Raw genomic sequence first — 57,671 nt, 5'->3', positions numbered from 1 at the left:
GGCGTGCCATCCATTTTGACTTCTCCGTGGTGGATGACGATGACCCGGCCAGCCTGTACGGCTTCTTCCATAAAATGTGTAATAATGATGACCGTAATGCCTTCCTGGTTCAGCTGGCGGATGGTGTCCATGACTTCCTTCCGCCCCACAGGATCCAGCATGGCTGTCGGTTCATCCAGGACGATACAGCGAGACTGCATCGCCAGGATGCCTGCAATGGCCACCCGCTGTTTCTGGCCGCCGCTCAGAAGATGGGGGCCATGCTTAGCAAAAGCTGTCATGCGGACTCTGGCCAGGGCGTCACTGACACGCTGGCGGATTTCTTCCGGCGGGACACCCAGATTTTCCGGTCCAAAAGCAACATCCTCTTCTACGACGGCCGCGACGATCTGATTGTCAGGATTCTGAAAAACCATGCCCACGTTCTGGCGGATTTTCCACAAATTGGCCGGATCATCGGTCCGCATCCCCAGGACTTCACACGTTCCTTCCGTCGGTACGAGCAAGACGTTGAAATGCTTGGCTAATGTCGATTTTCCCGAGCCGTTCGTACCGATGACAGCGACGAATTCGCCGGGCTGTATTTCCAAAGAAATATCCTTCAGGGCATAGACGGTCTGCCCGTTTTCATCCTCATAGGTATGACTCATATGATCGAGTTTAATCATAGGTGTACTCATGTACCTGTCTCCTTACACGTGAATATATCCGCACCTATTATACAGGGTTTAAGCGTCCTTGTAAATCAGAACAGACGGCTTCCTGTCTGGTAGACAATAAAAGTCAGCACCCAGGCTACGGCAATCTGGAATACGACAGAAAGGGCCGTCCATTTCCAGCTGTGTGATTCAGCATGGATGGTGGCAATCGTCGCCGCACAGGGGATATAGAGCAGGGAAAACAACATCATACAGTACGCGTTAAGTTCTGTGAACCCCATCTGTCCCATGCTGGCCGCCAGAGTAGCCAGTGCCGTTGTAGAATTAATATTGACGCCATCGAAGAGTACGGCAAAGCTGGAAACGACAACTTCCTTGGCCGAAATACCGGCAAGGAGCGCCAGGGAAATCTGCCAGTATCCCAGACCAATCGGCGCAAAGAACGGCACCAATCCCCGTCCGAGGATTGCCCCGAAACTGTGGGCCATGTCACCATAACCGGAAGGCCCGAAATTGAGGATGAACCACATGAGGATAGATGCGGCAAAAATTATCGTACCCGCACGGCTCAGATAATCTTTGACTTTTTCCTTTACGGAAATCATTACGGTGCGGCTGCTGGGCCGCTTGTATTCCGGTAATTCAATGAGCAGGGCATTATCTGCCTGCTGCCGGTGGAACAGATTCAGCAGCAGCAGGCAGATGAGTGCTACTACAATACCGATGAGGTACATCGAATAGGCAACGACCATGGCATGTTCCGGAAAGAACATGCCCGAAAATAAAATATAAATGGGCAGGCGGGCACTGCAGGACATAAAAGGCGTGACCAGCATGGTACGATAGCGGTCGGTCTTATTTTCCAGAGCCCGCGATGCCATGATAGCCGGTACACTGCAGCCGAATCCCAGGATCATGGGAATGAATGCCCGGCCAGAAAGGCCCAGATGATTCATGATGTCATTCATGATAAATGCCACCCGCGACATGTATCCACTGTCTTCCAGGACAGCCAGCGTAACAAATAAAATACAGATATTAGGCAGAAATGTCAGGATGCCGCCTACGCCGGCAATGATGCCATCACATACAAGAGAGATGAGCATCTCATCTGCCCCGAGGGACAGCAGGCCGTCTGTCGCATAGACCGACAGGATATCGATAGCCGACTCAAAATAATCCCGAAGCATATCACCGATAAAAAAGGTCAGGAAAAACACGACGCCCATGACGAAAAGGAAAATCGGGATACTAAGCCATCGGTTTGTCAGAATATGATCGGCATAGTCCGTCGCGGCTGCCCGTTTTGCCTGATTGACGACGACTTCCTGGATAATTTCTTCAATAAAACTGTATTTCTGATTAATAATGTCCGTTTCATAACTGCGGTCTACCACCCGTTCTATCCCTTCCAGCGGGAATTTTTTTGTAATTTCCGGGTCTTGTTCCAGCAGTTTCAGTGCATGCCAACGGTAATTAAAAAGGTCCGGATAGGCACTCTTCAACATATTCTGCAATTGGTCGATTTTATCTTCCAGCCCGTCGCTATACACCATGGCAAAATCCTGATGATGATTGTGCTTGTGATGTGTTTCATCGGAATGATTATGAATCAGCCGGTCGGGATGTACGTGGTCCTTATGGTGGATAGCCGCATGCAGCAGGACGCTGAGTCCCCTCCGCTTCAGCGCGGAAACGGGAATGACTGGCACGCCCAGCATCTCCGGCAGGCGGTGCAGGTCAATTTCCATACCACGTTTTTCGACAATATCCATCATGTTGAGCGCTACTACGACAGGCCTCCCCAGTTCGAGCAGCTGCAAAGTCAGATAGAGATTTCGTTCCAGCGCCGATGCATCGACGACATCGATGATGACATCGACGTCATCACTTAAGATAAAATTCCGCGATACCTGTTCTTCCATCGTATAAGAAGTCAGACTGTACGTCCCCGGTAAATCGACGAGATGGATATGAACGCCGTGGGAGTCGATGGCCCCTTCCACTTTTTCGACAGTGACGCCCGGCCAGTTCGCCACTTTCAGATTTGCTCCTGTATAGGCATTGAACAAGGTCGTCTTGCCACAATTCGGATTACCGATAAAGGCGACAGTCATCCCCTCGGTCGGCTCTGCACCCGTATGTTCCATTCCCTGGGGAATATGCTTTCCCCTTTCTTTTTTTCCCAATCCCAGCATAGTGTCAGCTCCTTACTACAATACGGGACGAAATGCCCCTGCCAATAGCCAGCCGCGTATTGCGTACTTTGATGATCATCGTGCCGCCATTTTTATTGTTCAGGACATCGACGGGTGTACTGACTATCATTCCCAGCGCCTGCAGGCGTTTTTCAATTCTCGGCGCCAGGTTCAACCTTTCTACAATATACGTATGTCCTGCTATTCCCTGATCTAGCGTCATACTATTCCCCCCCTTACCGGGACCGTTCCGGACCGTACGCATTGTCACCTTCTGTTCCCCGTACGGTGAAAAAGGCCAGGAAACAAACGGCTGTAATGGACTGGACAGCTGTCCCCAGCGTATCCAGTGCCAGGATGGGAGCTACATAACTGCCTAAATAGCAAAAGTACGGAATGATAAAAAAAGCTCCTCCTTTATTCATATCATGACAGCGCCTCCATCCCAGTGACAACTGGGACCAGACGGTCGGAATGGTCAATACGATGAGCAGAATGCCAAATCCCCAGGCAAAATCAGTGCGATGGATAATAATCGATTCTACGATTTTACTATAGAGAATGAATGTAAACATAAACTGCGCCACGATGAGCAGCAATGTCCGCATAATGAAAGGTCGGCGGCCAATGCGTCCCTGAAAGGCAAAATATTTTTCTTTCAGTTCCTTGCCATTGCGGAATCCCAGAATACTGTCTTCCGATCCCATTCCGACGGGCATTTCCAGACCTTTATGGATACGCGCCGACTGGCGGGACCGCTTTTCTAACTTCAATTTCTTGCGGGACATATGTATACCTCCTGTATAACCGCTTATAATGCAACTGATGATAGCTGTTTTCTTCTAAATGGTATCATATTCTGTGCCTGCACTCAAATATTTTCCACAAATCTATGTTATAATATAGCAACAACACGAAAGGAGAACGGCGATGAACAATCATATGATAACAAATTTAACCGGTTCAGATGGCTATTTCACTTTTAATTTTTTCTGCGAATCTATTGTATCTTCCCTCCATACGGTCATTCACCTCATGGAAGATGAACAGATAACGGCGCCGGAAAAGCTCTCCGAACTCCCCGGACTGCTTGCAAAAATAGGCGAAGACCTCACCCAGGGATATGAAAAGCAGAAAATCGATATGGACCGGTTCAAAGACAATATTCTCGATTTTTACGATGCCGCCTTTGCCGCCAATGATGAACTGGCCCCTCTCATACTGAAAGGCAGCGATCATCTGCGCTACTATTATTACGTCTACGCCCAGGGAGTCAATATTATGCTGCGCACTCTGCTGGAAAATATCGTCCGCGATATCCCCGCAAACGTAGACCCCCGTCCTTATATTACGGATATTATGACCGATTTTACGAAACAGCTGGCAAATCACCCGTAAAAAACACCGGATTCCTCCTTATCCAGGACGAATCCGGTGTTTTTTACCTATTATCCATCAATTCAGTACAAAGAAATGAAGGAACGACACCAGTGCGACGACAAAGCGGTAATAGGCAAAGGATGCCAGTGTCGATTTATTCAGGAATTTCAAGAACCACAGGACGGACACGTAGGCTACAATAAAAGCCGTTACAAATCCGATAGCAATCATGACCAGGTCATTACCACTGAGATAAGATAAGCTCTTCAGTAAGTCATAAAAACAGGCTACGATCATGACCGGGACAGCAATGATAAAAGAAAAATCAGCTGCCGCTTTCCGGCTCATGCCCAGGAACAAGCCTCCGGCAATGGTCGAACCAGAACGGGAAAAGCCAGGCCAGAGAGCCAGCATCTGAAATGCTCCGACGAGGAATGCCTGAACGATGGTCATCTTTTCTACATCTTTGCAGCGCACCTTCATGTGAGCCTTTTCCGCAGCCAGCATGAACAGGCCTCCGATAATCAGACCGATAATAACCGTACCTGCAGAAAAGAGATATGTCTTAATGGCATGATGGGCCAGATAGCCGATACCCATGACAGGGACAATACCGGCTGCCACATGGGCCAGTGTAAGTCCCGTATCGGTGCGGAACCAATTTTCCCGGCGGAATAAGTTCCAACAGCGATACTGATATAACATGCGGATAAACTTTTCCTTGTAAATGATGAGCACAGAAAGAATCGCACCAAGCTGGATAAACACTTCAAACACGCTGGCCCGGGGACCGTCAAATCCCAGCCAGTCACCGACAAGAATCATATGACCGGTGGAAGATACAGGCAGATATTCTGTAAAGCCTTCGACAATGCCGAGGATGACGGCAATCATATAATCGTTCATTGATATAACTCCTTTGTCATAAATCCATGAGTGGTCAGAAAACAAAACCTTTCACACGCATAGAAAAAATTATATCACACACCTTGACAGAAAGATAGAGAAATCCGTAAACATGTCCGGACCAAATGGATATCCGGCAAAACATAACAGGAGCTGCAACGAAATGAATCGTCTTCACTTCGTTGCAGCTCCTGTTATGTTCATGATTATAAAACGACAGCTTACATCCTGCCACCTACAGGCCAGACCTTCTTCTGGTCCGCCTTAATCAAGACTCATGACATGATTCGGGTCTTCAATCGTAAATTTAGCGTATTTCGGATCGCCTTTGTGTTCAAAATACAGAGTGTTACCTTCAAGATGACCGCGCCAGCTGACGATAATCGGGCATTCGCGGCTCAATTTCTTCAGCATTTCAATAGGATTCAAATTTAAAATCGGCGCAAATAAGAACCCGACGTTATCAATCATTACGACACGGGCATTCAGTCTGTGGATAGCTTCGGAAATAAGGGAAATCGCCTTTTCCGGCCGGTCTGCACGGGGAATTTCAAGAAATTCATCATCAAAGAGGTCTTTGGCTTCGCAAATCTTCCAACCATCCTGGAAGGTCAGTTCACGAATCAGTTTGCTCTTGCCTGAACCAGGTCCGCCAATAATGATGAGAAGTTTTTCTTCTTCCTGTGCAATGTACTTCCACCGTTTCAAAACATCTGCATCTGTAACCATGGATATCACCTTCATCTGCAATTATTATTTATATTTATTATACTGGATGCGGGCCTTGTAAGTAAAGCATTTTTCCTATTTATTTTATTAAGTTTAGAAACGGCTTGTAAAATACGGTGTTTTCTACTTCAAACCATAGCGTTCCATGGGGTCCTGGATATTTTTGATGGGTTCGCTGATGAGCAGGACATCATCGACGTAATCCGTCTGATGCTTACTGATGAACACGAGGGAAACGCCTTTTTGGAATGGACTGTCATAATAATAGGCATCGACAAATTGCCCTCCTGCCGGTCCTTTTTCTATACGGCTGGGTTCACCATAAAGGGAAAATATCGTTGAGAGGCGGTATCCCAGGGTGGCTCCGCGGCCGGTATAACTGCTATTCGTAAGGAGAAATACTTTCTTTACCATATTATGCCGGTCTACTTCGACGCCATACGTACCGTACAGCCAAAATTTACCCCCGCTGCGTTTGACCAGATTGGTCCACATATTATATTTATTGGCTACAAACGGTTCGTTGACACCATATCCCACGAGAGTAAAATCTCTCGGTGTCCAGCCGCCGATTTTTTCCAGAGGCCGCCCTTCAATATACGGCGGTCTGGGCGGCAACAGGGCAACACGGGCCACTTTACGTTCCCCGATGGCAAAGACCAGGACATGATCCTTTCCTGGGTTTTCATAAACGAAATAATAGACATTGGCATCGGCATCGCGCAATACTTGCAAAGGACGTCCGTATTTGCGTACCAGGAGTTCTGCCGGGTGGCCGAGATGAATCCCCGGCCCGATATAGACATCCGGCCCCTCAGCCAGTGTGACAGAATCGACACCGGGGTGGACTGCCTTCCGGCCGGCCGCCGCTTCTTTCAAAATCTGAGGCGTATCATTGCGCAGGCGTACCGTCATGTCCAGGTCCTTGCGGTTATATTTCAGTTCTGTATAATGGGCACTCTGGGCATATTTCGTCGGGCTGCCAAAAATACGTTTTACTTTTTGCAGAGAATCTCCGGCATGAAGGCCGTTAAAGGCAAAATCAGCTTCACTTAACGTCCGGTCTTGTGTGACTTCATCTACGACGAGTCCGTCATGATCTGCAACGGATTTTCCGTCTTTTTCCTGCTGATCCGACGTTTTTCCCGGGCGTTCTGTCTGATTTTTCAGATCTTGTTTTTTGTCCTTCTGCTGCTCTGCCGGCTGTACCGGTACCGAAGCAGGGACAAACAAAGGTATTTCCCCGGACAAGGTAGTTTCCTGTGCCGGCATCTCTGCCGCCAGGGCCGGTGATGAGGCCATCAGACCCAGGCTCAGAAGGGTTGCCAGAACACGCAGCGAATACTTCATCATGCGCCCTCCTTTCAAAACGGGATATAGTAAAAACACCCTTCGATGTGGTTCAAAGGGTGTTTTTAACATTATTTCTGTTCCGGACGGCTCAGTGGGAATAAGAGGACGTCGCGGATAGAGGCACTGTTCGTCAGGAACATGACGAGACGGTCAATTCCGATACCCAGACCACCCGTCGGCGGCAGGCCATATTCCAGAGCGCGGCAGTAATCTTCATCCATCTGATGAGCTTCGTCATCGCCCCGTTCCCGTTCCTTCATCTGTTCGATAAAGCGGTTCCGCTGGTCAATGGGATCGTTTAATTCAGAAAAGCCATTTGCCAGTTCCCGGCCATAAATAAACCCTTCAAAACGGTATGTCAGGAGTGGGTTTTCGCGGTCCTGTTTGGTGAGCGGAGAAATTTCCAACGGATGTCCCGTAATGATGGTCGGCTGAATCAGGTTTTCTTCTACAAATGCTTCGAAGAAAGCATTGATGATTTTGCCAACGCCATCGTACTGACCATATTCGACATGATGTTCATCAGCCATCTTGCGCGCCACTCCGATATCCGTAACGCCTTCAAAATCGGCTCCACTGTATTTCTTGACCGCTTCTATCATCGTCATCCGGTCCCAGGGAGGAGTCAGGTCGATTTCTTTATCAATATAAGTCAGTTTCATCGTTCCATAGAGCATCTGTGCCAGTTTGGAAACCATATCTTCTGTAATGAAAATGACATCTTCCAGGTCACCATAAGCCTGATACAATTCGACGGTTGTAAATTCCGGATTATGACGGGTATCAATTCCTTCATTGCGGAAGCAGCGGTTCATTTCATAGACCCGTTCCAGTCCGCCGACGAGGAGTCGTTTCAGATGCAGTTCCGGGGCAATACGCAGATAAATGTCCATATCCAGCGCATTGTGATGAGTTTTGAACGGTCGGGCTGCAGCACCGCCGGCAATAGTATGGAGCATCGGTGTTTCGACTTCCAGGAAATGACGGTCGTCGAGATATTTACGGATTCCCTTTATGATCTGGGAGCGCTTGATAAACGTATCTTTGACTTCCGGATTGACAATCAGGTCCAGGTAACGCTGGCGATACCGCGTTTCTTTATCGGTCAGGCCATGGAATTTTTCCGGCAGCGGGCGCAGAGATTTGGAAAGGAGCGTCCATTTTTCGACGCGGATTGTCGTTTCTCCCGTATGAGTCGTAAAGACAGGGCCTTCTACGCCGACAATATCACCGATATCAAGCAGCTTGAATAAATCGTAGGACTGTTCACCCAGTACATCTTTGCGGAAATAAAGCTGGATTTCCCCGGTAATATCACGGAGCACGCAGAATGCCGTCTTGCCATGGCGGCGGATTGCCATCAGGCGTCCGGCAACGCTGACAAATGTCTGATCTTTTTCCAGTTGTTCTGCCTGTTCTTTGACGTCCTGGGCATGATGATCCCAGTTATATTTCTGACCGAAGGGATAAATGCCCGCATCGATAAACTGCTGCATTTTTTCGCGGCGGACCTTCATCTGGTCATTTAACTTTTCTTCTTCAATCGGTGCTGTATTCTGTTTCGTATCAGCCATAATTATTGGTTCCTCCTAAGTTGTTTATTCTGCATCGGGCGGTAAAATACGGTATTTCAATTCACCTGCCGGTGCTTTGACGGTAACAACAGCCGGATTGGATGCACTGATCCGCTGTCCCAGAATAGCCGAACCTACCGGAGATTCATTGGAAATTCTATTATTGAACGGATCCGCTTCGGCTGTGCCGACTACGGTATAATCAAAGCGGTCCCCCGTTTCTACGTCTTCCAGAATAACTTTGGAGCCCAGGCGTACTTTCGCGCTGCTGTCTTCCGTTTCTTCAATGATTTTTGCCGTACGGATTTTTGCTTCCAATTCGGCAATGTGCCCTTCGACCAGGGCCTGTTCGTTTTTTGCATCATCATATTCTGAGTTTTCACTCAAATCGCCCAGGGCGATAGCTTCCTGGATACGTTTCGATACCTTGATACGGCGGACAGATTTTAATTCATTTAATTCGTCTTTTAACTTCTGCAGACCTTCCTGGGTAATCAGCGTTTCGTTAGCCATGTTATTACTCCTTTGTATTGGATACTTAAATTACAAACAGATACACAAGGCATCGCCCTGTCTATCTGTTATTTTTACCGTAACTTTAATTATATGCATATACGTGCCTGGTGTCAATGTTCTTCCTTTTCCAGCAATGTCCTGATGAGGGACTCAAAAACAGCCGTACTTTCTGCCCTGTTGAGCCGTTCCCGTATGGCTGCCGACCCGTACAATCCTTTCGTGTACCAGGCTGCATGGGAACGCATTTCCCTGAGAGCTGTATAATCGCCCTTATAGGCCCGCAGGGCCTGGAAATGCTCCAGCATCTGCCGGTACCGTTCAGCCGGTGACGGCGGGGACTGTATGGTTCCCGATTCCAGATAAGCCCGTATCTGTGGAAAAATCCAAGGATTTCCCTGGGCTCCCCTGCCGACCATGATGGCCTGGCACCCTGTCTCATCGAACATCCGCGCAGCCGACGGTCCATCGATAATGTCCCCGTTGCCAATGACCGGGATGGATACAGCCCGGACGACGGCAGCGATTTTTTTCAAATCGGCCTTCCCGCTATAAAACTGCTCTCTCGTCCTGCCATGGACCGTAACGGCAGCCGCCCCGGCCGCTTCTGCCCGTTTTGCCAGTTCCGGAGCCGCAAATTCCTCCTCATTCCACCCCGTACGCATTTTGACCGTAACGGGAATGGATACAGCCTGGACGACGGCACGGATAATCGCTTCCGCCCGGGAAAGATCTCTCATGAGAGCTGCTCCTTCGCCATTGGTCACTACTTTTTTTACAGGACATCCCATGTTGATATCGATTATATCGGCACCCGCTTCTTCTACCGAAGCTGCCGCCTTTGCCATCGTATGAGGGTCGGCCCCAAAAATCTGCATGGATACCGGATGTTCTTCCGGCGCTATGCGCAGCATGTCCTGCGTATGTACATTATGATACAGCAGCCCCTTGTCGCTGACCATTTCCGTACAAACCAAAGCCGCGCCATAGCGATGAGCAATGACGCGGTACGGTAAATCACAGACACCAGCCATCGGAGCTAGTATCACAGGCGCAGAAAGCCGCACAGTGCCGATATAAAACGGCTTAGCGGTTGCGTTCATAGATAATTCTCAATCCTTCCAAGGTAAGCATGGGTTCGACAAGATCAATGGATTTCGTCGCCGGGGCAATAATGACGGCCAGTCCTCCCGTTGCGACGACACGGGCATTGCTCCCCAGTTCACGGCGCATCCGTGATACGATGCCATCCACCTGGCCCACAAAGCCATAATACACGCCTGCCTGCATACTTTCTACGGTATTGCGGCAGATAACCCGCTCTGTGCGCCGCACTTCGATACGGGGCAGCAGAGCCGTGCGCTGTACGAGTGCATCTGTCGAAATGCCGATACCCGGACAGATGGACCCGCCCAGATAATCTCCTTTCTTATCGACGGCACAGAACGTAGTAGCCGTACCAAAATCAATGATGATTACCGGACCACCATATAATTCATACGCTGCAACAGCGTTGACGATGCGGTCGGCTCCCACCTCACGGGGATTGTCATATTTTATATCCATGCCAGTCCGGATGCCCGGGCCGATGATAAGCGGCGCAATGCCAAAATAACGCTGGCACATCCGTTCCAAAGTCGGCATGACAGAAGGCACGACGGAAGAAATAATGATAGCGTCGATTTCTTCCGAATTCACATGATTTAAATAGAAAAGATTGCGCACGAGCACGCCGTATTCATCGGTCGTGCGCAGACGATCTGTCGAAATACGCCAATGATCGAGAAGTGTCTTATCATCAAAGATCCCGAGCACAATATTGGTATTGCCTACATCAATAACTAATAGCATGGTTTGATCCACCTCTGTATTCGATTCGATACAACAGACGGCAGATGAAATAACCGTCTCTGTCACTGTATCACACTTCCTATATGATAACAGAGTTTACCATAAAAAGACAGAGCACGTACCATAAAAATTATGAAAAATTGCCTTTACGCCTGAATCGGGCGGACGCGGACATCGCCGGCCAGGACCCGTTCTACTCCGCTATCAGTCCGGACCAGCAGATTTCCACTGTCATCCAGGTCAAAAGCCACACCGGAAAACGTGCGGTCCGGCATGACGACTTCTACTTCTTTACCAAGCATGCAGGATAATTTCTTCCATTCTTCTAATATGGGAGAAAATCCTTCTTTTTCCGCTTCAAAATAGTAACGTTCCAAGTCACAGAAAACATCCCGCAGCAGCTTTGTCCTGTTTACCGGTATATTTTCCATGGCAAAACTGGTTACTGTCTTTTTCAGATCCCGGGGCAGCATTTTTTTCGTAATGCCCGTATTGATGCCGATGCCCATGATCAAATAATTGATTTTTTCCATAGAAGCGTTGAGTTCCGTCAGAATACCGACAATCTTTTTATCATGCACCAGAATATCGTTGGGCCATTTAATTCCGCATTCCAGTCCCTGCTGGCGCAGAGCATGAGTGATCGCCACGGCAGCGAGAAGAGTCATCTTCGATACTTCCATAGGCAGGAAAGGAGGGCGCAGGATAAGCGAAAACCATAGTCCCTGGGCAAAAGGCGATAAAAAGGAACGATTCAGCCGTCCCCGGCCGCCGCTCTGTTCTTCTGCCACGACAACCGTACCTTCTTCCGCCCCTTCATTGGCCAGTTTTTTGGCCAATGAATTGGTCGAATCTGTTTTTTCGTAATAAACCAGATTCTGGCCAATGACTTTAGTCGGCAGTCCTTGTGTAACGGCATCAGGATGCAGGAGTTCCGGTGCTTCCTTCAGGCAATACCCTTTTTTTGTAAATGATTCTATGACATATCCGCGCTGTTTCAGGACGCGGATATGCTTCCAGACAGCGGTGCGGGATATGCCGAACATATCTGATATTTTTTGTCCTGATACAAATTCGCCTTTATGTTCCAGTAAATAATCCAAGATATCCTGTCTCAAATTCGTTCCTCCTTTCCCCTGTCCGATACAGCGGGGATGCAACCCAGTTTTATTTCCTACTGCAATTGTAGCATAATAGTTTTTACTGTCAATACCATAAAATTACGTAATCGATAAAACTTTAAGATATGTTAATAAACAAATCGCTCTAGCAATTTCTATAAAATAAAGCTGCAACTATAGCTGCAGCTTTATTTTATTTATTCATCTTTTTTATTCAGTGTATTTCCCCAGGGGCTGACTTCTACAGAACCAGACGGCGTTTCCGTTTTATTATCGTCTGGCTTGGAATCAGCCAGAGGTTCCGGTGCAGTCTGACCTGCTTCCTGTGTTTCTGTGCCTGCACTCTGGGCCGCATCTGTATCAGCCGTTTCCGGTTCAGGTGCATCCAGTGTACCGTATTCGACGAGGTTTTTTACCTGCACACTATTGATTGTTTCTACTTCCATCAGCGCATTTGCCATGCTCTTCAGGGCATCGAGATGTTCCCGCAGGATGCGGAGTGTATCTGCATAGGCTTCGGAAACTATATCATGCATTTCCTTATCGATCAGTTCGGCTACGCGTTCACCGTAATTGCGTTCGTGGCCAAGGTTCTTACCCAGGAACACCTGTTCCTGCTGTTCCCCGAATACCATAGGCCCCAGCTTGCTGCTCATGCCCAGGCGGGTAATCATCTGGCGGACAATACGGGTAACGCTCTGAAGATCACCCGATGCACCGCTGCTGATTTCGTTGAATACAATCTGTTCTGCAGCCCGGCCACCCAGGGCGACGCGGATTTGAGCCAGATAGTATGACTTCGTTTCGTAAGACCGGTCTTCTTCCGGAAGCATCATCGTATATCCGCCCGCACGGCCGCGGGGAATAATCGTGACCTTATGGACCGGATCGGCATCAGGCAGCAGATAGGCAATGAGCGCATGGCCTGATTCATGTACAGCCGTAAGGCGTTTTTCCTTTTCGCTGATGACATGACTGCGCCGTTCCGGACCGAAGCATACTTTTTCACTGGCTTCTTCCAGTTCCGGCATATTGATGACTTTCTTATCCTGACGTGCGGCCAGGAGAGCCGCTTCATTGAGCAGGTTGCCCAGGTCGGCCCCGGTAAATCCCGGTGTTTTCTTGGCAATCGTTTCCAGATCGACGTCCTTACCCAACGGTTTCCCCTTGGCATGTACTTTCAGGATGGCAATCCGTCCCCGCAGATCCGGACGATCTACAGTAATTTGACGGTCAAACCGGCCAGGACGGAGTAATGCCGGGTCAAGGATATCCGGACGGTTCGTCGCGGCGATGGTAATAATTCCTTCATTGGCGCCAAACCCGTCCATTTCGACCAGCAGCTGATTCAGTGTCTGTTCCCGTTCATCATGTCCACCGCCGAGGCCAGCACCACGCTGACGGCCTACGGCATCGATTTCATCGATGAAGACGATGCAGGGGGCATTTTTCTTGGCCTGGGAAAACAGGTCACGTACACGGGACGCACCGACGCCGACGAACATTTCTACAAAGTCCGAACCGCTGATGCTGAAAAACGGCACGCCTGCTTCCCCGGCAACAGCACGGGCAAGCAGCGTCTTACCCGTCCCGGGAGGTCCGAAAAGAAGAACCCCTTTCGGAATCTTAGCGCCGATATTGTTATATTTGCTCGGGTTGCGCAGGAACTCGACGATTTCTGACAACTCTTCCTTAGCTTCATCTTCACCGGCAACGTCTTTAAAGGAAACCTTGATTTTTCCTTCTCCATGCATTTTGGCATGACTTTTACCGAAATTCATGACCCGGCCGCCACCGCCCTGTGTCTGCTGCATGATGAAGAACCACACGCCGATCAGGATCAGGATAGGCAGCACATTACTGAGCATGCTCATCCACCAGGAAGGCTGTTCAGGCGGCTTGGCAATGATATTGACATCGGCATCCCGTAGTGCCGGCAGCAAGGCCGAATCAGTCGGTGCATAGGAAGTGAAGGACGTACCATCTTTCAACTGACCGACGATGGCATGATCATCCGTAATCTGTACAGCATCTACTTTCTTCTGCTGGACCTGATTCATGAAATTCGTATACGTGATTTCGGACTTGTCTGACTTATTAGTCGTAAAAGCATCTATGATGGAGACGGCAACGATAATAATAAGTAAGTAAAGGCTTACATTCCGCACAAATTTACTCAAAATACTGCTCCTTTCGCGCACGTTTTTATGAATATACAGGTTCATCCCTGCCGCAAGGAGAGAGAAGTAACCAAATATATTCTTATATTATCACACTTTAAGGAAAGCAACAACATTTTTTAATGACTGTACACTTCTTCTTTCAATACGCCAATATACGGCAGATTCCGATAGCGGCTGTTATAGTCCAGTCCATATCCTACGACAAAAGCGTCGGGGATTTCAAATCCATTATAATCGACAGGGATATCTACTTTCCGGCGCGACGGCTTGCTGAGCAGCGTCGCAATCTTTACGGAAGCGGCCCCCCGTTCCAGGAGAAGGGGTTTCAATTTGCTGAGCGTAACCCCCGTATCTATGATATCTTCGACGATGAGGATATCCCGGCCCCTGACATCACTGTCCAGGTCTTTACGGATCTTGACAAAGCCCGAAGAAGTCGTCGAAGCGCCATAACTGGAGCAGACCATGAAATCAAATTCAACAGGACCATCGATACAGCGGGCCAGATCGGTAAAGAATGTGACGGCCCCCTTTAAAATGCCACAAAGCAATATATTTTTCCCCTTATAGTCATTCGTTATCTGCGCGCCTAATTCGCGTACGCGGGCCTTGATCTGTTCTTCTGTAAATAAAACTTGCTTTACGTCACTATGCATGATTTTCCTCCTGAATATGAATCAATGATGCTGCCGCTTTTTAAATGCCCCCCGGGCAGCACGGGTAAAACACAATTGTTCTTTTGTCGTATATACACAGAGGCCCAGCCCTTCAAAGCAATGACCGGCACCTTTTGCAGCCAGCTGGCGGACGGTTTCCGTATAGTGGAATGGCACATCATGAAAACTTTGGAGCACACGGGAAAACAAATACCGGATAAGGCGTCGCTGCATAGCCAGTGGCTGTAACAGCAGGGCCTTCTTTTCAATACTGGCGCCCTTCTGGTCTTCCTGCACCAGGGAAGCAGCCCGTTGCTCCGTCTGGCGGGAAAGAAATTCCTCGTCGGCACCGGCCAGCACGGCCAGCCTGTTCAAATCGGCTATGACTGCCGGATTATATTTCTCCAGTTGTGGTATCAGTTCCAGGCGGATGCGGTTCCGCCCGTATTCCCGGCTCTGATTGGTTTCGTCTTCGCAGGGAACCAGTCCCCGTTCTTTAATATAATCTTCTATATCCCGCCGTGTCAAGGCCAGAAGGGGCCGGATGATGTCGCCATTTTTAGGTCGGATTCCGCCCAGGCCCTGAAGGCCGCTGCCGCGCAACAGGTGCTGCAACACCGTTTCGGCCTGATCGTTCTGCTGATGTGCTACAGCAATTGCCGAAGCTTGGCATCGTGCTGCACATTGCCGTAGAATGCGGTAGCGTTCCGTCCTTCCGGCCGTCTCCAGACTCTGATGCGTCACCGCCGCAACGTGGGGCACATCGACAAATTCCCACATGAAGCCACAGCCCCGTTCTTCTGCCGCCTTCCGTACTACCGGAACCTCATCATCAGCCGCCCGGCGGATGCCGTGATGCACATAACACACGGTCAGCGTCAGATTCCACGCACGGCGCAGAGATGCCAGCACATCAAGCAGGGTCAGCGAGTCCGGCCCGCCGGAACAGGCAATGAGCAGGTGATCACCCGGCAGGAACAGCTGTTCATGCCGGCAGAATGACTCTACTTTATCCCGGAGGCGTCCGGCCGTGGACTTCATCGGTTCCGCCAGGCCGCATCCTGGAATGCCTGGCTGTAAAAAATACCTTCCATGAGATCTTTTTCACTGATCTGGATTTCCGGAATATCATAATGGCAAAGGCACGAATGGGCTATAAGCAGACCGGGCAGGATGATATCGCTGCGCCGTGGCTGCAGTCCTTTTATATGACGCCGTTCCTCCGGCGTCATACGTTTCAGTGTGTCAATCCAGCCTGACAGACAATCCCGGGTAATGACAGTGCCTTCTACCCGGTCCGCATCATAGGGATCCAGTCCCAGTTCCATAGCTGCCAGTGACGTAAGCGTGCCGCCCACGCCCAGCAGCCGGTCAGGAACAGCCGGTATGGGCAGCCACTGATTGCGGCAGCGCCGTTCCAGCGCGTCACATGCCGCCGGACCGGATACGTCCTGACAAAACCGCACGGCCCCCATGGGGTAACTATGCGACCAGAGGCTCCTTCCCTCTTTTCCCAGTGCCATTTCACTGCTGCCGCCCCCTATATCGAGGACTGCCACGACCATTCCGGGCAGCGCACTGCCTGCCGCTCCGCGATAGCTGAACGAGGCTTCTTCAAGCCCGCTGAGAATGCGGCAGTGCCAACCAAAGCGGGCCCGTACTTCCGCCAGGAATGCCTGTCCGTCCGAAGCTTCCCGCACGGCACTCGTCGCTACGGCGCAAACGCACAGATCCGGGTACGCATCGTTCCACTGCCGCATAGCTTCCAGCGAGGCCTCTACTCCTTCGCTGGACAAACGGCCGGTCCTGGATACGTCTTTTCCCAGACGGGTCGTCGCTAATTCTTTTTTTGAAAAATGCCATTGTCCGTCCCGGTCTTTTTTTCCCCGCATGAAGCGGAGAGAATTTGATCCGATATCGATAACGGCATATACATCATGTTCCATAACTGCTCCTTTTCGCATAACAGGAAGAAACAAAAAGAGCATTCCCTGTCGGAATACTCTTTTCCCTCCATACCTTCCTAGATACGGAATTAATCAGCATGCCGGGCACCGCGGCCGCCGCGTTTCGATTCAGTATTGCGTTTCAGATCCATCAACCGTTCATCGCTTTCTTTCAAAAATCTGCTCAGCCGATCTTCAAAGGACAGAGACTGGGGAGCGCGGCGGTTCATGTCAAACCCGCCATTGTGGTGGTGAAATTCCCGCTTGGAATGAAACTCTTTCTTTTCCGGAGCCGGCTGTGTCCGCTTGATAGACAGGCCGATCTTCCCTTTTTCATCAATAGATAATACCTTGACATGTACCTTATCCTGAACTTTCAGGAAATCATGAACATCTTTTACATATTCATTTGCTACTTCAGAAATATGGACGAGACCAATTTTTTTATCCGGCAGTTCGACAAATGCACCGAACTTGGTTATTCCTGTAACAGTTCCTTCCAATACACTGCCTACTTCGATTGTCATGCTGCTAAGACATCCTCCTTTAACTATAGACACGCGTCGCAAATAGCGTTTACACACATTATACTAATAAACATTAAAAAATTCAATCGTAAATTATGCTTTCTACTGCCTTTCCGCCCCATCAGCGACGGTATGGGATTTCACCCGGCTTTGCCAGTCCGAACTGTTCCCGCGCCTGTCGCATGATTTCTTCCGGTGAAGACAGCCGGTCTTTTTCTTCATGCAGTTTCTGGTTTTCTTCAGTCAATTCCCGTTCCTGGTTGACCGTTATCGTCATATCCTGATGAATCTGCCATAACTCATATATCTTGGAACCGAGAAACAGGCCGCCAAAAATCAAAATAGCCACGACAATCCGCTTATAAGCAGACCAGCCCGCCTTTTTCCTGCGGCGGACGTTCCGTCTCCTGCCCTGCCCGGATAGGCGCGGTCGTCCTGTACGTTTCACCGTCATGTCTCAGCTCCTTTTCAGATTAAAAAAATCTTAACTTATAGTATACCTTGAAATGACTACAAGATAAAGCCTTTTCCCGATATTTAAAGGGAAATGCCGTAATGTGGCTGACGAAAAGGGCCAATTTCTTAGAGATTATCCCCTTTTAAAATAGGAGAATCTCTCCTATAATAGACATATGTATTCGAAAAGGAGGCTACGTTATGCCATATACACCGATAAACGATGAAATACTGACCAGGCTGAAAGAAATTGCCGGCAGCAAAAATGTCCTTACAGAGACTGACGCCATGCAGCCATACAGCCATGACGAAGTAACCGATCCGGCATACCACCATATGCCGGAAGCCGTCGTATTTGCCGAATCAGCCCAACAGGCCGCGGCCATCGTACAGCTGGCCAACGAGTATCATTTCCCTGTCGTTCCCCGCGGTGCCGGAACAGGGCTGGCCTGCGGAGCTGTTCCCATCTATGGAGGCATCGTATTGTCACTGGAAAAAATGAACCATATCCTGGAAATCAATACAGACAGCCTGTACGCAGTCGTTGAACCGGGTGTGCGCACGTCAGATTTGCAAAAAGCCGCTGAAGAAAAAGGATTATTCTATGCCGGCGACCCCTGCAGCGGCGATTCCTGTTTCATCGGCGGAAACATCGCGACCAATGCCGGTGGCAACCGGGCCGTAAAATACGGGACAACGCGGCATCAGGTCTATTCCATTGAAATCGTAAATCCTACGGGACGGATTGTACAGCTCGGTGCCCGCCTGCAGAAGCAATCGACGGGATATTGTCTGGATCAGCTGGTCATCGGATCAGAAGGAACACTGGGCATCATCACCAAAGCCACGTTGAAATTACTCCCCAAACCCCGGTACAAGCTGGACCTTCTCGCCGTGTTCGACGACACAGCAGCGTCCATCGGCGTCGTCAATAAAATCATAAAAGCCGGCATAACGCCGACGTGCGTTGAGTTTATGGACAACATCACCATCAAATCCGTAGAACGCTATCTGAACGAAACGCTCCAAGGCAGCGATACGGGCAATTATCTGATTGTGGAAGTAGAAGGCACGAGTGAAGACGACCTCGATGATAAAGCCATCGTCCTCGACGAACTGTGCACGGCCAGTGGTGCTTCTTCCGTACTGGTCGCCGACCCGGCCCGGATCTGGCAGGCCCGCAAGGCCTTTGCCGAAGCGGTACGTGCCGAAAGCCTTATCGTATGTAAGGAAGACGTCGTCGTCCCTGTCGATCAGGAGCCGCGGCTTCTGGCCCGGATTCTGGAACTGGCCCGGAAATATGGCCTCATCACACGCATCGCCAGTCATGCCGGAGATGGCAATATTCATTTGAACATTTTGAAAAACGAGGACCTCACATACGAACAATGGGAAGAAAAAGTTTCGGAAAATCAGCAGGAGCTGTATCGTTTCATTTATCAGCTGGGTGGCCGTCTGTCTGGTGAACACGGAATTGGCAGCAAACGCAAGGCATTGATGGAAGAATTCACCAATCCCGACGAACTGGCCATGATGCGGGCCGTAAAAAAAGCGCTCGATCCAAACAACATCCTCAATCCCGGTAAAATCTTTGATGTGGAATGAATACCTGAAAGGTGTCTCTTTACTTCCTTTCTATTTGCAGGTATAATAGAATAATCTTCAGGGCAGGGCGCAATCCCCGACCGGCGGTGACAGTCCGCGAACACGCAGTGTACGATTTGGTGAAATTCCAAAACCGACAGTAGAGTCTGGATGAGAGAAGATATGATGATAGTGTATGTGTATTCTTATTGTCATAAAGCCCTGTGCATGCATAGTGCAACAGGGCTTTTAATTATATACAGGAGGTTTCTGATGGATACAAAAGAACAAACATATAATACGATTGAAGAAGCAATCCAGGAATTGCAGTCTGGTCATATCGTCATGGTTGCCGACGATCCCGAACGGGAAGATGAAGCCAACTTCATCTGCGCTGCCCAGTACTGCACCCCGGAAAACGTCAATTTCATGATGAATCATGGCAAGGGACTCATCTGCCTGCCCGTCAGTCAGGAATATGCCCATAAGCTGGGCTTGTTCCCTATGGTAGGCGAAAACACCAACAACAACCATACGGCTTTTACCGTTTCTATCGACTATAAAGATACAGATTCGGGTATCACGGCAGAAGACCGGGCCCGTACTATCCAGAAAGCCGCGACAGATTCTATCTCAGCTGATGATTTTACCCGGCCGGGACATGTATTTCCCCTGACCGGCGTCAAGGGCGGTGTCCTCATGCGCAACGGCCACACGGAAGCCACATTGGACCTGTTGCGCCTGGCCGGGCTGAAGCAAGTCGGCGTATGCTGCGAAATCCTCGATGAACGCGGCGAAATCATGCACTCCAAGGCACTTTGGGAACTGGCCCGCACTCACCACCTGACTTTCGTCTCCATCCACGATCTGCAGAATTACTGCCGTCGTCATGACAAACACGTCGTGCGGGAAGCTACGGCAAAGATGCCTACCAAATACGGCGAATTCAAGATTTACGGTTATATCAATGACCTGACCGGGGAACACCATGTCGCCCTCGTCAAAGGCGAAATCGGCGATGGCAAAAATCTCCTCTGCCGGGTCCATTCGGAATGCCTGACCGGTGATGTCTTCGGTTCCTGCCGCTGCGACTGCGGTGAACAGCTGGCCGCCGCCCTGACGCAGATCAATAAGGAAGGGCGGGGCATCCTCCTGTATATGCGCCAGGAAGGACGCGGCATCGGCCTCATCAATAAGCTCAAAGCCTATGCCCTGCAGGAACAGGGGTATGACACAGTAGAAGCCAACGAAAAACTGGGCTTTGCCCCGGATCTCCGCGAATACTGGATCGGTGCCCAGATACTCCAGGACCTGGGGGCCCGGGAATTACGGCTCCTTACCAATAATCCCCTCAAGATTTACGGTCTCGAAGGGTTTGGCGTGGAAATCGTCGAACGGGTTCCCATTGAAATGCCGGCCCAGAAATTTGATGAATTCTATCTGGAAACTAAGAAAAATAAGATGGGGCATATCTTGACTCATCTGAAATAAGTGATTGTAAAAAAGGCAGTAGCATTACGCGTTTTTGCGTAATGCTACTGCTTTTTTAAGCGGAATCATATGTGTATTACGTAATCTTAAGCTGCGCCGCCTTCATTATCGGCTTCACCGCTGGACCATACTTTCTGTGCATAGATGGCATTGAACAACAGAGCGGCCTGTAACGCCACCTGGGACAAGTTGGCTCCCAGGGTGCCAATCGTGTTGTCCCCCAGTACCATCTGAATCGATAAAATCGTCCAATAAATAAAATTGGCAATATTGACAAAAATCCAGAGAGACCAGTTTTCATTATACTTCAGAATGTAGAGAATCTGAGCTATAAAGCTGACTACGAAGTTAATGGAATCAAAATAAGGCAGCTGGCCGCCTACCTGGGCCAGGACGAACCAGCCGGCCGCCCAGGCAATGAAGGCTGCCATAAATACTTTTTTCCGCGTCCCCGGTTGAAACGAATGAGTCGTTTCCTGATGCCCCCACATATACCATCCTATCGGCTGGGAAATGACATAGACGATATCCATGGCAAAAGACCCATAGGCATGGCTGATCCAGGCAATGTATGTCATGGCAACGCATTGTACAAAGCCAAAGATAAAAGATATTTTACGGCCTTTCATGCCGTATACCAGACAAAGCACTCCGGCTACGCCGGAAATCATGCCGACGATGCTGTCGGGGGCGATGGCATAGACGACGAGCTGCAATAAAATCAGCACGGCCACATAGGTAACTTCAAAGCGCTTCCAGTTGGTAAAGAGCTGGCTATAAAACCAATTATGCTGTGTTGTTTCCATATTATGCTTCTCCTTCCGGATCAGAAAGGATCTGCAGAGCCGTCACGAGCGAGTCCTGTTCTCCCTTTGCCATGAGATCGGCACTATTCACTAAATCATTGACACCTTCTGCCAGGTCTCCCTGATAGAGGACGACATTATTCAGGATCGACAATGTTTCCATATGGCGCAAGCGGCCGATAATCATCAGAATCCCCGATTCCATATCATCGGCGACAATGCCCTTTTCAGACCAGAACGCTTCGGTCTTATCATTGTCATCCATATAAAATCCATCGTGCGAACGGATAATGCCATAACAGGCCTTTGGAGCATATGTATGGGCCAGGGCCAGGAGCCGGAAGGACGGTACGGCCGGATATATTTCCGGCACATACTTGCGGGACAGTCCATCATCGCGGACAGCTCCTTCGGCAATCACTAACTGCCCTAGCGGTATATCATGCTGCATGGCTCCGGCAGAACCGACGCGGATAACCCGTTTAATACCGACATTATGCATTTCTTCCACGGCAATGCCCGCAGACGGTGCTCCGATTCCTGTAGACATAGCTAGTATCTTTTTCCCCTTGTACATGCCAATAATGGATTTGTATTCCCGGTTACAGGCCCAGGGAACGACATGATCCATCAATTTCGCAATCGTATCTACCCGTGCAGGATCTCCCATGATAATGGCAGAATCCGTGTCAATGGCTTTGGTCAGCTGGGTATGGGGCTGAGGAATTTCTTTCGCTTCCATACTGAATCCTTCTTTCCCTTTTGTCTAAATAATCGTAATACGGCCCTGTGGTTTTGCATACGTATCTCCCACGTTTCCTCCCAGAGCTTCTTTGATATAATTGCGGGCAGCATCGACATCGAGATAATCGACATCACCAACCGTTACTTTAGCGGGATCTGTCAAGGCAGAATAGGTATCGCCACCCGATGTCAGATAATCGGGAACGACGATGCAATACGTCGCATCGGGGTTGAAGGATTTGCCACCTACTTTTGTAATGGTCACGCGGCTTCCCGGTTTTGCCGGACTATAATAGGTGGAATGAGGATATACGTCCCCTTTGGCATAAGGTACCCGCGTATCGACGGTGTATTCAATCCCTGCTACCTGCGGAAATGCACCAATAGCTTTCGGGGTCGTACAGGTTGCGGCTTCCAGGATTTCCAATAACGTCGATCCTTTCATCGTCACATATTGGAGGTAGTTGTGATAAGGCATGACGAGCAGCAAATCATTTTCTGTGATTTTTCCCTTGTTGATAGAAGCACGGATACTGCCGCCATTCATGATAGCCCCATCAACACGGACATGCTGTAACACCGTAGCCTGACGTACCTGCCACAGGAAGGCATCGGCCAGAAAATCACCCAGATTCGTTTCTTCAGTCCGGACGCCGGGTGCGCGTGTGCCATCGAGTGTCATCGCCGTTGTGCCGACCACACTGGCCAATTTCTTGGTAATACGGGCCTGTGCCTTATCTACTATAGCTTTTACTTTAGGATCTTCCTTATTATATCGTCCATAAGGATACAGGTCTTCTTTCCATTTCCCATCAACCTGTTGAATGACACCGATATTGGCCAGATGTGCCCCCGTTTCGGCTAACAGTGTGTCGTTTACTGTACGGTCTTTTATGACATGATCATGGCCATCAATAAAAATGTCAATTCCCTGAACGTGATTGAGCACATCGTCCGACCGGTCTCCCGCTGCATCGGGAGCACTTCCCAGATGACCGATGGCAATGACCAGATCACAGTCTGCATCTTTTAATGCATTGACTTCCTTTTGAGCAGCCGTATACATATTATCTTTAGCCAGGAACGTCAGTCCCCGCGTACTTTTCGGGTTGGAAGTCGTCACCGTCGAAGGGGTCGTCAGGCCAAATACGCCAATGTTCAGATTGCCTTTTTTAAGGATGGCATGTGTCTTCGGAGTAAACGGCTTTCCCGTGGCGTCTACGATGATATTCGCTGACATGACGGGGAAATGAGCCTGCTTGATGCGCTGTTGTGTGACATCCGCCCCATAATCGAATTCATGATTGCCCAGGGCCATGGCATCGTATCCGGCGGCATTCATGAAATCAATAGCCGTTTTTCCTTTGCTCAGATTGACCAGATTGTTGTCCTGGATTGCATCCCCTGCATCGAGCAGTAATACTTGTTTTCCCTGGGCTTCAAAATCTTTTCTGAGTGCCGCAACGGTTGCCATACCGTTGACACCATCGGCACGCTGATCGTATCCATGAGTATCGTTAGTATGCATAATGACCAAATGAGAATAATCTGCTGCAAATGCTGAACTGACTAAACAGGACAGAACCAGCGCCAGGGCTGCAGTTTTCTTTTTCATGTGTACCCCTCCAATTAAGTTACTCTAATGCTATACGTTTGTTATATATTTTCATTAGTATTATACACTAACTAACAGAAATATTCAGATTTTTTTCCATATGGCAGTTCCCTTTCCCGTCTAAATCAGCTATGGAACAGGGTAAACGTTTCTTTATTATAATCAATAAGGCCATCCCGCTTCATTCTGCCCAATTCAGCCGACATGGCAGACCGGTCTACGGATAAAAAATCTGCCAGCTGCTGCCGGTTAAATTCGATGGAAAACGTATCCTTGCCTCTTTTTCTCGCTTCGTGTGACAAATAGGCCATCAGTTTTTGCCTTGTCGAACGCTGTGACATGTATCGTATTTTTTCAGTCAGTACAAGATTTTTTCCAGCCAATACTGCCAGCAGATTGGCCGCCAATGTTTTCTGACTTTCCGTCAGCATCGTATGGCCACCCAGGATGTAGCGGAGATTGATGAACAACACTTCACTTTTTTCTACCGCCATGACATCGACGGCAGAACGGGCATCGGGAAGACTGGCAAAAGCTTCTGCAAACATGCCTCCTGCAGGGATATATGCCAGTATATTACGATTTCCCCAGTAATCCTCTTGTATAATATGGACACTACCATGTAGAACAATGCCCAATGCATGCACTTCATCACCGGCATAAAAGATAAAATTTCCCTTATCGTATGAACGTACACGGCTTCCCATATCTTTAAGGAGTACATCGATTTCCTTTTCGTTAATTCCCAGAAATAAGGGCAATTTTTTTAATACAGTCACATTTTGATTCATTTCGCACCTCATTGTTAGAATAACAACAGATTTTTCTTTCTTATTGTACTATACTAATGATATAAACAAAAGCACTCTGAATAAAAGTATATCATAAAACCCTGTGTATTAAGGAGGAAATTCAAATGAAACGTAAAATCATTCACATCAATCAGGATAAATGTAACGGCTGCGGCTCCTGTGCCCGGGCCTGCCACGAAGGAGCGATTGCCATGATAAACGGCAAAGCCACGCTGCTGCGGGACGACTACTGTGATGGCCTGGGTGACTGTCTTCCCCATTGCCCGACCGATGCCATTACCTTTGAAGAACGTGAAGCGGCTCCCTATGATGCCCAGGCGGTAGCGGAACACCAAAAAGCACATTATACCGGAACGGGCTGCCCCGGAAGCCGCATGCAGACACTGCATCAGGAGCAGCCTGTCTGTCCCGGCCAGAAGAGCCAGGTACTTACAGGCCAGGATTCTGGATGCGCATCATCCCAGCCGTCCCTGTCCCGGTTGCGCCAATGGCCGGTACAAATCAAACTGGTACCAGCCCATGCACCATATTTTAACGGTGCCCGGCTCCTCATCGCCGCCGATTGCACCGCCTATGCTTATGGCCGTTTTCATGAAGACTTCATCAAAAACCGTATCACCCTTATCGGCTGCCCCAAACTGGATGACATCGACTATTCAGAAAAGTTGACGGAAATCATCCGCAGCAATGACATAAAAGAAGTAACTATCGTCCGCATGGAAGTTCCCTGCTGCGGTGGACTGGAAATGGCAGCCAAAAAAGCCTTGCAGCAGAGTGGCAAGTTCATTCCCTGGCAGGTGGTTACCATCTCCCTTGACGGAAACATATTAGATAAATAAATCAGCTCTATAAAAAGAAACGGGCGTGCGAAAGCAAAACTGCTTTGCACGCCCGTTTCTTTTTCACTGCACATTGACATTCCATTCTTCCTTCAAAGTAGAAAGACACATGAATGTCTGAGATGAAGCTACCGTCGGAATTTCATTGAGCTCTTCCATGAGGAAATGTTCCAGATCGTCCGGTGTCTTGACCAATACCTTCAGCAGGTAGTCAAAAGCACCGACCACATGATGGCATTCCAATACCTGGTTAAATTCGACAACTTTCTGGCGGAATTCTTCCACATCACCGGAACGTTCCAGGTTGACCATAATAAAGGCCGTGACGTTATAGCCCGTCTTGCGGCGGCTGATTTTAGCCCCATAGCCTTCAATAATACCATTGTGTTCCATTTTACGGATTCGTTCTGAAACAGCCGGTATAGACAGGCCGACTATTTTGCTGATTTCCGTAGCTGAAGCCTTGCCATTCTTCTTAAGAATTGTCAGGATTTTTTCGTCAATATGATCCATTCAGGTTACATCCCCCTTACGTTAGTTAATGCAAGATTAAAAAATTTCTGCATACATATATTATCTTACATTATAAAGGAAATGTAAATATATAATTTAAAATTTATTGAATGTCTTTATAATCAATCGTATAACGAGAAAATCCACAGAATACAGGATTTACTTCACCAGATGAAAGTCCTCGTTAAGATCAGAAAAATGGTCCTTAAACCCTTCCGTCATGTATACAGTGCCGTCTTCCGCCGTTATTTCGCCTTCTACACCATCCAGATTTTTAAGGAATTCCATCCCTTTTTCAGGTCCAAGGACAAAGATAATGGTCGTAAACATGTCACTGAGCATACCGGCATGATCAACCTTTCCATCAATGACGACAGAATCACTCATAACGCCGGAACGGGCTGGTCGGCCGGTCCGCGGATCAAAAATATGATGGTAGCGGATGCCATCCTGGATGAAGTACCGTTCATAATCCCCGGAAGTGCCTAAGGCCTGATTCTCAATAGAAACGATGCCCAGATACGTATCGGGAGAATCATTGCGGGGATGGCGGATACCAATTTTCCATGGCTTATCCTTGCCCGTCCTGCCGACGGCATACATAGAACTGGCCCCCATGTTGATGAGCCCGCTCTGAATGTGGTGGGCTTCATAAATCTTGCGAACTTCATCGACGGCAAAACCCTTGGCGATACCGCCCAGATCGAGGCACATCCCTTCTTTCGCCAGCATGACGCTGTGAGTTCCCGGTTCGAGCAGGATATCCTTATAATTTACGTGAGTCAGGGCCGATGCAATTTCTTCATCGGACGGAACATGCTGGTCATCATTTCCGATATCCCACAATTTTGTGATGATACCGACACTGATGTCCCATGCCCCCTGGGTCTTTTCCGAATATTCTTTGGCAATGGCAATCATTTCATAGACTGACGGGTCTACCTGGACATAGGATTGACCGGCCGCTGCATTGATGCGGCTTATATCACTATCCGGATTTTGGGCACTGGCCAGACTATCGAGCTGATGTACCCGTTCGAGCCCTTCTTCTACGGCTTCTTTTGCTTCTTTTCCTTCTGCCCGCAGCTGAATCGTTGTATCCATGGCAATGGTGCTCTTATTATAAGACTGCTCCGGATGCAGTGAACACCCGGAGCAGCTCATAACGATCAAAAGCGCAGCCATGCTGAGATAACGGGCATAGCGTTTCAGATCCATATATTAACCTACGTTTTCTTTCGTTTCTTCTTTCTTATAGACGCCTTTAATCATTTCACCGATAGCACCAGTCGGGCACTTGGTCAGGCAGGTAGCATTGTCACAATGGTGGCAGACATCCTGATTGACAACGGCGAGGTGATCGATAATCTTGATGGCTTCTTCATCTTTATGCGAGCAGTTGCGCATGCAGGAACCGCAGCCCAGGCAGAGGGCTTTACAGTTCTTCATAGCTGGTGCACCAAAATCTTTGGAGCTGCAGCTTACGCTTACTTTTGCACTGATAGGAAGCAGTTCTATTACATGGTTCGGGCAGACACTGGCGCATTTGCCGCAGCCAGTGCAGATATCTTTATTGACCTGGGGCAGACCATTTTCGCCCATGGTCATAGCGCCGAACGGACAGCTGCGTACGCAGTTGCCAAATCCAAGGCAGCCGAATTTACAGAACTTGGGACCCTGCTGGACCAGCTTGGCAGCAGCACAGTCATGTACGCCCTTGTATTCAAAAGCAAGTTTGGCAATACCATTGCCGCCACGGCATTTGACGTGGGCATATTTCGGTTCCGTTGCTTCAGCGACTTTCCCTGTCAGTTTAGCTACGACAGCAGCAACAGCTGCTTTGCCAGGTACGCAGAGATTGGGCGGAACATCCGGATCGAGAACGACAGCTTCAGCATATTTTGCACAACCGGCAAAACCACAAGCACCACACTGACCTTGTGGCAGTGCTTCTTTAACTTCGCCGATGAGCGGATTTTCTTCCATGGCAAACTTCTTATCTGCCGAGGCCAGGACAAAGCCAAATACGAGGCCAATGCAGGTCAGAATGACGACAGCCATGATCGCGGTTAACGTATAATCCATGATCTAGTACATCTCCTTTTCTCCGTTATATCATACCGGAAAAGCCGAGGAATGCCAGGGACAGCATACCAGCTACAACGAAGGCAATCGGTGTACCCTTGAGCGGTTCCGGTACATCTGCATAGTCCAGTTTTTCACGGCAGCTGGCCATGAGGATCAGAGCCAGAGCAAAGCCAAGGCCGGCACCAACGGCGAATACGATGTTTTCAACGAAGTTGTAATTGTTGGTAACACTGATAACAGGAACGGACAGAACGATACAGTTCGTTGCAATCAGCATAAGGTAAATCCCCCACATGTTATACAGCGTCGGAGATTCTTTCTTGATGACAATTTCCAATAGTTGCACGAAACTGGCAATCAGAATTACGAACGAAATCGTACGCAGGAATTCCAGATGAAGTGGAACGAGAACCTGCGTGTAAAGCAGCCAGGCCAGGATTGTACTGAGGGTAATGACGGACGTTACGGCAAAGCCCATCCCGACGGATGCATTTAAGTTCTTGGAAACGCCGAAGAAGATACACAGGCCCAGGAACTTGGTCAATACGAAGTTGTTAATCAGAACAGCTCCGATAAACAGCGTAAAATATGCGCCCATTATCCTTCAACCCCTTTCAATTGTCTCTGTCTTTCAACATGCTTATTCCAGATTTTGAAACCGGCCATGATGAAACCGATGAGCATGAAAGCTCCCGGCGGCAGGGCCATGATCAGGGCAGGCTGATAAGCATCGCCAAAGACCGGCATGCCAAAGAAGGTGCCATTGCCAAGGATTTCACGGATAAAGGAAATAAGGAACATAGCAATCGTAAAGCCGATGCCCATGCCCATACCATCGAGGAACGAAACGACGACGCCGTTTTTGGAAGCAACCGATTCTGCACGTGCCAGGATGATAGCAAATACGACAACCAGGTCGAGGTATACGCCCAGAGCTTTATACAGGTCCGGAGCATAGGCCTGCAGGAACAACTGTACGCACGTTACGATGGTAGCAATACAGGTGATGTATACAGGGATACGGACTTTTTTGTTAATCAATTTGTGGATAATCGAAACTACCGTGTTGTTGGCGGTAATAACGAACCATACTGTACAACCCATGGTCAGACCATTGACGACACTGGTTGTAACGGCGAGGCCCGGGCACAGGCTCAAGGCCAGGACGAAGTACGGGTTTTCTTCAATAATGCCTCTAGTAAATACTTTCCAAAGATTCATTATCATTTACCCCCTAACTGCGCTGCTTTTTCAACAGCCTCTTTTACGCCTTTTGTAAAGGCCCGGGAAGAAATGGTGGCACCCGTCATAGCCTGAATTTTATCTTTTTCAGAGGCATTTTTGGTAACTTCCAGATTTTCTGCTTTTTTGCCTTTGAACTGGTCTTTAAACGGGGATTTAGCACCTCTGTCGCCGAGGCCCGGAGTTTCATTGGCTTCGAGAACCGTATAATCGATGACTTTGCCATCCATGGAAACGGCGGTCAGCATTTTGATCGGTCCGCCATATCCTTTCGGAGCCGTCGGAATGATATACGCTACTTTCTGTCCGCCCTTCTGAGCGATGAACGTATCCGTTTCACCAGGAACAGGAACGAACTGGTCAGCATCGACCAGGGCTTTCATGGAATCCTGTTTCATCTGTTCTGCTTTCGCTGCAGCCGTCGGGCCGGTAATGAAGAATACGAGACCGATGATACAGCCGGAAACGAGGCACGTGCAAACCAGATTCATAGCGATTTTGAAGATACCGCTCTTATTATTGTCTGCCATTTTATTTAGCCCCCTTTGCCTTTACTTCACCGAAGACGGTCGGTTTGACGAGACGGTCAATCAGCGGAGTCAGTGTGTTCATGAGCAGGATGGAATAGCAAACGCCTTCCGGATACCCGCCGAGCACACGGATCAGTACGGTAATAAGGCCTGCACCGAGTGCAAAAATAATCTGGCCTTTCAGTGTAATCGGAGCCGTGACCATATCTGTTGCCATGAAGAAAGCACCAATAATGAGGCCGCCGGCCATCATTTCAAATACAGCAGCATTAGGGCTGTAAATAATAGCAGTAAGAACGCCGACAGTTGCAATCATGACAACCGGAACCTGCCATTTGATGTAACCTTTCCAGATCAGATAGAGACCGCCGAGAATCAACAGGACCGTGCAGGTTTCACCAGCGGAACCGCTGCGCATGCCAAAGAACATCTGCTGATAAATGGTACCCCAGTCGGTGGCATTGAATGCATTGAACAATGCATCCTGACCGCCATGCTTGAAGGCATTCAGCGGAGTAGGTCCGGCAACGGCACTGACAGCAGCACTGCCGTCCATGTTAGTCCATGTCGTCATGGCAATCGGCCAGGAAACCATCAGGCCGGCACGGCCGACGTGAGCAGGGTTAAAGAGGTTATAACCAAGGCCGCCCATAGACTGTTTACATACGACGATGGCCAGGAAGGAACCGACGATGCTCATCCACCAGGGAAGGCTCGGCGGGCAGCACATCGCCAGCAGAAGGCCGGTGATGACGGCACTGCCATCGGTGATAGTGACTTTCTTGTGCAGTGCTTTTTCCCATAAAAATTCAAAAATAACTGCAGACACAACTGCAACGACCATGTTAAGAAGTGCATTGGCACCGAAATAGTAAACGCCGAACGCAGCAGCCGGTACGAGAGCAGCTACAACATTCCACATAATCTTAGGAATGCTTTCGTTACAGCGAACATGCGGTGAAGATGATACAGTAAGATTTAATTCCTGCATGTCTTTAGCATCCTTTCCTATAGTTTGTCCTTTCGCTTCTGGACTCATGATATCCCTTCTTCCAATTAGTTCTTAGCCTTTTGCGCATCGGCTTTGGCCTGTGCTGCTCTCTGCATAGCTTTGCATTGTGCCTTGGCGTTGCGGATATACTGGACGATATTGCGTTTTGCCGGGCAGGTATAAACGCAGCTGCCGCATTCTACGCAGTTCATGACACCGTATTCCATGCATTTATCCCATGCCTGGCAGGAAGAGAAGATGCTCAGCTGACTCGGGATAAGACCCATCGGACATGCTTCTACACAACGGCCGCAACGGATACACGGAGATTCTTCACCAACCTGGCATTTTTCAGGCGATAATGCGAGGATACCAGATGCACCTTTGGTAATAGGAACATCGAGCTGGTACTGGGCAAGACCCATCATCGGGCCGCCGCCGATTACCCGGTCGGGAGTCTGGGAGAAACCGCCGCAATAATCAATGACTTCCTGGAACAATGTACCAATACGGAGATTCAGGTTCTTCGGTTCCTTGATGCAGTCACCGGTTACAGTCGTCAGACGGGAAATGAACGGGATACCATGGCATACGGCATCGGTAACGGCAATGACCGTACCGACATTGCTTACGACACAGCCGACATTCATCGGCAGTCCGCCCGGTTCGACCTGACGGCCTGTCATGGCTTCAATCATCATTTTTTCAGCGCCCTGCGGATATTTCGTGACACAAGGCTGAACCGTAACTTCCGGAATATCTTTAAAAGCTTCTGTCAGTTTGGCGATAGCTTCCGGTTTATTATCTTCAATTCCGATATAACCCTGATGTACACCGAGAGCTTTCATGATAATCTGGACACCGGTTACCAGTTTCTGAACATATTCATCTTCTACCATGGCACGGTAGTCGCATGTCAGATACGGTTCGCATTCGGCACCGTTTACAATGAAAGTATCGACAGGTTTGTTAGGCGTAAATTTTACATGAGCAGGGAAGGTAGCGCCACCGCAGCCTACAACGCCTGCTTTTTTAATCAGTTCGATGATTTCCTTGCTTTCGAGCTTAGTCCAGTCCCGTTCCTGGGGAATGCCATCAGCCCATTCATCCTTACCATCCGATTTGATGACAACAGCCATGCACTTAACCATCATGTTGTGCGGCATGGGAGCTACCTTGACAACATCACCGGAAATAGAAGCATGGATGTCAGCATGGAGAAAAGCATCGCTCGTACCAATGAGCTGCCCTTTCTTGACATGATCGCCAACCTTGACTGTCGGAGTGCAAGGAGCGCCAAAATGCTGGCTCATCGGGATGACTACTTGATCCGGTATTGCTGGGGTTTCTATGGCTTTATCTTTTGCATAGATTTTGCCATCGTCAGGATGAACCCCACCTCTTTTAAAGGTTTTCAACATCAAAAATCACCTCATTAAATATATAATGAAAAAATAAAAACATTAAGCAACCAATTTAGAGAAGCGATACGTTTTCCGGCCCGGCATATTTCTTGTCTGTCAAAAACCTGTCGAATAACTTGACGCCTCTACAAGACGGCATGAAAGCCGTAATGCCGCCGATGAATTCCGACTGCACTATATCGTATCCCAAAGGGGTGCTTACAAATCTGCAATCACTAGGTGACCGCTCTTTCGAAAGCAGATAAACGTTTTATCAGGACAGAATTATCCACTTTCAATCGTTATCATTATATCATCATCTCTTTTATTATTCAATGTGAAAATTATAGCAAGCTCCTGCCCTATTTCCGCGTGTCTTCTATATATTCCGCATGATTATCGACTTTTGTCCCAAAATATTTTTCCTATTCCGCATATTGATTATGCGTATTTTATATACAGAAAAGGTCTGTATTCATCACATATTCGTGATACATAGATGAGAATTTATCTGATTCATGGAATTATCACCATAGCCTGGGCCATGTATGTGAAAAATTAGAACAAAGTACTATATCAAAAAGTGACAACAAATATAACTTAAACGATAAACTTTTCGGGCAGGATGCCACAAAAAATACTGCTCCGCATGATATAGCGGAGCAGCAGAATATACAGACGGATTTATTTATTTTTTAATTCCAACGCTGTCGAGATGAGTCCTCTGAATAACGGATGGGCTTTAGTCGGACGGGATTTAAATTCCGGATGGAACTGGCAGCCGACAAAATAGGGGTGATCCGGAAGTTCTACAATTTCGACCAGCCGGTCGTCAGGAGATGTCCCCGATATGACCAGCCCGGCTTTGGTAAGTTCTGTCCGGTACTTATTGTTGAATTCCCAGCGATGACGATGCCGTTCGTAAATAAGGTCTTGTCCGTAAACTTCCCGTGCCTTAGTGCCTTCAGCCAGTTTGCAGGGATATAAGCCGAGGCGCATCGTACCACCTTTGTTAGAAATATCCACCTGATCCGGCATGAGATCGATGACCGGAAATTCGGCATCTTCCTGGAATTCCGAACTCGTTGCCCCTTTCAGGCCTACGACGTTGCGGGCGAATTCCATGACAGCGCACTGCATGCCCAGGCAAAGTCCCAGGTAGGGAATCTTATGTTCCCGCGCATACTGTACCGTCTTAATCTTGCCTTCTACACCGCGGTTGCCAAATCCGCCGGGTACGACAATGCCATCTACACCGCTGAACACTTCATCAAGATTGGCATCAGACGGTTCCAGCGTTTCCGAATCAATCCATCTGATATGCACTTTGGTCTTATAGGCATAACCGGCATGACTCAGTGCTTCGGCTACACTGAGGTAGGCATCGTGAAGTGCTACATATTTGCCTACGAGGGCAATCGTAAGGTCATGTTCCGTGTGATAGATAGCATGGACCATCTTCTTCCAGTCTTCCATATCGCACGGTTTATCCGGCAGATCCAGTTTTTCCAGTACGATACGATCCAATCCTTCTTCAGAAAGGAGAAGCGGTACTTCATAAATGCTGTCCAGTGTTTTATTTTCGATGACAGCATCTTTATCAATATCGCAGAACAGGGCCAGTTTATCTTTCATTTCATCAGACAGCGGCCGTTCTGTACGGCAGACGATGATATCGGGCTGGATGCCAATACCCCGCAATTCTTTTACGCTGTGCTGGGTCGGTTTCGTCTTCAGTTCGCCCGCAGCTCCGATGTACGGTACCAGAGTGACGTGAATATACAACACGTCATTGCGGCCTACTTCTTTCTTTATCTGGCGGATGGCTTCCAGGAACGGCAGGCTTTCAATATCGCCGACAGTCCCGCCGATTTCCGTAATGACGACGTCGGCATTGTCATCATCGCCTACACGGTACACGCGGTTTTTGATTTCATTGGTAATGTGGGGAATAACCTGTACCGTATGGCCCAGATAATCGCCACGCCGTTCTTTTTGAAGCACCGACCAGTAAATCTTGCCGGTCGTGACATTGGAATTCTTACCCAGATTGATATCAATGAAACGTTCGTAATGACCTAAATCCAAATCTGTTTCCGTGCCGTCGTCGGTGACAAAAACTTCACCGTGCTGATAGGGGCTCATCGTACCGGGGTCTACATTGATATAGGGGTCAAACTTCTGAATCGTAACCTTGAAACCACGATTTTTCAGAAGACGGCCCAGTGCCGCTGCCGTAATCCCTTTACCGAGTGATGAAACAACCCCGCCTGTCACAAATATGTATTTAGCCATAATTCCTCCCTGCTGAGCATGACTGCTCGTAGACTGATAAAGTAAGTACTGTAAGATGCCGCAACTGCGGCAGGAAATCATAAGGTATATTATATTACATTTTTTCAGGAGCAGAAACCCCTAAAATAGCCAGACATCCGGCGATGGTAATCCGGACGGCCGTAACCAGGGCCAGTCTTGCTTTTTCCAGGTCCTTATCGGGCTGGATGACATGGCAGTGGTTATAAAAGTTATGGAACAGGCTGGCCAGTTCATGAGCAAAATGAGCTATGCGGTGCGGAGCCCGTTCCCGTGCGGCAATCTGGATTTCTTCCGGGAAAGCCGCCATCTTCTTAATCAGTTCCAGTTCCTGTGGTTCCTTCAGTGTATCCCAGACTACGTCAGACCATTCTTCCGGGATAGTACCGCCTGCTTCCTCGATTTGTTTATAAATACTGTAAATCCGGGCGTGGGCATACTGGATATAATATACCGGATTTTCATTGCTGTGGGATTTCGCCAGGTCCAGGTCGAAGTCGAGCTGCGTATCGAGAGAGCGCATGATAAAGAAATACCGGGCTGCATCGGTCCCGACTTCTTCAATCAGTTCATTCAGGGTGATTGCCTGGCCAGTCCGCTTGCTCATCTTCACGGGCTTGCCATCGCGGAACAGGCTGACCATCTGCAGCAGCAGCACTTCCAGCTGAGCCGGATCATATCCGAGAGCTGCCATGGACGCCTTGACGCGGGCTACGTATCCATGATGATCGGCACCCCAGATATTGATCATCTTCTTAAAGCCCCGTTCATATTTGTTCTTGTGATAGGCAATATCGGCAGCCAGATAGGTTGGCACGCCGTTATCGCGGATGATGACCCGGTCTTTATCGTCGCCGTAATCGGTCGATTTCAGCCAGAGCGCCCCGTCTTTTTCGTAGGCCTTGCCCCGTTTTTTCAATTCATCACAGGCCGCGCGGATGGCATCGGGATGGAGAGTCCGTTCGCTGAACCAGTTATCATAATGGACATTAAACGCAGCCAGATCCTGCCGCAGGGCCTTCAGTTTTTCTGCATAGGCCCGGTCCTTGAAGTACGCCAGCCGTTCCGGTTCTGCCATAGATAAATACGCATCCCCGTCCTGGTCTATAATGGCCTGGGCCGTTTCAACGATGTCATGGCCGTGATATCCGTTTTCCGGGATTTCCGAAGGATATCCTAAAAGTTCCAGATAGCGTGCATTGACGGAAGCCGCCAGATTATCCATCTGATTGCCGGCGTCATTGATATAATATTCAGCCTGTACATGGTAGCCGGCCTTGCGTAAAAGATTTACGAGAGCACTGCCGTAGGCAGCGCCGCGGCCATGGCCGACATGGAGCGGTCCCGTCGGGTTGGCACTGACGTATTCGACCTGCACGGTGTCATCTTCCCGCAGCTCTGCCTGCCCATACTGTTCACCTGCAGAAAGAATCTGCCGGAGCGTATCGTAAATTACCATATGATTCAGGAAGAAATTGATAAAGCCGGCACCGGCAATTTCTGCCTTGTCCAGCCAGGGATAATCCATCTGGTCTACAATAGCGCGGGCAATCAGCTGCGGAGATGTATGGGCAATGCGCGCCGACTGCATGGCAATATTCGTCGCAAAATCGCCAAATTTCTTCTGGGGAGGTACTTCGAGCACGACTTCAGGGTATTCTCCCTGAGGCAGTGTGCCCGCCTTGACAGCTCTGTCCAGAGCTTCCTGTATGCCTTGCTTGACTAATTCCTTCATTTCCATTACGCATGATCCTCCTGCACATCAATAGACAGCTGATTATAATTGGACGCAAAACCATCGATTGTCACATCGTATCCCAGTTCTATATGTCCCGTACCATCGGACAGAGTGGAGCGGCACACATAGGTCTTCAGCGTGACCGGAAGCCTGCCCAGAGGCGTATCGTACCACGAATGGGTTTCCCTTCCCGGCCAGTATTCCTGCCGCTGCTGCATCTTCCCTGTCCGTACCAGTACGACGTTGCCATTATCCAGGACCTTGATGATGGTGGTCACACCTTCAAGTCCCGTGATTTCGCTTTCGGCATACATAATATACTGGGTACCTTTTTTCCTATAATACTTGCCTTCCGATACGAGCTCCATTTTCAGCTCCTGACCTTGTTCATTGCGCTGGATGCTCGTAACGCTTACGACAACGGGTTTCACGGAATTCCAACCTTTCTTTTTTTATTTCAATGTTACTATTATATAACAAGCAGGGGAAAAAGGAAATAACAAATCATGAATGTTTCGCATCCTCTATGAGCCAGGGCCAGTATTTTTCCGGCATAAAGCTGCGCCGCACCGTATCATTGCGCCGTTCTTTTATAGCAATAGTCTTATAATACGCCTGCCAGAGATGATTGAATCCCTGCTCGTCCCGGGAAAGAGATAATTCCTGCAACGTCCTTGGGATTTCAATCAGGGAAAGGGTGTGATTCTCATAGAGGACACCCATGTGCCGGCGTATATCGTGGATGACCCACCGTTCTCCGGGAAAACGGGAAACAAAGTGCGGTGCCATAAGGGGTACGACAGCACAGGAAGGTGCCAGCCGGGCATAGAGCATACCATCGGACAATTCACGGAAGCGCAGCAGCCCCAGTAACTTGTGGCGCTCATTGCCCGTCCTGCGGGCCATCTGACGTACTGCCCAGACCGGTTCATCGCTGAGATGATGGAGAAATTCTTTTTTATAATGAAAGGCCAGCCTCAGGTACAGGAGGAGCGCCTCTTCCCTCCCGGGCAGTTCTGCCATGAAGGCATAGTACAGGAAATGACTGGCCCTGCCGCCACACTGCTTACGGAGTGCTTCCAGGATCCGCCGGGCTTTGCCGGGATCAGAAGGCACAAACCGCGGTTGATCAAACAGCGATAGCTCCCCCTGGGTGCGGATATTTTCTGTCTTTTCTATGCCATCATGCCAGGCGTCAAATACAGCCGACAAAAAGCCGAAAAACGTCCCGTCATATTCGTAATTCATATGGTGCCTCCCGAAAACAAATCGACTTCTTCGTAGCGGGACCGCCCCTCATCCTGCAGGAGATGCCGCCGGATTTCCCCCTGCCCTGTATGACCGCCATAGTACCGTCCCCGGCAGGTGATGAAATATTTTGCCCGTTTGAGGACAATCCCCAGGCGCCGCAGACTGTCATAGGAAAGCCAGGCCTGCCTGCGGGCCGCGCAGATGCGCCGTGCCGACTGTACGCCAATGCCCGGCACGCGGAGCAGCATGTGATAGGAAGCGCGGTTGATTTCAATGGGAAAGACTTCCGGATGCCGCAGGGCCCAGCAGGCTTTCGGGTCGAGGTGAAGATCAAAATCAGGCATATCGTCACTCAGTATTTCATCGGCCGTAAACTGATAAAAACGCAGCAGCCAGTCCGCCTGATAAAGACGGTGTTCCCGCAGGAGCGGCGGCGTCCTCAGTTCCGGCAGTCCTGGCCCATGGAGCATGGGCACATAGGCTGAATAATAAACGCGTTTCAGGCTCACATGGCGATACAATGATTCGCTAAGACGCAAAATCGTGCGGTCACTGTCCGGCGTCGCTCCGATGATGAGCTGCGTCGTCTGCCCGGCCGGTACGAAAGCAGGTACTTTGCGGCTCTTTTTCCGTTCCTCTTGCCGTTCGGCAATGCCTGCACGGACAGCACGCATGGGCAGGAGGATACTCTGCTTCGTTTTTTGCGGCGCCAAAAGCCGGAGGCCTGCCGATGAGGGCAGTTCTATATTGACGCTGAGCCGGTCCACATACTGTCCCAGTTCCCGGATCAGTCGTTCATCCGTCCCGGGTATGCCTTTCATATGGATGTATCCGTTAAAATGATAGACATCGCGGAGCAGCCGCGCCGTACGGATGAGAAGCTCCGTCGTCGTATCGGGACTCTGGTAGACACCGGAACTCAGGAATAACCCTTCTATATAATTGCGCCGGTAAAACTGTATCGTAATATCGGCAATTTCTTCCGGTGTCAGCATAGCCCGCTTCGTCTCCCGGCTGCAGCGGTTGACACAATAGGCACAGTCATAGATACAATAATTCGTCATGAGTATTTTCAGCAGGGATACACAGCGGCCATCACTGGACCAGGTATGACAAATACCGGAGCAGGCGGCATTGCCGATGCCGCCCTTCTGATTGGCTCTGCGACTGCCGCTGGATGAACAGGAAACGTCGTATTTGGCTGCATCACTCAGAATTTGCAATTTTTCCTGGATTCCGTCCCAATCCATACCGACTCCCCCCTTTTTTCTTCCCCTATCATAGCACATCCGCTGCTGTCTTTCAAACATACGTTCTTTCATTGCTTAAAAAAAAGAGGCTGCCCTTTGAGACATCCTCTTTGCCGCCGCCATTACATATGCAGGCCTTCCCGCAGCTTTTCAAAAATCTTTTGTTCATCTTCTGTCAGGTCCCGGCCCAGGTCTATTTTCAGTTCTTCCCCGTTATTGCGGGCTTTTTCCTGTTCATGAGGATCACCGCTTTTAGCCGTATTGTCACGAATAATCATAGAACTCACCTCCTGTGCTTTCTAACAATATATCATCGTTCCTTTTGCACAACCGGAGAAAAAACGGGACCGTCCTACTGTGGCAGTCCCGTTTTCATCACACCCGTTAAATCAGTGTTTTCGGATCCGGATATTCATTGATGCTTTCGACGAGTTTATCTGCCAGATCATCGAGTTCGCATTCCTGATCGTCTTTCAGAGACGATTTGATGTCCATCGTCGGTTCCAGCAGTTCGCAGCACTTGAACTGGTTTTCTACGTAATCGACCATCGTCTTATAGGCAGCCGATGCCCAGCTGTGGCAGGCAATGACGCCAACAGTACGCTTTTGATACATGAGTGTCTTCAGATCGTGGAGGAAGTTTTCCATAGGCAGGAACAGATTGAGGTTGTACGTCGGAGCAGCCAGTACGAGATGGCTGTATTCCCAGGCCTTCGCCGTGATGTAGGATGAATGAATCTTAGCCACATCATAGAGGCGGACATCCTGGATTCCCCGCTGGCTCAGCTTATGGGCCAGTGCGCAGGCAACCCGTTCTGTATTGCCGTAAATGGACGAAAAAGCAATGACGACACCTTTCTTTTCCGGCACATATTTTGCCCAGTGAAGGTATTTTTCAATAATGTATTTGATGGTTGCCGGCGTACGGAATACGACACCGTGGAGCGGGCAGATATAATCGATGGGAAGGCCCGATGCTTTTTTGAGGACATTGACGACCTGGGGGCCAAACTTGCCGACTATATTGACATAATAGCGGCGGGCAGAATCGAGATAATTTTCTTCAAAATCGACCTGGTCGGCATAAACATTGCCCAATGTACCGAACATGCCAAAAGCATCGGCACTGAAGAGGACATGGTCCGTCAGGTCATAACTCATGATAACTTCCGGCCAGTGAACCATCGGTGCCTTGACGAACTGGAGTGTATGTTTGCCGAGCGCCAGCTGGTCGCCTTCTTTGACTGCGACATAACGGTCCGGCATCGGTTTGCGGAAAAATTGTTCAAACAGCTTGAACGTCTGGGGCTGGCCTACGATCTTGGCATCAGGGTATTTTTCCAACAGGGCGACGGCCGAGCTGGCATGGTCTGGTTCCATATGCTGCAGGACGAAATAATCGAGCTTGCGGCCATGAAGCAGATATTCTACATCTTCCAGGAATTCATCACGGCATCCTTTGTCCATGGCGTCGATGACACAGGTCTTTGCGTCATCAATGAAATAGGAGTTGTAGGTAACGCCTTCGGGAATCGGGAAAATCCGTTCAAATAATTCGGTCCGGAAATCATTGCATCCCATCCAATAGATGCCATTTTTGATTTCTTCTGTAATCTGCATAAGTATCGTTACCTCCTTTAAAATATAAAGAGAATTTTCATCTACCTGTATCATATCATGTTTGCAGGCAGTAATAAATATCAATACGGAAAATCTATCGATTTACTTGTCTGATTTTGCTTTTTCTGCCGCTTTACTCTTATTATTGTCGGCTGTACGGTCCGTTTTAGACGAAGCGCTGTCGCCACGGACGGTATCGGCTTCACGGCTGTCCGGTCCGGATACCGCTGCGGTCGTATCCGATGCAATAGCATCGGCCCGCCGCTGTTCGTCTGAAACAGCTGAACGGACTTCCTCCTGACTGGAAGAAGACTGTTCACTGGCCAGGGATTCCGCTTCTTCAATAAGATGCAGCAATTCATCCCGGTCAGCCTGGGACAGGCCCTTGCTGCTGTCGAGCAGTTCCTGTACCTGGGACGCGACGCTGGCGGCCTCCGACCGGGCCCCGCTGCGGCTGATGCGTCCGGACTGATAATTGCGGTTCAGATCACGGAGAGCACTGGAAAGTTCCAACGTCTTGCTGCGGATTTTACTCATAGACAGCTCATCGCTGCGCTGTTTTTTTGTATCTGCATCGTGGAGTTTTTTATCTTCTTCCCGGCTTTCCAGCAGTTCTTCCTGTTTCTGTTGCGACACTTTCGCCAAGGCATCTGACGTGATATGAGTGCCTGTATAATATTCATATCCCATATAGCCGAATATAATCAGGGGAAGCAGCAATGCCAGGATTTCGACACGGCGCATGTGGGCAGCCCGCTTCCAGCTGATCGTATTCCGGCGGCGTATTTCCATGATAATGACAAAAAGCAGAATGGCTGCAATCGCAAAAAGGGCGACATAAATCGCCAATTTATGCCATACCGTCGCCTGAAGGCTGATTTTAGACGGAGACGAATTATTCAGGCTCCACATATATGTACTGCCCTGGTCGTCGGCTTTGGACGCATTGCTCTTTACATTCGTTCCCGATGGAAAAGAGACAATATATTCCAGGTCCGCCCCATTTTCTTCAATGGGCATTCCCAGTCGCAATTCTTTAATGCTGTCAGCAGTAAAATTATAATCAATATAATAGGTCGAACAAAAGAATCCGTCATGGGTCTTATGCACGACGCGGTCAACGGAGCTGCGGTTGGCACCATCTTTGGTAATGGTCTTCATAGCCCGGAATCCCTTGCCATTGTCGTTGTCATAATCCATGATCGTATAATTCCGCTTCTGAAATTCATCCGCATCAGCCCGGAGTTTCTTCTGACCAGACGCCGATTCTGAAACTTTCAGCACATCCTGTGTCTCACTGCCATCGTCGTGGATGATCGTCTGGGCCCGGAAGCCGGAGAGCAGACAAAAGGCTGCTATAAGCAGTACGGTCAATCCCAGTTTTAGGTAGGTTTTCATAAAGTCCTCTCTTTCTACATGCATTATTCTTCCTTGGGCGGTACCATTCCCGATTCTACGATACGGGACCGGCCGGAGGACCTTGTTTCTCCACCACCCTGCCGTTCTGACCGGGCTGCCTCCATAGCGGCGCCGTTGCTGGATGCTTCCAGGGGAATGCCATTGACATAAATACCTTCAATGACGCCCAGACCTTTTTTCATGCGGATGCTGGCTATGACACTGTCACCAGAAGCAATGTCATAAATGCCATCGGCTTTATCCGGAGCTATGCGATAGCGGTTAAAGCCTACCTGGAACTGTACATTGCCATCATGATATGAAACGACTTTCGCTTCCATGTAGTCGCCTCCGATGAGCGGCTTAGAAGCCGATGCGCCTTTGATTTCCATCATGCCTTTATCGTCACGGGCAATATGTACGTATATAGTCTGATGTTCTTCTGGTTCTGTTACATCCATCCAGGGAGCCGTGTCTTCGGGAAAGACAACGCGTATATAATCGGTGCCAAAGCTGGACACTTCCAGACGGGGCACGCACTGCCACTGGTAAGGGATGCCATCGACCGTGATGTTATGCCAGCGCCAGCCAATATACCCCAGGGCAGCCAGCTGGACGATAGAAACCACGATGAGGACGAACCATTTAATCCGGCTGTCAGAAGGAAGAGTCATATCTGGTAATTTCATTTTCTATCGCCTCCTTCTGATGACCAGGGAGAATGGGTAAAGTGTTTTTCCCTTTCCGGTTTAGGCGCAGCACTGCCCCAGGGCGAACCGTGATGCTGTGCCGGCCGGGCAGCCGGCGCCTGTGCTTTTTCTTTTGCCGGTACGGACGGAGGCAGTGGGATGTCATCAGGATTATGAAATACGGGCGGCGTAAACCGGGATAGTTCCGGTTCTCTCGGCGTAACCGTTTGTGCCGGGGGAACGGGCGGTTCCGGTTCTTCTTTTAGTTCCGGCATGTGAATCGATTTCATCCATTCCGGCATCTCTTCTGCCACATCAGCCATATCATCCGTTTCTGCCGGCTGTCCGGCTGGAACATCAGGAGATCCAGCTTTTCTGATAGAGGCCGGCTGTTTTTTACGGCGGCTGCGGGCTTTGCGGTTTGCACGTACCGTCGTTACATTATGGCGCAGATCTGTCCGGTGCCGCGCCCGTTCTGCCGCATCACGGCGGCTGTCTGATGTGCGGCGTATCTGTATCAGCACCAGTGCCAGGATGATAATTGCCACAACCGGTACCAGCGGGGAAACGCTGCCGCTCCAGAAGAAGGCTGCCACCAGACAAAGAAGGGCGCAAATGCCAAACTTCGTATGCTTGGTATGACCGCTCTGGATTCCCTGGACCATTTCATAAAATCCAATGAGAATCAGATAGATAGAGGAAACGATAAGCGGTACGGAAGAGTAAAGGCCGCTCCGTACCAGCATAGTTTCTGCTGCGATGATGACCGGGATACCCGCATACAGCACGGGACCCCAGAAACGTTTTTTGACACCTTTCAGGAGCAGCGCCAGAATAGACAGGAATAATATAACCGTAACAGTAATCGTCGTCCAGTGAAATCCCTGGATGCGGGCAATCCCATACCACGATGACGGCAGGGATGAAATGAGCAGCGATCCTGCAGCGGCACAGCGGCCAAACCAGCGGAACGGCACGCCCCAGGCTTTGCGGATGTCAATGGAATACCCTGCCAGCATAATCGCCGCCGCCAGGGTAGCCAGCAGCAGGAACGGGATATATTCTGAATCGAGTGCAGCCAGTCCGAATGCCGCGAACACCGTAATCGTAAGGGTCCAGGAATATACGGACAGACGGATTTCATCATTGTGGCGTTGCAGCAGGCCATAAAACGGCACCAGCAGTACGAGCAGAATCCACATAAAAGCTGCTCCTCCCGGCGCATTGACCGGACCTCCGCTGGCTGCCCAGAGCAGTACCCCCAGAGCATAGAGAATCACTGCCCCGGCGGAACGAAGGAGATAGATACCTGGCAGTGACAGCAGTACCCATCCAGCAAGATAGGAAGGCGTATCCCAGCCCACATAATAGGTCTGCAAAGCTATCGCCAGAGAAACGCCCAGTATAAGGACATGAGTGACAGCAATCACTTCACCGCCCCAGGTTCCCTGCCGACTGCGGAGCATCCCGGCACCAACGGCGATTTGTGAAAAAAGCAGCAGTCCTGCCGCCAGTCCGATGCGCACGGCAAAACTCGTCTGGTACCAAAAACCAGACAGTCCCCATATCAGTGCCATACCGGCAATAGTAAGGCCCAGCGCCGTTACTACAATCAGCAATGGCAGGGGAATGCCTGCCGTTTTCGTTTCCAGTATATGACGTATCTGGACAGCCCCTTCACGGGAAACCCATCCTCTGGATTCCCATTCCCGGATCTGCTGTTCCAGCCATTTTGTGTCCATGTGTTCCATATTATATGTGTCCCCCAGGCAGAGTATGTATTCATTCTAAGCGTACCATCAGCTTATATCGATATCAGTATATCACAAAAACTACAAATTCCCTATAAAAAAAGAGACTCTGTCCTTATTTTACAGAACAAAGTCTCTTTCTCGTCTCTACCTGGCATCGGTACAGGAATCCTGCCTTCCGTCACAAACCGGCACAGGTAACCTGCCACCTGCATTCATTTAACTATGAGAACAGGGCATCCGGAATGAGTTACGACATAACTACTGACCGAACCCATGAACAACCCTTTCAGCGGTCCCAGGCCACGGCTTCCCATGACGATCAGATCGGCTTTATACTTTTTAGCAACTGATAAGACGGCTGGTCCGGGCGAGCCGACTTCAAAGACCGTTTTCACGTCGATGCCTTCCGGTACTTCCTTAGCAAAATCGTCGAGGACGCCTTTGCCTTCTTCTTCCATATCGAGGGCGACCTGTTCAGTCACATAACCGCTGGCATTGGGAATCTGATCAAAATTAGAAATGACGGATACGATATTAGCCACGTACACCAACGTAATGGACGCACCCAAAGAAGAAGCAAGAACTATAGCATGTTCTAATGCGCGTTTGGAGTTCACAGAACCATCGGTTGGGACAATGATATTTTTGTAAGCTTTCATATAAATCCCTCCTCGTCTCACCATCGTACTGACCTTTCCTATTATATGTATTCGCTATTATCTATCAAATTCCTGCAAAACTTATTGAAAATTTTAAAAAAATCTCTCCTATTGCCAGTCCATCGTTTTATACGATTATGCGCATATATAATTCTATATAATCTTATCCTGGTTTCAGGTATAGTCTGGAATGTACACATTTCATAGCTATTTATGCATAGCCACGAGACATTGATTTGTGCTATAATAAAATTAAGTTTATTAAAAATTTTAACAAGAAAGGTGATTTACATGAACAAACTGTGCAGGATACTGTCTGGCTCACTGGCTTTGCTCACACTCAGCGCACCACCGGTATTCGCTAACGAGGCAGCCCATGAATTAGTGAACAATTCACTGCCCGTTTGGAGCATCATCCCCTTCGTCGGCATGCTCCTGTCTATTGCTATCATCCCTCTTTTTAAAGGTGAATGGTGGGAAAAGAATATGAAGTGGGTCTCTCTCGGCTGGTCTCTCATCTTCCTCATTCCCTTTTCCGCAGCCTACGGTGCCGGTGAAGGGGCCTTCCGTCTCCTCGAATCGGTACTGCTGGACTACATCCCATTCATCGTTCTGCTCTACGGTCTCTTTGTCGCCGCTGGTGGCATCGTCATTAAAGGTACTCTGGCCGGCACGACAAAAATCAATGCTCTGCTGCTGCTCATCGGCACGGCACTTGCCAGCTGGATTGGGACGACCGGAGCTGCCATGCTGATGATCCGTCCTCTCATCCGGGCCAATGCCTGGCGCCAGAAGAAAGTCCACATGATGGTCTTCTTCATCTTCCTCGTCGCCAATATGGGCGGCTGTCTCACACCCCTTGGCGATCCGCCACTGTTCATGGGTTTCCAGCGCGGCGTTCCCTTTACCTGGACGTTCCACCTGCTGCCCATCCTGGTGTTCAACCTGATTCTTCTCTTTACCGTATTCTGCCTCATCGACCATCATTACTACAAGAAAGAAATCGCTGCCGGCCGTTCCCCTATGGACATGCAGAAAGAAGGTCATAAAGAACCGATCCGCATCGAAGGGGGCCACAACCTGATTTTCATCGCCATGATCATCGTCGGCGTACTGGCTAACGGCCTGCTTCCGGAAATGATTCCTGCCTTCGCCCACGGCGCCGGTATCCATGTCTACGATGAAATCGTCTTCCCCTTTGCTACACTGGCGGAAGTCATCATTATCCTCATCGCGGCTTTTCTCTCCCTTAAGACTACGAAAGAACATACCCGTGAACTCAACGAATTCACTAACGGCCCGATTATCGAAGTTGCCGTCCTGTTCATCGGTATCTTTATCACCATGATTCCGGCACTGATGCTGCTCAAGACACACGGTGCCGAACTGGGTATCAACCAGCCCTGGCAGATGTTCTGGGCTACGGGCTTCCTCTCGTCGTTCCTGGATAACACGCCGACATACCTTGTATTCCTGCAGACAGCCGGTGCTCTCGGCGCTGCAACAGGTATTCAGACAGCCGTCGGTACGGTCAGCCAGATCATGCTGGAAGCCATTTCGGCTGGTGCCGTATTCATGGGCGCCAATACGTATATCGGAAACGCTCCTAACTTCATGGTCAAGGCGATTGCTGAAGAAAACAACATCAAGATGCCCAGCTTCTTCGGTTACATGGCCTGGTCCAACTCCATCCTGATTCCGGTGTTTATCATCGACACCTTCGTATTCTTCCTGCTTTTCATTTAAGAAACAGGCATGACTAAAAAAGCGCGCTGCGCGATAAGAGAATTATCGTGCAGCACGCTTTTTTGCTATGTCTCACTCCCGGACGACAGTATTGAACCAATAGCCATCTTCCCATCTTATAAATAAAAAAACTGCCGCATACGCGACAGTTCCTATTTGGTGATCCACCCGAGATTCGAACTCGGGACACCCTGATTAAAAGTCAGGTGCTCTGCCAACTGAGCTAGTGGATCATGGCTGGCAGGGGTAGCTGGATTCGAACCAGCGCATAGCGGAGTCAAAGTCCGGTGCCTTACCACTTGGCTATACCCCTATGGGGCGAGTATAGGGATTCGAACCCTAGCATAACGGAGCCACAATCCGCCGTGTTAACCGCTTCACCATACCCGCCATATGTATTTCAATTATCTTGCACACAGTATCGAGTGCCGATAACGTAGATGATTTTATCATTTCCTGAACGTTCTGTCAATATGTTTTTTGCATTTTCTTCTATTTTTTCTGTACACACCACAAATTCCTCGACTAATGATTATTTATTAGGAATCTCTTTTCTATTTTTTTACGATATTTCATTTGAACGCTTCCTCTTTTTTTATAATATGGTAAAATATAATGTAGACTCTATCTATACAAGTTTCCAGATATAGTTACTACTACAGACTAATTGTGTGAGGTTTATCTATGAAAAATTTATTACATATCGGCATCGATATTGGTTCTACAACCGTAAAAATCGCCGTACTCGATGAATTAAAGCACTGCCTCCACGCCTGCTATGTCCGTCATTATACGGATATCCGTCAAAAGGTCTGGGATCTGCTGGAAAATGCCTATGAAATTTTTGGCGACCGGCAGATTACCATGGCGATTACCGGTTCGGGCGGCATTGCACTGGCAGACTATCTTGGCATTACCTTTATCCAGGAAGTCATTGCCGGCACCAAAGCCGTACGTACGTATCATCCCCAGTCAGACGTCATCATCGAACTCGGCGGGGAAGATGCAAAAATTACCTATCTTACCGGTGGTAACGAACACCGTATGAATGGTAATTGCGCCGGCGGGACAGGCGCATTCATCGATCAGATGGCGACACTCCTGCACACCGACGCCAGCGGCCTCAATGCACTGGCAGAAAAATCGGATACCCTGTACCCTATTGCCGCCCGCTGCGGTGTTTTCGCCAAAACGGACGTACAGGCCCTCCTCAATGATGGTGCCAGCAAGGAAAATGTAGCAGCTTCCGTATTCCAGTCCATCGTCCTGCAGACCATTACAGGCCTTGCCTGTGGCAGACCTATCCGAGGAACAGTCTGCTTCCTGGGCGGACCGCTTACCTTCCTTCCCCAGCTGCGCAAGCAATTTGCCCGGACGCTGCATCTGCGCGACGATCAGGTCGTTGCGCCGGAAAACGCCCAGGTCTATGTCGCCATTGGCGCGGCTCTTGGCAGTTTTAAAGAAAAACCGCTCTCCTTCATGCATCTCATGCGGCAGCTGAAAAATGTAGACGAATCGTCTCTGGCACAGTCGGACCGGGTGGAACCTCTCTTTGCGTCTAAAGAAGAATTCGACGAATTCAACCGCCGCCACAGCGAGCATACGGTCCCCAGAGCCGACCTTTCATCGTACCGAGGCCCATGTTATCTCGGCCTCGATGCAGGCAGCACGACAATCAAGGCCGTCCTCCTGAGTGAAGACAATAAAATTCTCTATTCTCATTATCAGAACAATGAAGGCAGCCCACTGAAAGCAGCCCAGAAAATCGTTGCCGAAATCTACCGGCTCCTGCCGGAAGGTGCCTTCATCGCCAAATCGGGTATAACCGGATATGGCGAATTTCTGCTGAAGGAAGCCCTGCACATCGACCTGGGTGAAGTAGAAACGATAGCCCATTATCAGGCCGCTGCCCATTTTTGCCCTGATGTCGATTTCATCCTCGATATCGGCGGACAGGATATGAAATGCAGCCGCCTGAAGGACGGCCACATCGAAGATATCCTGCTCAATGAAGCCTGCTCATCGGGCTGTGGCTCTTTCCTCGATACCTTTGCCAAATCACTGAACTTATCCATCGAAGAATTTGCCAAAGCGGCACTCTTTGCCAAAAGCCCGATTGACCTGGGTTCCCGCTGCACCGTCTTCATGAATTCCAAGGTCAAACAGGCCCAGAAAGAAGGGGCAACCCTCGCCGATATCTCCGCCGGCCTTTCCTACTCGGTCATCAAAAATGCCCTGTACAAGGTCATCAAAGTAAAAGATCCGGCCAAACTGGGCAAACATATCGTGGTCCAGGGCGGCACGTTCTATAATGACGCCGTACTGCGCGCCTTTGAAAAGCTTCTGGGCCGCCACGTCATCCGTCCGGCTATCGCCGGCCTCATGGGCGCTTTCGGCATGGGACTGATCTGCAAGAATGCCTATCACGAAGACCATGCCACATCAATGCTCCTCAGCCGGGAAGACCTGGATGGCCTCAAAGTCACGACATCAATCCGCCACTGCGGTTTGTGCACCAATAATTGTCTTCTCACGGTCAATACCTTTAATGACGGCCGGTCTTTCATCACGGGGAACCGCTGTGAACGGGGCGCTGCCGGTTCGTCGGCTAAAAAGCGTAAGCCTCTGCCAAACATGTACAAAGTAAAGTATAACCGCCTGTTCAACCACTATAAGCCGCTGGAAGCCGGAAACGCTCCCCGCGGTACCGTAGGCATTCCCCGCGTGCTCAATATGTACGAAGATTATCCTTTCTGGTTTACTTTCTTCACCCACCTGGGATACCGCGTCGTTTTATCCGATCCTTCGTCCAAAAAGCTCTTTGAAAAGGCCATGGAAACAATTCCTTCCGATTCGGCCTGCTATCCGGCAAAACTCGTCCACGGCCATATTGAAAACCTGCTGGAAAAAGGGGTTGATCGCATCTTCTATCCCTGCATCCAGAACGGACCCAAAGAAGGGAGCAAAGACAATACGTTCAACTGCCCCATGGTCATGAGTTACCCGGAAGTCATCCGCAATAACATGGCCGAACGGCTGAGCGATACGAATACACGGTACCTGTGCCCATTCCTGCCGCTCCACGACCCCAAACGCATTGTCCCGCGCCTGCAGGATGAACTCCGCGTATGGGGACTGGAAAAAGGCGAAATCAAAGAGGCCTGTGAAGCTGCCTGGAAAGAAGAAGAAGCGTATAAGCAGCAATACTATGCCATGACCAAAGCCACGTTGGACATGCTCGCCAAAAAAGGCGAACGGGCTATCGTCCTCTGCGGACGCCCCTATCACGTCGATCCGGAAATCAATCACGGCATTCCCGAACTCATCAACAGCCTGGGCCTTGCCGTTCTCACCGAAGACGGAGTGGCACCGCTGGGACAATTCCCGGGACACCTGCGCGTTGTAGATCAGTGGTCCTATCACTCCCGTCTCTACCGTGCGGCCCAGTACGTCGAACAGCATGCCAACCTGGAACTGGTGGAACTGAATTCTTTCGGCTGCGGCCTCGATGCCATCGTCGCCGATCAGGTGCAGGAAATTCTGGCACACGGTCATAAAATCCATACGCTGCTGAAAATCGACGAAGGCTCCAACCTCGGTGCTATCCGTATCCGCCTGCGGTCCCTTCTGTTCGTCATGAACCACCGCAAACCCATTTCGGACAAACCCGAACCTTATACGTATGAAAAAGCCGTCTTCACCAAAGAAGACAAGGCAAAGGATGTCATCCTTGCACCGTCTATGACGCCGATTCATTTCCCCTTATTCAAACCGGCTTTCGATTATGAAGGATACCGGGTAGAAATGATCCATCACCAGGGACAGAAGGCAATCGACACCGGCCTGGCGTATATTCACAACGACGCCTGCTATCCGGCAATCATGTCCCTTGGCCAGATTATTACGGCGCTTAAATCGGGCAAATACGACCTGAAACATACATCCGTCATGATTTCCCAGACGGGAGGCTGCTGCCGTGCTACCAACTACATCGGCATGATACGAAAAGCCCTGGCCGATGCCAATCTGGGCGATATCCCCATCCTGTCCCTGAACCTCAAGGGACTGAACAAACAGCCGGGATTCCAGCCCCATATCGGCTTCTGGCACCGTCTGGTCATGGGCATGATTTACGGCGATACGCTGCAGCAGGTGCTGTACCGGACCCGTCCCTATGAAAAGGTAAAAGGTACGGCTGAAGCCCTGTTTAAAAAATGGCAGGATAAATGTATGGCCGACCTGAAAAAGGCCGACCGCTCCACCTTCGTGAAGAATATCCGCGCCATGGTACAGGAATTCGATAACATCGATATGACCGACGAAAAGAAACCCCGTATCGGACTGGTCGGGGAAATTTACGTCAAATTCCATCCCATTGCTAACAACCACATTGTGCGCATGATTGAAGAAGAAGGCGGGGAAATCATCGTATCCGGTCTGGCTGACTTCTTCTTCTACGGTCTCCTCGACGACCAGTTCCGTTACAAACACTTGTCTGGCAGCTGGTGGAATAACTTCAAGAGCAAGTCCTTCGTGAAGCTGCTGGAATGGTACCGCAAACCCTACAGGGAAGCCGTAGCCCGGAGCCGCCACTTCGACCCCATCACGTCGATTTACGACATTGCCGAAGACGCAAAGAAATTCCTGTCTCTCGGCCATGAAGCCGGCGAAGGATGGTTCCTGACCGGGGATATGATCGACCTGATCAAACGGGGCGCCAAAGACATCGTCTGCCTCCAACCCTGGGCCTGCCTGCCCAACCACGTGACTGGCAAGGGCATGATCAAGACCTTGAAAGCGGCATTTCCGGAAACGAATATCGTCGCCATCGACTACGACCCCAGTGCCAGCTCGGTCAATCAGACCAATCGCCTGAAGCTGATGCTTACGACGACCTTTGAAAGCATCCGCGAACCGGTCGATCCCAAAGAAAAACCGACCCTGCCCTTTCTCAACGGAGTCCGTTTAAACGAAGCCATAAAAGAGTAACACGATTGAGACTGTCTTTCCAGGCAGTCTCTTTCTTTTCCCGAAAATCTTTTTCTCATCTTCCTCTCATATATATCAGATTTTTGTTGCCCATTGAGAGTAATCAATTTATAATAAAATATATGTTTTTATATTCCTTATGTTTTTATTGAAAGGAGATACACTATGCAAACTGAAACTGGTTTTCTGGACCGGCTATTCCATTTATCAGCTAATGGCACGACAGCCCGGACAGAAATGCTGGCTGGTATCACGACATTCATGACCATGGCCTATATTCTGGCCGTCAATCCGGCAATTTTAAGCATCACCGGCATGGATAAGGGCGCTGTCCTTACGGCAACGGCCCTGGCTTCCTGTCTGGGTACGGTCTTTATGGCTGCCTTTGCCAACTATCCCTTCGCTCTGGCACCCGGCATGGGCCTCAACGCCTTCTTCGCCTTTACGGTCGTCCTGCAGATGGGTTATTCCTGGCAAATGGCGCTGGCCGCGGTTTTTATTGAAGGCATCATATTCATCGTCTTATCCCTTACGAACGTCCGCGAAGCTATCTTCAATGCCATTCCCATGACACTGAAAAAAGCCGTATCTGCCGGTATCGGCCTGTTCATCGCCCTTATCGGTCTGCTCAATGCCCAGATCATCGTCGCCAACCCGGCTACCAAGATTTCCCTGTTTTCCTTTAAGCAGTCTGTGGCAACCGGTACCTTCCACACCGTCGGTATCACCGTCCTCATCGCTATGATCGGGATTCTGTTCACGGGCATCCTGATGGTCAAAAAAGTACGGGGCAATATTCTCTGGGGCATCCTGGGCACGTGGATTCTGGCCGTCATCTGCGAACTGGCCGGCCTCTATGTACCCAATCCGGAGCTGAAAATGTTCAGTGTCATCCCCAATCTCTCCGCCGGTGCCGCCTCGTTCGTCCCGGCCAGCATGACACCCATTCTGGGCCAGCTCGATTTCAGCAATGTATTCAGCCTTGATTTTCTGGTCGTCATGTTCGCTTTCCTCTTCGTCGATATTTTCGATACCCTGGGTACACTCATCGGTGTATCGTCCAAAGCCAACATGCTCGATGCTAACGGCAAACTGCCCCGCATCAAAGGCGCCCTCATGGCCGATGCCTGTGCCACCACCATCGGGGCCGTCCTCGGCACGAGTACGACGACGACCTTCGTCGAAAGCGCTACCGGCGTCAGTGAAGGCGGACGCACGGGCCTTACAGCCATGACGGTTGCTGTTCTCTTCCTGCTCTCGTTGTTCCTCTCGCCGATTTTCATGGCCATCCCGGCCTTTGCAACGGCACCGGCCCTGGTCATCGTCGGTTTCCTCATGCTCACTTCCGTAGCCGGAATCGATTTCAATGACTTCTCCGAATCCATCCCGGCCTACATTACCATCATTGCCATGCCGTTCTGCTACAGCATTTCCGAAGGCATCTCATTTGGCGTCATTTCCTACGTAGTCGTCAACGTACTGACCGGTGGACAAAAGAAAATCAGTCCTCTCATGTACGTCCTGGCCGTCATCTTTGTATTAAAATATATCCTGCTATAAGGAACGATAGGTCCCCTAATAAAAAACGGCAGCAACATGCACTTTCACAGTCATGTTGCTGCCGTTTTTTTGTCTCTATCGTCTGGTATGACAAGCCCATATATCAGTTCTATCCACCAAAAGCCTGACGCCACGCCGCTTCCCGTTCATCTGCCGGATTTTCCCGGACCGGTTTTTCATGCAGTACATCGATAGCCACACGGGCCATGGCCTTGGCTCCGACAAGTGCCTGTATTTTTGCATATCGGCTACCGGCAGCGGCGGCAAATTCCGGCGTATGGGCCGATATGTCATAGCCGATACAAAGACTGGGCTGACTGACCCGGGTGATATAACTCACATTGCCCACATCGGTAGACCCTTCGGCGAAATCATCGTCTTTGATATCAAATTCTTCCCCGAGTTCACTGAAGGCGTCGGCAAAATCGACATCGAGGCGGGGATCATTGACCATATCCATGAGCAGCGGTTCATAGTGATACATAGTGAGCTTCGTTCCATGCGCATCGGATACGCGCTGTGCCAGAGCCTTGATCTGGGGCAGCATGGTCTGTTCCAGGTATTCCGTCTTCAGAGCCCGGATAGTCGCCCGCATCACCGCCCGGTCAGGAATGATATTGGGCGCCGTCCCGCCTTCGGTAATGATGGCCCCAATGATATGGCGTTCCGTAAAGGTCTGTTCCAGTTGTTTCAACTGACCGTAAAAATCGACGAGGGCATCGAGGGCATTGATTCCATGGTATGACGGGTCGGCCACATGGGCCGGCTTCCCCGTAAAGGTGAATTCCAGCGGATGGGTCGCATAAGACGTCCCTCCCAGAGTCGTCTTGTCTTCCCCGGGATGGATGATGAGCGCCGCCGTAAGAGAATCAAAGACATGGTGGGCACTCATGTAGGCCTTACTGGCCGCCGTTTCTTCTGCCGGACAGCCATAGACATGAATCGTCGCCTCATCCGATGCTGCGGCTGCAAAGGCAATAGCCGCTCCCACACTCATGGCGGCAATCAGATTATGGCCGCAGCCATGGCCGATACCGGGCAGTGCATCGTATTCGGCAAGAAAGCCGATATGGACCGGGCCGCTGCCACAGACGGCCTCAAAAGCCGTCGGGAACGCTTCGGGCACGCAATCGCCCACGGTAAATCCCGCCTCTGTCAGCACGCAGCGCAAATAGGCCGAAGCCAGGACCTCCTGCGTCCCCAATTCCGGATGACTGTGCAGATAGTCTGCTATATTCCAGATACACTGTTCTATCTCATCGACCTTGCGGTCGCTGATGTCTTTCATCGTCTTTCCATCCATATCCTGTCCTTCTTTCTTTGGAAATGTCCTTCCCGATTCGTTTCATCCCAGCACCAGCCGTGCTTTTTCTTTTCCGGCTATGAGATGGGCCGGCCGTCCCAGGGGCAGCCAGCCGTTATGGCGTCCGTGGCCGTAAGGCAGACCCCAGATGGCCGGTTTCCCCCAGCGCCGGACGTACTGTTCGATGACTTCCCGCACGGTCCATTCGCCTGCTGCCGGCTTTACGGGATGGCAGCGGGTAAACTCGCCGAAGGCAAGGCCTGCTATGCGGTCGATGAGTCCGGACTGTTCAAACTGGCAGAGCATGCGGTCGATAGCATAGGCTTCTTCCCCGATTTCTTCCAGAAACAGGATCTGTCCCTGCCCATCCAGTTCATAAGGTGTCCCTATGAGCGACGAAATGAGCATCATATTGCCGCCGGCAAGGATGCCCTCTGCGTCGCCTTCGACGAGGGTTTCCAGGTGATGTCCCCGGGGCAGCCGGACCGGGCCGGTCATGGCCGGATTGGCAAGTCCTGCCGCAAACTGTTCATACGTATAGCGCGTGGCTTTTCCACCGAGACCCGTGAGCATCGCTCCGTGGATGGTAGCCAGGCCGGACCGCTGGAGGAGAGCCGTGTGGAGGGCCGTGATATCACTGAATCCGATGAACAGTTTGGGATGGCGGGCAATGGCATCATAATCCAGGAGCGGCAGCAGCCGGGCTGCCCCATAGCCGCCGCGCATGCAGAGGATCCCGTCTATAGAGGAATCGGCAAAAAATCCGTTGATATCCCGAGCCCGCACGTCATCGCTCCCGGCCAGATATCCCCAGCGCTCCTGCACCGACTGGCCGCACTTCGTCTTAAGTCCCAGGGAATGAAGATAGGCCAGTCCCGCCTGAAAGCGCTTTTCATCGAGCGGCGCCGACGGGGCGACGATTCCCAGAGTGTCACCGGGCTGCAGGGCCCGGCCTAATGTATACTGCTGCAAGAAGACCAATCCTTTCTCACGTTTTCTCTATTTTTCAATATAGGCTTCCTTTAAATCAATCAGTCCCAGGGGACTCCAGTGATAGCCTTTGACATAAGGCTGTACGACAAAAGGCTGGGTCGTATAATAAATCGGTATGAGCACACAATCGTCGAAGAGTATCTGCTCTGCCTGATGCATGTACTCCATACGCCGCCCCGGGTCTTTTTCTTCTTTCGCTTTGCCGACTAAATCTGCATAGGCCTTGTTATGGTACTGGGCGTCATTTTCTTCGTCGGCAAATACGTCGAGGAAGGTCATGGGATCGGCATAATCGGCTACCCACGATGCCCGGGCCACCTGATAGTTTCCCTGTGTCCGCGAGGCCAGGTATACTTTGGCTTCCTGATTGGTAAGTTCCGCATGGACACCCAGATTTTCCTGCCACATGGCTTGCACGGCTTCGGCAACGGCCTTGTGCATTTCATTCGTATTAAACAGAATCGTCACGTCGGGCTGATGAGCTTCATCATAGCCGGCTTCTTTCAGGAGTTCTTTCGCTTTTTTCACATTTTCTTCCTGAAGATTCCCGCCTTCTTTGCGGAAGTCCTGACCGGTAGCCGGATTTTTCATTCCCGGCGGTACCCAGGCGTAAGCCGCTTCTTTGCGTCCCCGCACGATATGCTTCACCAGGCCTTCCCGTTCCATCGCCAGAGCGAAGGCTTTACGGACGCGGACATCATCGAAGGGGGCTTTTTGTGTATTAAAGACATAATAATAAGTCCCCAAATAGGGAGCTACCTGATAGAGTCCCATTGATTCCAGCCGCTGCTGTTCTGCCGGCGGCGGTTCTACCATCATATTGGCCTGCCCGCTTTCGACGAGGGTCAGCCGCGTAGACTGGGATTCACTGATGGGAAAATCGAGATAATCAGACCGCACATGATCCACGTCCCAGTAGGCCGGATTCTTCTTCACCACGATTTCACTGGAATGGACCCATGTTTCCAGGGTAAAGGGGCCGCAGCCGACAAATCCGCCAGCATTGGCCGCCCACGTATCGGGATTAGCCCGGACACAGGCTTCAGGGACGGGATAATAACAGTGAAACGCCGTCAGATTGAGAAAATACGCTGTCGGATTCTTCAGCCGTATCTGCAGCGTCTGGTCATCCAGTGCCTTTATGCCTACGTCATCTGCCGTTCCTTTTTTCTTATTGTACGCTTCCGCACCGTCGATGATGAACATCATGTAGGCATTGGGAGATGCTACAGACGGATCGATGACCCTCATCCAGGAATAGACGAAATCATGAGCTGTGATGGGAGTGCCATCGCTCCAGGTGATTCCAGGCCGCAAGTGAAAGATATAGGTTTTTCCATCTGCTGACAGATCCCAGCGGTCTGCCAGTGCTGGCTGGGGCTGATTGTCCTTGTCCAGCCGGGTCAGGCCTTCGAAAAGCTCGGCCTGCACGTTGGCTTCGGCCAGCCCCGTCGTCATAGCCGGGTCAAGGCTGGCCGGTTCGGCTTCCAGGGCATAACTGACCTTGTCATTTGTATCGGTGCCGCATCCCGCCAGAATCAGCATCAGCAGACACAGCAGGAGTATCCATAATTTCTTCATCACCGGACCTCCTTCCCGGCATGATGGCAGGCCACCATTCGTCCCGGCATGATTTCCTGCAGGACTGGGGCTTCCATCTTACAGCGTTCATCGGCCAGCGGGCACCGGGGATGGAAC

At 49.9% G+C, this 57,671-nt stretch carries 52 protein-coding genes, 3 tRNA genes and 1 riboswitch (2 of these 56 running past the window's edge); of the genes, 7 read left to right on the top strand and 48 right to left on the bottom strand.

Annotated features, from left to right (window positions below; genetic code table 11):
• The 4 genes from ACGTIC_RS04025 to ACGTIC_RS04010 form a co-directional block, all read right to left on the bottom strand.
• Positions 1 to 680, bottom strand: partial view of an energy-coupling factor transporter ATPase gene (locus tag ACGTIC_RS04025; RefSeq protein WP_059076722.1) — the 5' portion only. 154 nt of this gene lie to the left of the window's left edge; 680 of the gene's 834 nt are visible here — the first part of the coding sequence; it begins with the start codon at positions 678 to 680; its stop codon lies beyond the left edge, outside the window.
• A gap of 65 nt (positions 681 to 745) precedes the next feature.
• Complete coding sequence (gene feoB, locus ACGTIC_RS04020) at positions 746 to 2,776, bottom strand: ferrous iron transport protein B (RefSeq protein ID WP_113856514.1); 2,031 nt, start codon at positions 2,774 to 2,776, stop codon at positions 746 to 748.
• 85 nt (positions 2,777 to 2,861) lie between these two features.
• Positions 2,862 to 3,080, bottom strand: a complete 219-nt coding sequence (locus ACGTIC_RS04015) for a FeoA domain-containing protein (RefSeq protein WP_113855431.1) — start codon at positions 3,078 to 3,080, stop codon at positions 2,862 to 2,864.
• 13 nt (positions 3,081 to 3,093) lie between these two features.
• Positions 3,094 to 3,645 carry a DUF805 domain-containing protein gene (locus tag ACGTIC_RS04010; protein ID WP_113855430.1) on the bottom strand — a complete coding sequence of 184 codons (552 nt, stop codon included), beginning with the start codon at positions 3,643 to 3,645 and terminating at the stop codon, positions 3,094 to 3,096.
• 142 nt (positions 3,646 to 3,787) lie between these two features.
• Here ACGTIC_RS04010 and ACGTIC_RS04005 point away from each other — a divergent pair, with 142 nt between their 5' ends.
• Entirely contained in the window at positions 3,788 to 4,255 is a 468-nt protein-coding gene (locus ACGTIC_RS04005; RefSeq protein WP_113855429.1) for a hypothetical protein, read from the top strand.
• A gap of 57 nt (positions 4,256 to 4,312) precedes the next feature.
• Here ACGTIC_RS04005 and ACGTIC_RS04000 read toward each other — a convergent pair whose 3' ends face one another.
• From ACGTIC_RS04000 to ACGTIC_RS03935, 14 genes are all read right to left on the bottom strand, one after another.
• Positions 4,313 to 5,143 (bottom strand): undecaprenyl-diphosphate phosphatase, encoded by an 831-nt coding sequence (locus ACGTIC_RS04000; RefSeq protein WP_059076718.1) that lies wholly within the window; start codon positions 5,141 to 5,143, stop codon positions 4,313 to 4,315.
• A 264-nt stretch (positions 5,144 to 5,407) separates the two neighbouring features.
• The gene (brxF, locus tag ACGTIC_RS03995) at positions 5,408 to 5,872 is read right to left on the bottom strand and encodes a BREX-3 system P-loop-containing protein BrxF (RefSeq protein WP_059076717.1); all 465 of its coding nucleotides are present in this window, start codon (positions 5,870 to 5,872) and stop codon (positions 5,408 to 5,410) included.
• A gap of 123 nt (positions 5,873 to 5,995) precedes the next feature.
• Entirely contained in the window at positions 5,996 to 7,225 is a 1,230-nt protein-coding gene (locus ACGTIC_RS03990; protein WP_162816217.1) for a hypothetical protein, read from the bottom strand.
• A gap of 68 nt (positions 7,226 to 7,293) precedes the next feature.
• The gene (gene lysS / locus ACGTIC_RS03985; protein WP_075581984.1) at positions 7,294 to 8,799 is read right to left on the bottom strand and encodes a lysine--tRNA ligase; all 1,506 of its coding nucleotides are present in this window, start codon (positions 8,797 to 8,799) and stop codon (positions 7,294 to 7,296) included.
• A gap of 24 nt (positions 8,800 to 8,823) precedes the next feature.
• On the bottom strand, positions 8,824 to 9,312 hold the full coding sequence (greA, locus tag ACGTIC_RS03980; RefSeq protein ID WP_059076714.1) for a transcription elongation factor GreA: 489 nt from the start codon (positions 9,310 to 9,312) through the stop codon (positions 8,824 to 8,826).
• A 113-nt stretch (positions 9,313 to 9,425) separates the two neighbouring features.
• Positions 9,426 to 10,415 (bottom strand): tRNA dihydrouridine synthase DusB, encoded by a 990-nt coding sequence (gene dusB, locus ACGTIC_RS03975; protein WP_113855427.1) that lies wholly within the window; start codon positions 10,413 to 10,415, stop codon positions 9,426 to 9,428.
• Positions 10,399 to 11,163 carry a type III pantothenate kinase gene (locus ACGTIC_RS03970; protein WP_059076712.1) on the bottom strand — a complete coding sequence of 255 codons (765 nt, stop codon included), beginning with the start codon at positions 11,161 to 11,163 and terminating at the stop codon, positions 10,399 to 10,401. Before ACGTIC_RS03970 ends, dusB begins: the two co-directional genes overlap by 17 nt.
• Positions 11,164 to 11,309: 146 nt before the next feature.
• Positions 11,310 to 12,281 (bottom strand): biotin--[acetyl-CoA-carboxylase] ligase, encoded by a 972-nt coding sequence (locus ACGTIC_RS03965; protein WP_059076711.1) that lies wholly within the window; start codon positions 12,279 to 12,281, stop codon positions 11,310 to 11,312.
• Between the two features lie 200 nt (positions 12,282 to 12,481).
• Complete coding sequence (ftsH, locus tag ACGTIC_RS03960) at positions 12,482 to 14,464, bottom strand: ATP-dependent zinc metalloprotease FtsH (RefSeq protein WP_277345551.1); 1,983 nt, start codon at positions 14,462 to 14,464, stop codon at positions 12,482 to 12,484.
• 119 nt (positions 14,465 to 14,583) lie between these two features.
• On the bottom strand, positions 14,584 to 15,123 hold the full coding sequence (gene hpt, locus ACGTIC_RS03955) for a hypoxanthine phosphoribosyltransferase (protein WP_059076710.1): 540 nt from the start codon (positions 15,121 to 15,123) through the stop codon (positions 14,584 to 14,586).
• A 21-nt stretch (positions 15,124 to 15,144) separates the two neighbouring features.
• Positions 15,145 to 16,164, bottom strand: a complete 1,020-nt coding sequence (gene tilS / locus ACGTIC_RS03950; RefSeq protein ID WP_113855426.1) for a tRNA lysidine(34) synthetase TilS — start codon at positions 16,162 to 16,164, stop codon at positions 15,145 to 15,147.
• Positions 16,161 to 17,069 (bottom strand): Ppx/GppA family phosphatase, encoded by a 909-nt coding sequence (locus ACGTIC_RS03945; protein WP_113855425.1) that lies wholly within the window; start codon positions 17,067 to 17,069, stop codon positions 16,161 to 16,163. Before ACGTIC_RS03945 ends, tilS begins: the two co-directional genes overlap by 4 nt.
• Positions 17,070 to 17,158: 89 nt before the next feature.
• On the bottom strand, positions 17,159 to 17,596 hold the full coding sequence (locus ACGTIC_RS03940; RefSeq protein WP_059076707.1) for a S1 domain-containing RNA-binding protein: 438 nt from the start codon (positions 17,594 to 17,596) through the stop codon (positions 17,159 to 17,161).
• Between the two features lie 121 nt (positions 17,597 to 17,717).
• Positions 17,718 to 18,050: a septum formation initiator family protein gene (locus ACGTIC_RS03935; RefSeq protein ID WP_059076706.1), complete on the bottom strand. Its 333-nt coding sequence runs from the start codon at positions 18,048 to 18,050 to the stop codon at positions 17,718 to 17,720.
• A gap of 203 nt (positions 18,051 to 18,253) precedes the next feature.
• Between ACGTIC_RS03935 and ACGTIC_RS03930 the strand changes: the two genes are divergently transcribed.
• Both ACGTIC_RS03930 and ACGTIC_RS03925 read left to right on the top strand, forming a co-directional pair.
• Entirely contained in the window at positions 18,254 to 19,657 is a 1,404-nt protein-coding gene (locus ACGTIC_RS03930) for an FAD-binding oxidoreductase (RefSeq protein WP_059076705.1), read from the top strand.
• A gap of 49 nt (positions 19,658 to 19,706) precedes the next feature.
• A riboswitch (FMN riboswitch) is annotated at positions 19,707 to 19,823 on the top strand.
• A gap of 86 nt (positions 19,824 to 19,909) precedes the next feature.
• The gene (locus tag ACGTIC_RS03925; RefSeq protein WP_059076704.1) at positions 19,910 to 21,127 is read left to right on the top strand and encodes a bifunctional 3,4-dihydroxy-2-butanone-4-phosphate synthase/GTP cyclohydrolase II; all 1,218 of its coding nucleotides are present in this window, start codon (positions 19,910 to 19,912) and stop codon (positions 21,125 to 21,127) included.
• Positions 21,128 to 21,213: 86 nt separating this feature from the next.
• Here ACGTIC_RS03925 and pnuC read toward each other — a convergent pair whose 3' ends face one another.
• The 4 genes from pnuC to ACGTIC_RS03905 all read right to left on the bottom strand — a co-directional run bounded on the left by pnuC (position 21,214) and on the right by ACGTIC_RS03905 (position 25,083).
• Entirely contained in the window at positions 21,214 to 21,933 is a 720-nt protein-coding gene (pnuC, locus tag ACGTIC_RS03920; protein WP_113855424.1) for a nicotinamide riboside transporter PnuC, read from the bottom strand.
• A 1-nt stretch (position 21,934) separates the two neighbouring features.
• A complete protein-coding gene (locus ACGTIC_RS03915; RefSeq protein WP_113855423.1) occupies positions 21,935 to 22,675 on the bottom strand; it encodes a nucleoside phosphorylase in 741 nt (246 codons plus the stop codon).
• Between the two features lie 24 nt (positions 22,676 to 22,699).
• Complete coding sequence (locus ACGTIC_RS03910; RefSeq protein ID WP_113855422.1) at positions 22,700 to 24,292, bottom strand: bifunctional UDP-sugar hydrolase/5'-nucleotidase; 1,593 nt, start codon at positions 24,290 to 24,292, stop codon at positions 22,700 to 22,702.
• A gap of 125 nt (positions 24,293 to 24,417) precedes the next feature.
• A complete protein-coding gene (locus ACGTIC_RS03905) occupies positions 24,418 to 25,083 on the bottom strand; it encodes a Crp/Fnr family transcriptional regulator (RefSeq protein WP_113855421.1) in 666 nt (221 codons plus the stop codon).
• 125 nt (positions 25,084 to 25,208) lie between these two features.
• On the opposite strand from ACGTIC_RS03905, the gene ACGTIC_RS03900 reads away from it, so the two are divergent.
• Positions 25,209 to 25,943, top strand: coding sequence for an ATP-binding protein (locus ACGTIC_RS03900; RefSeq protein WP_113855420.1), 735 nt, complete (start codon positions 25,209 to 25,211; stop codon positions 25,941 to 25,943).
• Positions 25,944 to 26,006: 63 nt separating this feature from the next.
• On the opposite strand, the gene ACGTIC_RS03895 is transcribed toward ACGTIC_RS03900, so the two are convergent.
• The 19 genes from ACGTIC_RS03895 to ACGTIC_RS03805 form a co-directional block, all read right to left on the bottom strand.
• The gene (locus tag ACGTIC_RS03895; RefSeq protein ID WP_059076698.1) at positions 26,007 to 26,456 is read right to left on the bottom strand and encodes an Lrp/AsnC family transcriptional regulator; all 450 of its coding nucleotides are present in this window, start codon (positions 26,454 to 26,456) and stop codon (positions 26,007 to 26,009) included.
• 159 nt (positions 26,457 to 26,615) lie between these two features.
• Positions 26,616 to 27,560, bottom strand: a complete 945-nt coding sequence (locus tag ACGTIC_RS03890) for an FAD:protein FMN transferase (protein ID WP_083501486.1) — start codon at positions 27,558 to 27,560, stop codon at positions 26,616 to 26,618.
• Positions 27,561 to 27,677: 117 nt separating this feature from the next.
• Positions 27,678 to 28,541, bottom strand: a complete 864-nt coding sequence (rnfB, locus tag ACGTIC_RS03885) for an RnfABCDGE type electron transport complex subunit B (protein WP_059076696.1) — start codon at positions 28,539 to 28,541, stop codon at positions 27,678 to 27,680.
• Positions 28,542 to 28,566: 25 nt separating this feature from the next.
• A complete protein-coding gene (locus tag ACGTIC_RS03880; protein ID WP_059076695.1) occupies positions 28,567 to 29,142 on the bottom strand; it encodes an electron transport complex protein RnfA in 576 nt (191 codons plus the stop codon).
• Positions 29,142 to 29,765, bottom strand: coding sequence for an electron transport complex subunit RsxE (rsxE, locus tag ACGTIC_RS03875; RefSeq protein WP_059076694.1), 624 nt, complete (start codon positions 29,763 to 29,765; stop codon positions 29,142 to 29,144). The genes ACGTIC_RS03880 and rsxE overlap by 1 nt, the downstream gene beginning before the upstream one ends.
• Before the next feature lie 2 nt (positions 29,766 to 29,767).
• Positions 29,768 to 30,316, bottom strand: a complete 549-nt coding sequence (locus ACGTIC_RS03870) for an RnfABCDGE type electron transport complex subunit G (protein ID WP_059076693.1) — start codon at positions 30,314 to 30,316, stop codon at positions 29,768 to 29,770.
• A gap of 1 nt (position 30,317) precedes the next feature.
• Positions 30,318 to 31,355 (bottom strand): RnfABCDGE type electron transport complex subunit D, encoded by a 1,038-nt coding sequence (locus ACGTIC_RS03865; RefSeq protein WP_113855419.1) that lies wholly within the window; start codon positions 31,353 to 31,355, stop codon positions 30,318 to 30,320.
• 17 nt (positions 31,356 to 31,372) lie between these two features.
• The gene (gene rsxC / locus ACGTIC_RS03860; RefSeq protein WP_059076691.1) at positions 31,373 to 32,728 is read right to left on the bottom strand and encodes an electron transport complex subunit RsxC; all 1,356 of its coding nucleotides are present in this window, start codon (positions 32,726 to 32,728) and stop codon (positions 31,373 to 31,375) included.
• 666 nt (positions 32,729 to 33,394) lie between these two features.
• Complete coding sequence (locus ACGTIC_RS03855) at positions 33,395 to 35,005, bottom strand: CTP synthase (protein WP_059076690.1); 1,611 nt, start codon at positions 35,003 to 35,005, stop codon at positions 33,395 to 33,397.
• 94 nt (positions 35,006 to 35,099) lie between these two features.
• Complete coding sequence (gene argS, locus ACGTIC_RS03850; RefSeq protein WP_113855418.1) at positions 35,100 to 36,764, bottom strand: arginine--tRNA ligase; 1,665 nt, start codon at positions 36,762 to 36,764, stop codon at positions 35,100 to 35,102.
• Entirely contained in the window at positions 36,764 to 37,192 is a 429-nt protein-coding gene (locus ACGTIC_RS03845) for a DUF1934 domain-containing protein (protein WP_113855417.1), read from the bottom strand. Before ACGTIC_RS03845 ends, argS begins: the two co-directional genes overlap by 1 nt.
• A gap of 73 nt (positions 37,193 to 37,265) precedes the next feature.
• Positions 37,266 to 38,009: a TIGR03915 family putative DNA repair protein gene (locus tag ACGTIC_RS03840; protein ID WP_075581974.1), complete on the bottom strand. Its 744-nt coding sequence runs from the start codon at positions 38,007 to 38,009 to the stop codon at positions 37,266 to 37,268.
• Positions 38,006 to 39,262, bottom strand: a complete 1,257-nt coding sequence (locus ACGTIC_RS03835) for a putative DNA modification/repair radical SAM protein (protein WP_075581973.1) — start codon at positions 39,260 to 39,262, stop codon at positions 38,006 to 38,008. The genes ACGTIC_RS03840 and ACGTIC_RS03835 overlap by 4 nt, the downstream gene beginning before the upstream one ends.
• A gap of 122 nt (positions 39,263 to 39,384) precedes the next feature.
• Positions 39,385 to 39,540 carry a hypothetical protein gene (locus ACGTIC_RS03830; RefSeq protein ID WP_170087271.1) on the bottom strand — a complete coding sequence of 52 codons (156 nt, stop codon included), beginning with the start codon at positions 39,538 to 39,540 and terminating at the stop codon, positions 39,385 to 39,387.
• Positions 39,541 to 39,646: 106 nt separating this feature from the next.
• Entirely contained in the window at positions 39,647 to 40,882 is a 1,236-nt protein-coding gene (locus ACGTIC_RS03825; protein ID WP_113855416.1) for an FprA family A-type flavoprotein, read from the bottom strand.
• A 102-nt stretch (positions 40,883 to 40,984) separates the two neighbouring features.
• On the bottom strand, positions 40,985 to 42,280 hold the full coding sequence (locus ACGTIC_RS03820) for a hypothetical protein (RefSeq protein ID WP_257536634.1): 1,296 nt from the start codon (positions 42,278 to 42,280) through the stop codon (positions 40,985 to 40,987).
• Between the two features lie 23 nt (positions 42,281 to 42,303).
• Positions 42,304 to 42,969, bottom strand: a complete 666-nt coding sequence (locus tag ACGTIC_RS03815; RefSeq protein WP_059076685.1) for a hypothetical protein — start codon at positions 42,967 to 42,969, stop codon at positions 42,304 to 42,306.
• Positions 42,966 to 44,720, bottom strand: coding sequence for a DUF2157 domain-containing protein (locus ACGTIC_RS03810; RefSeq protein WP_075581971.1), 1,755 nt, complete (start codon positions 44,718 to 44,720; stop codon positions 42,966 to 42,968). Before ACGTIC_RS03810 ends, ACGTIC_RS03815 begins: the two co-directional genes overlap by 4 nt.
• Positions 44,721 to 44,935: 215 nt before the next feature.
• Positions 44,936 to 45,382: a universal stress protein gene (locus ACGTIC_RS03805; protein WP_059076683.1), complete on the bottom strand. Its 447-nt coding sequence runs from the start codon at positions 45,380 to 45,382 to the stop codon at positions 44,936 to 44,938.
• Positions 45,383 to 45,673: 291 nt separating this feature from the next.
• Here ACGTIC_RS03805 and ACGTIC_RS03800 point away from each other — a divergent pair, with 291 nt between their 5' ends.
• Complete coding sequence (locus ACGTIC_RS03800; RefSeq protein ID WP_113855414.1) at positions 45,674 to 47,128, top strand: sodium:proton antiporter; 1,455 nt, start codon at positions 45,674 to 45,676, stop codon at positions 47,126 to 47,128.
• Positions 47,129 to 47,285: 157 nt separating this feature from the next.
• Here the strand turns inward: ACGTIC_RS03800 and ACGTIC_RS03795 are convergent.
• The 3 genes from ACGTIC_RS03795 to ACGTIC_RS03785 all read right to left on the bottom strand — a co-directional run bounded on the left by ACGTIC_RS03795 (position 47,286) and on the right by ACGTIC_RS03785 (position 47,518).
• A tRNA-Lys gene (locus ACGTIC_RS03795) sits at positions 47,286 to 47,361 on the bottom strand.
• 5 nt (positions 47,362 to 47,366) lie between these two features.
• Positions 47,367 to 47,441, bottom strand: a tRNA-Gln gene (locus ACGTIC_RS03790).
• A gap of 1 nt (position 47,442) precedes the next feature.
• Positions 47,443 to 47,518, bottom strand: a tRNA-His gene (locus ACGTIC_RS03785).
• Positions 47,519 to 47,812: 294 nt separating this feature from the next.
• Between ACGTIC_RS03785 and ACGTIC_RS03780 the strand changes: the two genes are divergently transcribed.
• Both ACGTIC_RS03780 and ACGTIC_RS03775 read left to right on the top strand, forming a co-directional pair.
• On the top strand, positions 47,813 to 52,117 hold the full coding sequence (locus ACGTIC_RS03780; RefSeq protein WP_113855413.1) for a 2-hydroxyacyl-CoA dehydratase: 4,305 nt from the start codon (positions 47,813 to 47,815) through the stop codon (positions 52,115 to 52,117).
• A gap of 165 nt (positions 52,118 to 52,282) precedes the next feature.
• The gene (locus tag ACGTIC_RS03775; RefSeq protein ID WP_059076680.1) at positions 52,283 to 53,677 is read left to right on the top strand and encodes an NCS2 family permease; all 1,395 of its coding nucleotides are present in this window, start codon (positions 52,283 to 52,285) and stop codon (positions 53,675 to 53,677) included.
• A 109-nt stretch (positions 53,678 to 53,786) separates the two neighbouring features.
• Here ACGTIC_RS03775 and ACGTIC_RS03770 read toward each other — a convergent pair whose 3' ends face one another.
• The 4 genes in view from ACGTIC_RS03770 to ACGTIC_RS03755 are tightly spaced (at most 42 nt apart) and all read right to left on the bottom strand, a layout consistent with a single transcriptional unit that may run on beyond the window.
• Positions 53,787 to 54,980 carry an amidohydrolase gene (locus ACGTIC_RS03770; RefSeq protein ID WP_113855412.1) on the bottom strand — a complete coding sequence of 398 codons (1,194 nt, stop codon included), beginning with the start codon at positions 54,978 to 54,980 and terminating at the stop codon, positions 53,787 to 53,789.
• Positions 54,981 to 55,022: 42 nt separating this feature from the next.
• On the bottom strand, positions 55,023 to 55,952 hold the full coding sequence (locus ACGTIC_RS03765; protein WP_257536633.1) for an LD-carboxypeptidase: 930 nt from the start codon (positions 55,950 to 55,952) through the stop codon (positions 55,023 to 55,025).
• 27 nt (positions 55,953 to 55,979) lie between these two features.
• The gene (locus ACGTIC_RS03760; RefSeq protein WP_113855411.1) at positions 55,980 to 57,554 is read right to left on the bottom strand and encodes a peptide ABC transporter substrate-binding protein; all 1,575 of its coding nucleotides are present in this window, start codon (positions 57,552 to 57,554) and stop codon (positions 55,980 to 55,982) included.
• Positions 57,554 to 57,671 carry the 3' end of an ABC transporter ATP-binding protein gene (locus ACGTIC_RS03755; protein WP_113855410.1) on the bottom strand. The gene runs 851 nt beyond the window's last position, so 118 of the gene's 969 nt are visible here — the last part of the coding sequence; its start codon lies off the right edge, out of view; it ends in the stop codon at positions 57,554 to 57,556. Before ACGTIC_RS03755 ends, ACGTIC_RS03760 begins: the two co-directional genes overlap by 1 nt.

Origin of the sequence: Megasphaera hexanoica (assembly GCF_043520715.1) — a bacterium.
In the GTDB taxonomy this organism is placed as follows: Bacteria; Bacillota; Negativicutes; order Veillonellales; family Megasphaeraceae; genus Megasphaera; species Megasphaera hexanoica.
Note: the sequence above shows the minus strand (reverse complement) of the source record. Positions and strands in the feature narration are given on the sequence as shown.

Bases quoted from the DNA above. Each gene is read 5' to 3' on its own strand.
- ACGTIC_RS03900 (WP_113855420.1), top strand. From the start codon at position 25,209: ATGAAACGTAAAATCATTCACATCAATCAGGATAAATGTAACGGCTGC.
- ACGTIC_RS03915 (WP_113855423.1), bottom strand. From the start codon at position 22,675: ATGGAAGCGAAAGAAATTCCTCAGCCCCATACCCAGCTGACCAAAGCC.
- tilS (WP_113855426.1), bottom strand. From the start codon at position 16,164: ATGAAGTCCACGGCCGGACGCCTCCGGGATAAAGTAGAGTCATTCTGC.
- brxF (WP_059076717.1), bottom strand. From the start codon at position 5,872: ATGGTTACAGATGCAGATGTTTTGAAACGGTGGAAGTACATTGCACAG.
- dusB (WP_113855427.1), bottom strand. From the start codon at position 10,415: ATGAACGCAACCGCTAAGCCGTTTTATATCGGCACTGTGCGGCTTTCT.
- ACGTIC_RS03815 (WP_059076685.1), bottom strand. From the start codon at position 42,969: ATGAAATTACCAGATATGACTCTTCCTTCTGACAGCCGGATTAAATGG.
- ACGTIC_RS03930 (WP_059076705.1), top strand. From the start codon at position 18,254: ATGCCATATACACCGATAAACGATGAAATACTGACCAGGCTGAAAGAA.
- ACGTIC_RS03830 (WP_170087271.1), bottom strand. From the start codon at position 39,540: ATGATTATTCGTGACAATACGGCTAAAAGCGGTGATCCTCATGAACAG.
- ACGTIC_RS03865 (WP_113855419.1), bottom strand. From the start codon at position 31,355: ATGAGTCCAGAAGCGAAAGGACAAACTATAGGAAAGGATGCTAAAGAC.
- ACGTIC_RS03780 (WP_113855413.1), top strand. From the start codon at position 47,813: ATGAAAAATTTATTACATATCGGCATCGATATTGGTTCTACAACCGTA.
- ACGTIC_RS03970 (WP_059076712.1), bottom strand. From the start codon at position 11,163: ATGCTATTAGTTATTGATGTAGGCAATACCAATATTGTGCTCGGGATC.
- ACGTIC_RS03775 (WP_059076680.1), top strand. From the start codon at position 52,283: ATGCAAACTGAAACTGGTTTTCTGGACCGGCTATTCCATTTATCAGCT.
- ACGTIC_RS03940 (WP_059076707.1), bottom strand. From the start codon at position 17,596: ATGACAATCGAAGTAGGCAGTGTATTGGAAGGAACTGTTACAGGAATA.
- rsxC (WP_059076691.1), bottom strand. From the start codon at position 32,728: ATGTTGAAAACCTTTAAAAGAGGTGGGGTTCATCCTGACGATGGCAAA.
- ACGTIC_RS03910 (WP_113855422.1), bottom strand. From the start codon at position 24,292: ATGAAAAAGAAAACTGCAGCCCTGGCGCTGGTTCTGTCCTGTTTAGTC.
- argS (WP_113855418.1), bottom strand. From the start codon at position 36,764: ATGGAAATGAAGGAATTAGTCAAGCAAGGCATACAGGAAGCTCTGGAC.
- ACGTIC_RS03855 (WP_059076690.1), bottom strand. From the start codon at position 35,005: ATGGCTAAATACATATTTGTGACAGGCGGGGTTGTTTCATCACTCGGT.
- feoB (WP_113856514.1), bottom strand. From the start codon at position 2,776: ATGACTGTCGCCTTTATCGGTAATCCGAATTGTGGCAAGACGACCTTG.
- ACGTIC_RS03990 (WP_162816217.1), bottom strand. From the start codon at position 7,225: ATGATGAAGTATTCGCTGCGTGTTCTGGCAACCCTTCTGAGCCTGGGT.
- ACGTIC_RS03805 (WP_059076683.1), bottom strand. From the start codon at position 45,382: ATGAAAGCTTACAAAAATATCATTGTCCCAACCGATGGTTCTGTGAAC.
- ACGTIC_RS03925 (WP_059076704.1), top strand. From the start codon at position 19,910: ATGGATACAAAAGAACAAACATATAATACGATTGAAGAAGCAATCCAG.
- hpt (WP_059076710.1), bottom strand. From the start codon at position 15,123: ATGCATAGTGACGTAAAGCAAGTTTTATTTACAGAAGAACAGATCAAG.
- ACGTIC_RS03870 (WP_059076693.1), bottom strand. From the start codon at position 30,316: ATGGCAGACAATAATAAGAGCGGTATCTTCAAAATCGCTATGAATCTG.
- ACGTIC_RS03825 (WP_113855416.1), bottom strand. From the start codon at position 40,882: ATGCAGATTACAGAAGAAATCAAAAATGGCATCTATTGGATGGGATGC.
- ACGTIC_RS03880 (WP_059076695.1), bottom strand. From the start codon at position 29,142: ATGGGCGCATATTTTACGCTGTTTATCGGAGCTGTTCTGATTAACAAC.
- ACGTIC_RS04005 (WP_113855429.1), top strand. From the start codon at position 3,788: ATGAACAATCATATGATAACAAATTTAACCGGTTCAGATGGCTATTTC.
- rnfB (WP_059076696.1), bottom strand. From the start codon at position 28,541: ATGGATTATACGTTAACCGCGATCATGGCTGTCGTCATTCTGACCTGC.
- ACGTIC_RS03905 (WP_113855421.1), bottom strand. From the start codon at position 25,083: ATGAATCAAAATGTGACTGTATTAAAAAAATTGCCCTTATTTCTGGGA.
- ACGTIC_RS03945 (WP_113855425.1), bottom strand. From the start codon at position 17,069: ATGGAACATGATGTATATGCCGTTATCGATATCGGATCAAATTCTCTC.
- pnuC (WP_113855424.1), bottom strand. From the start codon at position 21,933: ATGGAAACAACACAGCATAATTGGTTTTATAGCCAGCTCTTTACCAAC.
- ACGTIC_RS04015 (WP_113855431.1), bottom strand. From the start codon at position 3,080: ATGACGCTAGATCAGGGAATAGCAGGACATACGTATATTGTAGAAAGG.
- ACGTIC_RS03895 (WP_059076698.1), bottom strand. From the start codon at position 26,456: ATGGATCATATTGACGAAAAAATCCTGACAATTCTTAAGAAGAATGGC.
- greA (WP_059076714.1), bottom strand. From the start codon at position 9,312: ATGGCTAACGAAACGCTGATTACCCAGGAAGGTCTGCAGAAGTTAAAA.
- rsxE (WP_059076694.1), bottom strand. From the start codon at position 29,765: ATGAATCTTTGGAAAGTATTTACTAGAGGCATTATTGAAGAAAACCCG.
- ACGTIC_RS03890 (WP_083501486.1), bottom strand. From the start codon at position 27,560: ATGGATACAACGATTCAGCTGCGGGCAGAAGGAAAAGAAGCAAAAGAA.
- ACGTIC_RS03770 (WP_113855412.1), bottom strand. From the start codon at position 54,980: ATGGATGGAAAGACGATGAAAGACATCAGCGACCGCAAGGTCGATGAG.
- ACGTIC_RS03800 (WP_113855414.1), top strand. From the start codon at position 45,674: ATGAACAAACTGTGCAGGATACTGTCTGGCTCACTGGCTTTGCTCACA.
- ACGTIC_RS03840 (WP_075581974.1), bottom strand. From the start codon at position 38,009: ATGAATTACGAATATGACGGGACGTTTTTCGGCTTTTTGTCGGCTGTA.
- ACGTIC_RS04000 (WP_059076718.1), bottom strand. From the start codon at position 5,143: ATGAACGATTATATGATTGCCGTCATCCTCGGCATTGTCGAAGGCTTT.
- lysS (WP_075581984.1), bottom strand. From the start codon at position 8,799: ATGGCTGATACGAAACAGAATACAGCACCGATTGAAGAAGAAAAGTTA.
- ACGTIC_RS04010 (WP_113855430.1), bottom strand. From the start codon at position 3,645: ATGTCCCGCAAGAAATTGAAGTTAGAAAAGCGGTCCCGCCAGTCGGCG.
- ACGTIC_RS03935 (WP_059076706.1), bottom strand. From the start codon at position 18,050: ATGACGGTGAAACGTACAGGACGACCGCGCCTATCCGGGCAGGGCAGG.
- ACGTIC_RS03810 (WP_075581971.1), bottom strand. From the start codon at position 44,720: ATGGAACACATGGACACAAAATGGCTGGAACAGCAGATCCGGGAATGG.
- ACGTIC_RS03835 (WP_075581973.1), bottom strand. From the start codon at position 39,262: ATGGATTGGGACGGAATCCAGGAAAAATTGCAAATTCTGAGTGATGCA.
- ACGTIC_RS03820 (WP_257536634.1), bottom strand. From the start codon at position 42,280: ATGAAAACCTACCTAAAACTGGGATTGACCGTACTGCTTATAGCAGCC.
- ACGTIC_RS03760 (WP_113855411.1), bottom strand. From the start codon at position 57,554: ATGAAGAAATTATGGATACTCCTGCTGTGTCTGCTGATGCTGATTCTG.